This window comes from Rothia sp. P6271 (assembly GCF_048512995.1).
GTDB lineage: Bacteria > Actinomycetota > Actinomycetes > Actinomycetales > Micrococcaceae > Rothia.
The window spans coordinates 1-57,671 of the sequence record NZ_JBLXXV010000009.1; the positions used below are offsets into that span (position 1 = coordinate 1).

The following is a 57,671-nucleotide window of genomic DNA, read 5'->3' on the forward strand; positions in this document are numbered from 1 at the left end:
TTATTGATGTTTATTGCTGCTTATAATGCGTATATTCAACATAATATAACGTATGGGGTTTCAGTCTTTATAGTAACCGTTATATTTTTTACTGTCGTGCATTTTCAGACATGTCCTTTCCTCGATAGAGGTCCGATATACTTCATGGGAAAGATATCTTATTCTGCATATCTAAATCATAATGTTATGGGATTTATACTTATATATTTGTTAACGCCTTATCTTGGGGCAGGATGGATTAACCGAATAGTTGTTTTTGCTATCGTAGTACTATGGGTATCATTCTTATATCGTTTTGTTGAGACAACAATTAGTGGACGTGTAAAAAACTATCTTTTAGAAAAATTTGGAGCTCAGAGGAAAAACGCATGAAAAAACTAACGATTGCCACAAATAATGGCGATATCGGCGGGGGAGAAGTCATGCTCCTGAATATTGCCCGCGTTGCTCGAAGCTTGGGCCACCACGTCACCGTTGTCGGACCTGCCGAACCATCTGCACTGGTCGAAGCTACACAAGATGAGGGATTTGACACCATCGTATTACCGGCAACGACACGCAAACACTATATTGCTCAGCTTCGTGCATGGGATAAAAAGCATCGTGAAGGCTTATTGTGGTGTAACGGGTTAGTGCCCTCGTTCGCTACTGCAGGGCATCCCAACCGTATCGTTCACTTGCACCAATTCCCCGAAGGAAAACTGAAATATCTTGTCCCCATTGCTCGAAGAAAAGCTCTAGTTACGCTAGTCCCCAGTAATTTTGTAAGTGACCAGATATCTAGAACCGAGACGTTCTATAACTGGGTTAACGAAGTACCTATGCCTTTAGAACGAAGAACATGCTCACCGAGAAACATTAAAATAGGTTTTCTTGGTCGCCCATCTGAAATTAAAGGAACAGATGTCCTCGCTTATGCCATACAAGAATTGAATCAAGAATTCCCTGAAGAAAACTATTCATTAGTACTTGCTGGTGAACCTCACTTTGTCGACAAACGAAGTCAGGAAAAAATACAGTATGCATTATCAGCATTAGGACAGAACCTCGAACTTCTTGGATGGGTTGAACCATCAACTTTGATGAAGAATATCGATATATTGGTTGTTCCTTCAACCTGTAACGAGGTTTTTGGCCTTGTCGCGGCTGAAACGATGAGTGCTAAGGTTCCCCTTATCATCTCTGACGCGGGGGCACTGCCTGAAATACTTGGTGAAGGTTATCCTTGGGTATACTCAAAATCTTGTGCTTCAGATTTGGCAAGGATGATTCGTCGTATGGGTAAGGAGCTATTGCAAAGTCCAGAAGAATTACAACATACGGTAGAAAACCTCTACTGGCGTTGGTTTGAATACTTTTCTCCAGAAGCAGGAAAAGCCCGTGTGGAAGAACTCCTCAAAAGATATTGTTAACAACCTTTAGACTCTTTGCGTCAGAAGAGTACGTAATTCACTCATGAGAGAGCACCTTTAAATGTATAAAGCAGCAGTTATTATCCCCACGAGGGGAGGAGCGTCTAAACTTCATTATCCTTTAGATGCTCTAGAACAGCAGACAGAAAAAGATTTTCAAGTCATTGTTGTCTGCGATGGTGATATTGACGGATCCGAGAGCGTCGTAAAGGCCTACCAACAGCGCGGCATCCTCAATATCGAAGCTATTGTTTTTCCTGAGAACCGTGGTCGTTCTAAAGCTCTTAATGCAGGGCATCAGGCGGCTGATGCAGAAATTCTCATTCGCTGTGATGACGACCTCGAACCGGGCGAAAACTATATTGCAGAACATATTCGTCTACACCAAGGTGATGGCGAGACCGGAGTGATTGGTTTAGTTCACAATGTGTATCCTGATAATGCTTATGCGCGAGCTTATGGATACCACCGTGACGTAAAATTTAGGGAAGACGCCTATAGAGTTTCTCCTGAAAGACGTTGGAACTTCTGGAACGCGAATGCGTCATTGACTCGTCGTATGTATGAAAAAGTTGGTGGATATGATGAGCGATACCGGCTCTACGGCTGGGAAGATGTCGATATGGGGTATATGCTCCACCAAGCTGGAGCAACCATTATTCTTGCGCCAGAGCTAGAATCTCGTCACTATATCGCGGCAACAACAACTGCAGGACGAGCAACCAGAGCTTTACACTCTGGCGCTGCACGGGCAATCTTTATTGATAAACATGGTGATGAAGTTTTAGGGGACATTAAACTCCATGGTTTGTGGGGAACTGCTGTCAAAGCTGTTGCCGCTCTAACCACTGAGAAAACCATTAATATCTTTGGATCAGCTATTGATTCTGTTGCTGATAGGCTTCCTCGTAAAGTCTCAGAAAAACTTATTTCACTTGTTGTAGAGTCTGCTGGATATGCCGGAATTACATATCCTCAACGCGCCCGAAAGGTCTTCTAAACTCCATGGTTCTTTTCCCCCAGCTCAAGAACTTCCTTCGCAAATTCTCTCGCACCGCACCCATAACAGAAGAGTTCGCTATTGCTCATGACTACCTCACACAGCGTGGTGGGGCAGAACGCGTTGTGCTTGCTATGCATAAAGCTTTTCCGGAAGCGACAATCTATACCACGTTATATGATCCTGAGAATACGTACCCAGAATTTAAAAATGCTAAGGTTGTTGTCTCTCCCCTGAATAGAATAGGGGTATTTCGTCGGAACCATCGTCTGGCCTTACCCGTTTTGCCTATCGCAAGTTCTTTTCTCCGCGTACCAGCGCAGAAGACTCTTGTCTCCAGCACAGGGTGGGCGCATGGCTTTAACTTTTCTGGTGCATCACTCATCTACTGCCACTCACCAGCACGGTGGCTATACCTAAGCGATGAATATTTAGGGAATTCTACTCACCCATTAATTGGTGCCGCATTGAAAGTTCTTCGCCCTGCATTAATCCGTTGGGATCAACGTGCTGCACAGAAAGCGGGCCCTTATGTCGGGAACTCGACAGTAATTCGCCAGCGCATTTTTGATGTGTACGGGAAGGATTCTGAAATTATCTTCCCACCGTATTCTACGAGCTCAACAGACGTAACCGAACCTATCTCTGGTTTAGAAGAATTTATGGCTAACGGCGATTATTTTCTCGTGGTTTCTCGTCTTCTGCCGTATAAGAACGTGGCAGATGTCGTGCAAGCATTTAACCGATTAGGTCAGAAACTTCTTATTATCGGTTCTGGTCCTATGGCTCAGGACCTGAAAAAAATAGCTAAAGATAATATCCGGTTTGCTCACAATGTTTCGGACGCGCAGTTAAGTGGAGCCTATGCTCATTGCCATGCTTTATTAGCGGTCTCTTACGAGGATTTTGGGCTGACACCATTAGAGGCTGGCTCTTATGGAAAACCAACGATCGCCTTACGAGCGGGCGGCTATCTAGACACTATTCAAGAGAACTTGAACGGAACCTTTATTGAGAAACCAACCCAAGAAAATATCTATCACGCTGTAGATACTTTCAACCCTGAACAATGGGATGCTTGGCAGATTCGTAAGTATGTTCAGAAATTTTCTGAGGAACAATTTGTTCGACAACTTTGTCAAAAGTTAGACTCTCTCTAAAAACAGATGGGTCAGACGCTGAGATAGCATCCTAAGATAAAAAATAAGAGGGGTGTGTACGGGAGAATATCTCGTACACACCCCTCTATCTTTTTATGAGTTTTTCTCTGCGAGATACCCTTTAGCTGCGAAAGAGTGGATGAAAGACGCCACTTCATCTTTAACGTCTTCAACAGATACTTGGTAGATGTCACTGATTTCGTTGCTTAATTCTTCTAAGGTCATGGGGTCTTCTAAAAGTACCCAGATTGCCGCGCTAGAGCCTTCAAGAATCATAATTTCTGAAGTTCGTAAATCAGCAAGATAGACTGCATAGAACTCTTGATGTGTTTCAACCTCATGGTTAAGAACAAAAGCGCAAGAAGGAGAATGAGTATATCGTGGGGTGCTCATCGTTTTCTCCTGATAGCTGTAAATCGTTCAAAGAATTTTTCTCGAAGTTCTTGACGGGTTGGTTTTCTACCTAAGGTCATCGCTAGATGATCTTCGTTAACTGCAACGATGGATTTAATAACCCTCCACTTATCGCCGAACGTTCGAGCGCGTCGTAGACGAGCAGTCCACTGAATGGCTGGTGTCGAGTCCTCAGAAACAGACTTCCATAAGAGGTAGTGACGGTTATTTTTATGCGCTTCAATATGCCCTAGCGCTGTGTCAAAAGCCAATAAAGAATCTACTTCTTCTGCTCGAGCACGTAACCTATCCCAACCGGAAGCGTCAAGAGAGGAATCTAAGAACGTTATATCAGGTTTAACTTTTGCAGAAGCTCGTGCACCATGTAGAACAACAATAAGCTGCATATCAGTCAGAGAGGGGACAACGCATGGGTAATGCGCTATCTCTTTCACACGACGCCTTTCCCATAACTGGTCAAAAGCTCGTGTAGGGTTCTCATATCCAAGGCCTGGGAAATAACGGTGAATATCTGTTAACCCCCACGATGGGTGATAAAGAGTTTGTGCATGCTCGAAAATGGAACCTGTTTCAAAATGAGCTAGGGTCTTCCATCCCGCCTGATTCAAAATATAGATAAAACGTTCTACATGCGCAGGTCGCACCAACACATCAACGTCAGTGCTCGTTCTACCTGGGCGGTAAGCTTCTCGTTCGAAAGCATAACCTTTAATATGTAGGATGTCGATACCGTTGAGATCAGCTAGACGCTGAAAATAAGCATGAGATAAGCGAATACGCACAGGTAAAGAAACCTGTTGCTCTATCGTCGAACTATTACTCTGAAAGTCATTGCTCAAAATTGATATCCCCTAAATCTATGCATTGACACTATTGTATCCCTAAAACTCTTGCTAGGTGGGGTAGAAAGTTCTTACCTTAAAAACGAAGGGGTGGTGTGGTATCTACGATGTACCACACCACCCCTTATAGCTCTGCGCTATTTTTTACGTTTGGTTTTTGACTTTTTGGTTTTCTCTTTATCAGAACCGTAGTAGGAAGTATATCCGCCATAGGTTCCGGCGTAGCCAAAGCCATAGTAAGAATTACCTAGACCGCTGAGCGGGGTACGGTTAATAACCGCACCTAAGAGGTTAGCTCCCACTTTTTTAAGCATCTTAGAGGACTCTTCAAGATGTTCTTTACGGGTTTTTCCAACCGTTGCAACAAGAAGCACACCATCTACTGATGGGGCTAAGAGAGAAGCATCGGTAACGGGAAGAAGTGGAGGAACGTCAACGATGACCTTAAACTCTTTCGTAAGATCTTCAATGAGTTTGCTCATTTTATCTGACCCAAGAAGTTCAGAAGGATTAGGAGGAGTATGTCCTGCCGGTAAGACATGAAGGTTGGGGCTACCATGATACGGGCGGGTGGCTTCCGTCAGATTAATCTGGCCGGCAAGAACCTGACTCAAACCGACTTTAGAATCGAGTTTAAACTTCTTTGCGATGGTTGGACGACGCAAGTCAGCATCGATGAGGATGGTTGGCTCACCCGACTCAGCCAAAGAACGAGCCAGAGAAGTAGCTACGGTGGATTTACCTTCACCCGGTTCAGAAGAAGTCACAATAATAGAACGTGGTGGTTTATCAACGTTAACGAATCGGAGGTTCGTACGTAGCTGACGGATTGCTTCTTGAGAAGCGTGGTCGTCTTTGTTCGTTGTAACCTGATCTTCAGAAAGACTCTCCGTTTCTGGGAGCATGCCTAGTACGCCGGAGTCAGTGGCTTTAATGACGTCATTACGAGTACGAACTTTAACGTCTAGAGCACGGCGTAGGAAAATAAGGGCAAAAACAATAACCAAACCAACTAGCGCCGCAATACCGACATTCTTTTTGGTGTCGGGGCTGATGGGAGCACCAGGAAGTGTCGCATCGTCAAGAGGGACAACGCGTACGGTGGTTGACCCCTCTAACTCATTGACTACTTTTGCTGTTGCTTCTAGAGAAGAGTTTGCTAATGCTTGGGCACTTTCAGGGCTGGTTGCTGTTGCGCGAACTCGGATAAGAGCAGAGTCGCCTTCGAGAGAAGCTTGTAAGCTTCCACGAATCTGACCTTCAGAGAGCTTTAGGTCAGGGTTTTCTGCAAGAATCTGCTTTGCAACAGGTCCAGAAGATACCAATGCTAGATAAGAACGTGCCTTATCTTTTGCTGCTGAACTACCGGAAATTACATCGCCGATACCTTCAGACTGGCCGACGGTTACATAACCGGTGGCAGAAGAAGCATAGATTTTAGGTTGGAGGAGTGAATACCCCAGCCCTAAGAGGGCTCCGATGAGTGCGCCAATAACCAAGAGTTTTAAATTGACCCGGAGTAGACGCGCAAAATCAAGAATTGTCATGTTGTAAAACCTTCAAAAGGCGGAATGATTGTGGTGATAAAGATAGTTATAAGTCTCCGTCATTCTAACACTGGTCACTTTATCTACCCGAGTGAGTGATAGAAAACTCTCAAAAGTAATTGCTTTCACGAGGCGGACAAAAGTGTGATGACGTAAGTACTTTGAAAACTATTTCAGAAGATTAAGAAGGTACTGCCCGTATCCACTCTTTACTAAGGGCTGAGCTCGTCGAGCTAACTGCTCATTATCGAGGTATCCCATACGCCAAGCAATTTCTTCAGGGCAGCCGATGGATAGACCTTGACGTGCCTGAACAGTGCGAATAAAGCTTGTCGCATCTGCCAAAGAGTCGAATGTTCCGGTATCTAGCCAAGCCGTTCCTCGAGGAAGTACTTCTACTTGGAGTTTTCCTTGTTCAAGGTAGACCCTGTTCAAATCAGTAATTTCTAATTCTCCACGGGCAGAGGGCTTAATGCCTTTAGCGTATTCAACAACGTGATTATCGTAAAAATATAATCCCGGAATTGCGTAATCGCTCTTTGGATGCTCTGGTTTCTCTTCAATCGAGAGTGCTTTGAAATCATTGTCAAATTCGACGACACCATATGCTCTAGGGTCTGCAACACGGTAACCAAATACCGCGGCTCCTTCGATATTGCTATATTTACGGAGCTGATTGCCTAGACCCGGCCCGTAGAAGATATTGTCGCCGAGTACCAGTGCCACACTATCGTTGCCGATGTGCTCTTCTCCTAGGAGGAATGCCTGAGCTAGACCATCGGGGGAGGGCTGCACTTTATAGGTGAATGAAACTCCAAACTGCGATCCGTCCCCAAGTAGACGCTGGAATTGTTCACTATCTTCTGGTGTTGTAATAATGAGGATATCTTGAATACCCGCCAACATTAAAGTTGAGAGCGGATAATAAATCATTGGTTTGTCGTAAACAGGAGTGAGCTGCTTACTGATGCCGAGTGTGATGGGGTGGAGTCGACTACCGGTTCCCCCCGCTAAAATAATTCCCTTCATAGGATTTATTGTGTCATGAAAATCAATGAAATATTTGTTATTTGTGTAAACGCTATAAATAATACTTCCCGTACCATGTAACTATGGGAAAAATTCTTGTCACCGGCGGAGCCGGCTTTATCGGTTCAAATTTCGTACACCACCTTTTAGAGAACACTAACCACCACGTAACTGTGCTCGATATTATGAGCTACGCGGCTAATGAAAAATCTTTGGCAGGTCTAGACTCTTCACGTTTTGAACTTGTCAAAGGTGATATCGCAGACCGTGACGTGGTAGATCCACTCGTACAACAGGCAGATGCTGTCGTTCATTATGCGGCAGAATCACACAACGATAACTCGTTGAATGATCCCTCACCATTCATTCATACCAACCTCATTGGTACATATACTCTTCTTGAAGCGGTACGTGAGCACAAGACCCGTTACCACCATATTTCTACTGACGAAGTGTTCGGTGACCTCGAGCTTGATGACCCTCAAAAATTTACAGAACGTACCCCCTATAACCCTTCTTCTCCATATTCTTCAACAAAAGCAGGATCTGACTTATTGGTACGCGCGTGGGTTCGATCCTTCGGTATTGAAGCAACTATCTCTAACTGCTCCAATAACTACGGTCCCTATCAGCACATCGAAAAATTCATTCCGCGACAAATCACCAACATTCTCTCCGGAATCAAACCAAAGCTCTACGGAGAAGGTCTGAACGTGCGCGACTGGATTCATGCCTCAGACCATTCCTCTGCCGTGCTCACTATCCTCAACAAGGGAAAAATTGGGGAAACCTATCTCATTGGAGCCAACGGCGAAGAAAATAACATCACCGTACTACGCACTATTTTGCGTCTGATGGGTAAAGCAGAAGATGCATTCGAACATGTGGTCGACCGTCCAGGACACGATTTACGTTACGCTATCGACGGCACTCGTTTGCGTGAAGAACTTGGCTGGGAACCTCGCTTCACAGATTTTGAATCAGGACTTGCCGACACTATCCGTTGGTATGAAGAAAACCGAGACTGGTGGGAACCTCTCAAAGCTGAAGTTGAAGCAAAATACGCGAAAGCAGGTCAATAAAAGATGACTCATGATCTTGCCGTGCATGCCACCGACATTCCAGGGTTACTTATTATTGATCTTCCTGTTCACGGAGATAATCGAGGCTGGTTTAAAGAAAACTGGCAGCGCGAAAAAATGGTGGCACTTGGACTACCTGATTTCGGTCCCGTACAAAACAACATCTCCTTTAACGCAAGTATCGGAACAACCCGCGGTATTCACGCTGAGCCATGGGATAAGTTTGTTTCAGTAGCTACCGGAAAAATCTTTGGTGCATGGGTAGATTTACGGGCTGGAGAATCTTTCGGAAAAGTCGTAACCGTTGAACTTGGACCCGATAAAGCGGTGTTTGTTCCTCGTGGTGTCGGAAACTCTTTCCAAACACTCGAAGACAACACCGCCTACACCTACGTAGTCAACGACCACTGGTCTGCTCAAGCTCAAGATGAATACTCTTTCTTGAACCTCGCCGATGAAGCTGTTGCTATCAATTGGCCTATTCCTCTCGAACAGGCAGAACTTTCCGATAAAGACAAAAATCATCCACGCTTAGACGCTGTAGAGCCTGTCCAAGAAGCTCCTATTCTTGTGGTTGGAGCACAAGGACAGCTTGGTAAAGAGCTTGTGCGACAGCTTACCGAACGTCATATCCCGTATATCGCAGCAACTCGTGAAGAAATAGATATGTCTGCCCCAGCACAATGGGAAGCAGCATATCGTTGGCGTTCGTTGCGAGCCATCATTAATGCTTCAGCCTACACTGCTGTTGATAACGCACAGGTCGGTCAAGGCCGTACTGATGCATGGGCTGTTAACGCGACTGGAGTGAGCGCACTAGCTCAGATTGCTCGTGAAGCAAACATTCCGTTGGTGCACGTCTCAACTGACTACGTTTTCGATGGCAGTTTAGAACGTCCCGAAGAATACTCTGAAGATGCGCCAGTAGCGCCGTTGGGTGTATATGGACAATCCAAAGCTGCTGGAGAATGCGCAGTTAACGCTCTTAAAGCACATTATTTGGTGCGAACAAGTTGGGTCATCGGTGAAGGTAAAAACTTTGTGCTCACCATGCGTTCACTTGCAGAACGTGGAATAGACCCTGCCGTTGTTGCAGACCAGTATGGTAGACCAACTTTTACCGAAGACCTTGCTGGAGCATTATTACATCTACTCGAGACAAAAGCGCCTTACGGTACTTATCATGTGTCGAACACCGGCGAAGTTATCAGCTGGGCGCAACTAGCTCAAAATGTGTATGAAGCATGTGGACATGATCCTCAACGCGTGAGTGAAACAACCACTGCAGAATACTTTGCAGAAGCTGAGAACTACTCACCACGTCCTATGAACTCTGCAATGGACCTGTCAAAAATCATTGCTACTGGGTTTACTCCTCGCGACCATCAAGAAGCGCTCACAAAGTATCTTGACGGTTTACAGGACTAAAAACAGACGTTTGGGGTATTTGTGACTTCAGATACCCCAAACCTCCCCTTGCCTGAATACTATTAATCAGGCATAATTGAACGGTTGTCTCTTAGATATAAGAAGCATCATCACCTAAAAGCCAAGGCGGTGGAATATCTGCAGAATATTATGCAGGTAGGTCCGAACCCGACGGTGGCTGAACTGGAATCATATTCTGGCGTCAGTACACTGTATGGCGCAATAAATCCAGTTGAAAGGAGTATCTCTTATGTCAGATACCATCAAAATTTCCGCAACTCTTCGCGAAGGCTTCGGCAAAGGATACGCACGTCGTATCCGTATGGCAGGCGACATCCCTGGTGTAATCTACGGTCACGGTGAAGATCCCAAGCACGTTGTTCTTCCTGGTCACGCAACTACTCTTGCTGCACGTCAAGCAAACGCTATTCTTGCCCTTGACATTGAAGGCGAAGAAGTTCTTGCCATGATTAAAGACATCCAGCGTCACCCCATTCGTCCTGAACTTCAGCACATGGACCTTCTCATCGTTAAGCGCGGCGAGCGCGTCGAAATCGAGGTTCCTGTACAGGTTGAAGGCGAAGTTGCACAGGGCGCTGTTGCTAACCTCGAAGAAACTGTTCTTTTGGTTGAGGCAGACGCTTTGAAGTCTCCTGACGCTATCATCGTTGATATTGAAGGCCGTGAAGCAGGAAACCACGTTCTTGCCGGCGATATCAAGCTTCCTGCTGATGTAACTCTCGTTGCAGATGCTGAATTGCTTGTTGTTAACGTTTCTGAGCCTGAAGAACTCGACGTTCCTGAGCCTGAGACTGCAGAAGAAGCTGCCGAAGAAGCACCTGCTGAAGACGCAGAATAATCTTTTTCACCTTCTGAACTGATGAAGGTGACGACGACCCGCATACTATGATGGTGTGCGGGTCGTCGTTGTTTATGACTGATCTGTTGGCGAAGATTCGCGAAATAATAAATTAGAGGAAAATTATGAGTGACGTATGGCTGGTTGTTGGACTAGGCAACCCTGGAGCAGAATACGAACGTACCCGTCATAATATCGGGCAGATGGTCCTTGATGAGCTTGCTCAGAGTGTAGGCGGAAATTTCAAACGCCATAGTAAAGCGCGGGCAATGGTTCTTGAAGGACGGCTAGGTATTGGTGGTCCACGTGCTATTCTTGCTAAACCTTTGACGTATATGAACGTTTCTGGTGGGCCTGTAGGTCAGCTTTCACAATTTTATGGGGTATCTGCAGAAAATATTGTGGTGGTTCACGATGAACTAGATATTCCGTTTGACACCATAAAGCTCAAACGCGGTGGTGGCGAAGGTGGGCATAACGGATTACGAGATATTACCAAAGTGTTAGGTACTAAAGATTATTACCGTGTACGTACCGGTATCGGGCGTCCTCCTGGGCGGATGAGTGTCTCGGATTTTGTTCTTAAACCTTTTAGTTCAAGTGAAGTGCAATCCTTGCCGTTTCTTATTGATCAGTCAGCGCAGGCGGTACATATGCTGTTATCAGACGGTCTTGTTGCTGCACAGCAGAAGTTTCATACTGTACCGGCATCTTCCTAAAATTACTGTATACGCAGTTTTTACACGGTGATAAGGTGCGGTTTCTGACTGTACGTTGAGCATCATTTTGTCACTGAAGAACACGCTATCAAAACATGGTGTTATGATGTGCTACACGGAGCATCATCGCTATATCGACTATCTGCCAGCAGACCCCTAGAGGAGAAAACTCGTGACGCACCCTTACGCCTTAGCTTCAGGAACTGTTTTGAACAATCAGACAGTGCAACAGTTACGCGAGGACTTTCCTCTTCTCAACACCGAGGTTAATGGGAAAAGGCTTGTGTATTTGGACTCTGGCGCTACAAGCCAGAACCCTTATCAGGTGATACAGAGTGAACAATCTTTTTACCAGCAGGCAAATTCTGCTGTTCACCGTGGGGCACATACTCTTGCGGTGGAATCGACAGAACTTTTTGAACAGGCGCGTACGGTTGTTGCAAGTTTTGTTGGTGCACAAGAGAACGAAATAGTATGGACAGCGAATGCTACAGAGGCGTTAAACCTCATCACATATTCTTTTGCGAATGCTTCAGCTGGTATCGGTGCCCCCGCTTCACAACCTTTTGCACTGTCTGAAGGCGATGAAATTGTTCTTACCGAACAAGAACACCACGCAAACTTAATTCCATGGCAGATACTTGCCCAAAAGACAGGGGCAACGCTACGTTGGATACCGCTTAACACAGACGGAACGCTCAACCTAGAAGAAGCCGAACGTCTCATCACAGACAAAACAAAAGTGCTGTCTTTTACGCATGTTTCTAACGTTCTTGGGTGCATTAATCCGGTAGAAACTTTGGTGTCTTTAGCACGTCAGGTGGGCGCTTTCGTTGTTCTTGATGCTTGTCAATCTGTTCCGCATATGCCAGTAAACTTTCACGAACTGGATGTTGATTTTGCGGCATTTTCTGGGCATAAGATGCTCGCCCCCACTGGCATTGGAGTTCTTTATACAAAAGCAGAACTTCTTGCTGCGATGCCTCCTTTCTTGACCGGCGGTTCGATGATTACAAAAGTCACGATGACCGAAGCTGAGTTTATGGAGGCCCCTACTAAATTTGAAGCAGGCACTCAAAAAATTTCTCAAGCTATTGCTCTAGCTGAGGCTGTGCGTTACCTTCAAAATATTGGGATGGATCAAATTCATGCATGGGAGCATGAACTAGGGCAACGGCTCATCAACGGAATACATCATCTTGACGGTGTACGTGCTTTAGGCCCAGAACCTGGGCAGCCACGTGCAGGGCTAGTTGCTTTTCATGTGGAAGGAGTACACCCCCACGATGTTGGACAGCTACTTGATATGCAAGGTATCGCGGTACGAGTTGGCCATCATTGCGCTCAACCGCTACATCGTGCTTTAGGCCTTACCGCTTCTACTCGCGCATCAAGTTATCTTTACAATACAACTGAAGACATTGATATTTTTCTTGAAGAGCTTGCGCAGGTTCGTAGCTACTTTGGGTACTAAAATTTTCGCGTAGAAAGACAACTTTATGAGTTCATTAGATTCTCTATACCAGCAAATTATTCTTGACCACTCTAAACAACGTTTAGGGGAGGGGCTTACCGAAACCCACGGTCACCCTAGCGCCGATAACCATCAATATAACCCTACCTGTGGGGACGAGATTAACTTACGTGTTCGTCTAAGCGAGGATAAACAGCGTATTGAGAACATCTCTTGGGAAGGTGATGGTTGCTCTATTTCTATGGCTTCAGCTTCGGTGCTATCTGAGATGACTCAAGGGCTGAGCCTTGAAGAGTTTAACGAGATGGTGGAACAATTCCGTCAACTACTACGTTCTCGTGGAACCATCGAACCAGATGAAGAAATCTTAGGGGACGCCGCAGCTTTTGCCGGTGTTTCTCGTTTTGTAGCACGTGTTAAATGCGCGATGCTTTCGTGGGTTGCTGCTGAAGAAGCGGCAAAAGAAGCTCAATCGTAGACAATATAAGAAGCTCCTTTTGAATTCGGTATAAGGCAGCTACCCTAACCGCACAGTTTTGGCTAGCCAACGCATAAAAGATTAGTTTTGTGGGCTGTTGTCCCTAAAACTATGCCTAAGAATAATAGGCGTTTCTTTGCGTGCCTGACGTACTCTTGAAAAGTCAAAACATCCATGACAAGAGTATTAGGGGATTTATGAACATCGGGTATGCTGCTGGCGCATTTGATCTTTTCCATGTAGGACATTTAAACATCCTCAGAGAAGCTAAAAAACACTGTGATTACTTGATCGCAGGAGTTGTATCAGATGAAATTCTAGAAATTACTAAAGGCCGGAAGCCCGTCATACCTTTAGCCGAACGTATGGAAATTGTCTCTCATATCGATTTTGTCGACCGCGTTCATGCCGAAGTCCTTGAAGACAAACTAGAGACTTGGAAAGACGTACGATATAACACGTTCTTCAAAGGCGATGACTGGAAAGGCACTCCACGTGGTATTGACCTAGAACAACGCTTCGCTCAAGTCGGCGTTGACGTTGTGTACTTCCCCTACACTGCTCATACCTCATCAACAAAACTCCGCCAAGTTCTCGACAAACTGATGGAAGCAGAACCACGTAACTAACTGCTCAACACAGAAAAGACGTTTTAAATACTGTGGGGGCTAAGAACCTAGGTTCTTAGCCCCCACAATATTTAATACTGAATTATAAAATCACTCAGAGATACCTTAGTTTTGAGCAACCCACTGCTCGACAAGAGAACCAAGCTTGGAAAGAACCTTACCCACATAAGGCTCCGCTGCAGCAGCAATTTTCTTCCCCACAAGAGGAATTGAACAAGATACTTGACCCGATACCTCAATAACGGTCTTATCTGCTGAGGCCGTGAGCTTCTGTGTTGCACGTGCAGAAACAGGCATACCCGAAACTTTAATATCAGAACTAATCGTACGGCTACCGTCTGCACTGGGAGCAGAAACAGTATCAGACTGCGTCATCTGAAGTCCCTTAGAAACGAACTTCTGAGCAATATCAGGAACACGGTCAGCCGCAACAGAACGTTTGCTCACTGCAGAAAATGCGCCTGAGGTATCGCCCGAAACTTCGAGGCCTTCAAAACCAATACCCATTTTTTCACACACAAAACGTGCAAAATCTTCAGAAGCATACGCCTCAATCACTCGGTCGATAGGGGCATTAACCGTAGTTGTTTCTTGAATTGCCATGAGCTGTCCTTCCCAAAAGAGCGAATTGAAAAAAGATATTCTTATAACGACCGTAGCATCATAAAAACTCTTACTATAAAACTAACCGAAAAGTTCCTCCCAGCACGGTTACGTTCACCAGTTTTCGCTATAAAAAGAATGATGATGCCCTCATACGCTAGGGCTGGATAATACCGCGGAGTACCTGTCTCCAACGGCGAACAAATTTACGGATATCATGGGAAGCTTGTCCCTGACTCAACGAACCTAACTCTGCAGAAAGGTTCTCTGAGGCCTTATCCGCACCAGGGACACGACGGGACCCAAGATACTTCTGAGGGTGAGTTAACGCATCATCAATCTTCTGCGCAAGATCGCCTGCGTCTGTAGCAATAAAAGCCTCCCCATTATCTTCCATGACCTGTGAGAACTGAACCTGATGATTATCGACCACCTCATCAAACTCCGCAAGGCGTGGTACCGCAATAGGAATAACGCCAACCTCACGCGCATCAAGAATAGACCCAGGGCCTCCCTGAACGATAACCACTTTAGCTGCCTCATAAATCTTTAACAGCTCGGAGCGAGGCATCCTATCAACGTTCTTAGTCGCATGCTCGGTGCCCTCGGTAAACCCATGCTGACATAGACAAGTAACCGTTGGGTGGCTAAGAAGATACGACTCAATCCACTCAATAAGCCGGTCAAACTTGTGATAATCCGTACCTAAAGACACCACGATGTCATAGCTTAACGGCTGATTATTTAACTCAGCCGATACCTCAACAACAGAATCGGGCTGTTGAGGTGAGACAGTACCCATGTTCTGAGAATCGCTCATGTATCTCTCTTTTCACAAACGGAATAAATAAAAATGGTGAAAACATATTGCTAACGGGCATCACATCTACATAATTGCCCCGATATTAACCGACTCTGGAAAAGCCTTCTGCTGTTCTTCCCACTGGACTACAAATAAATCGCTCATGGGATAACATAAACGCGCACTCATCGTTGGCATAGTAATACGGTCATACGCTTCAATAAAAACAGTGCGTATTTTCAGAAGTTTTGCAACCGCAAAAAACGATACTGACACTGCAGCACCCGTACTAATTACCACATCAGGTTTTTCCCGTCGCAAAGTTTTCCACGCAACTTTTAGATTACGAATAGCGTTAGGGATATTACGAGTCGTTGGAAAATACACCCAATCAATCGTTTCTCCCTCAAGAGCAGCTTTGACCTCAGGCAACTCAAAAGTTGCCCAAGTACGTTCATGCTCTTTCCAGAACTTATCCAGAGCAATCAGCTGTGCTAGATGCCCTCCAGCGCTCGCTACAAGTAGTACTTTCATGGTCAATCCTTACAAATGGACGGAAAAATTAGGAGGTCAAGAAGACATATAAGAAATGTGCATCTGCGATGTGTTCAGCAACGTTAACGAACTCTTCCAAATCGTTCACTGAAGTCTCAGGAGTAAGTACTACAACACAAGCACCCAGCACATCTGCTGCAGAAAGTACTTCTGAAAGTTCTGTTCCACGATCTGTGACTAAGATATTCGGAGTATCTGAAGGGGATAGCTTCTTCTGTGAAAGAACAGAAGCAGGGGAGTCAACGAACGTTAGTCCTTTATCCGCATAAGCTTGACGTAATGTTGCGGCAAAATCGTCAGAGGCACGTGGAACCGAGGAGTATAGAACTGCACCAGCAATATGAGCTTTATGGAAGTTACCGTTGATGACACCGATAGAACGGAATGCACGGCGAGTATCTTCGATATCTTGGGTATCGCGAATTATGAAGACTTCTTCTCCCAAAATATCTTCTGCACGGTCACGATAGTTCACCGTGCGTGCACGAGAATCTAGCACCCATGCAATGATGGCACCTAATAGAAGACCGGAGATGACGCCAACAAAGATGCATTTGATGAACCCTAGATTCGTAGGTTCCTGAGGAACTTTTGCTGAAGTAATAATACGACCAGCGTTAGTGTCAGTAATGCGTACTTGCGCTAGACGCTCTTCTAAAGCAGCGCGTGCGGCATCATTACCATTTTTGCCAAGAGCATCGATTTGTTTTTCAATTCCGGCAGCAACCGTGTTAACAGAATCTTGTAACGCATCAGAGCGTACTGCAAGATATGCCTGTGCGATAGCATTTGCATATTCTGCTGCATCTTGTGCAGAAGAAGCTGTTGCTTTGACATCAAAAATAGATGTGCCAGAGTGCGCAGAAACTTCAATAGATTGACGTAGCTCAGAGACTAAATCGTCGTGTGAAGAGCTTAAAGACTTTGCAGCGGCCTCTGCTACTTCACGAGAGCTCGCAACTGAAGCTTCTGTATTGATAGAAACATTACTGTGACTTGAAGAGCTGGGATTCGTGGATAGAGGATTAACTAAGACCGTTGCCGAAGCCTCATATTTGGGTGTTGCAACGAGCGCATATACTCCTGCAATAAAGACACATACGAGAACCGTTACACCGATAACCATCGGATGACGTACCATCTTTTTCAGCTGTGCTGATAATGAGACTGTACGGATTGTGCGGGCGTTAGCTCGGGGTGAATCGACAACTGTTCGACGAGAAGTATTTCTAGCCATGAGTTTCTAAACCTCTTTCTGAGTGGCAAAGTGTTTGCCAACACGAGTTTGTTGCGGACGTTTGTTAAAAAGTTTTTCTAATCCCATAGATTTCTTGAACACTAAAATAGCTGCGCAGTAGAGCGCTATCGCTACACCGAGATACAGCAATAGAGCCCACCACGTAACTCCCATCCAAAGGACTACTATGAGAGCGATGACCGTGGGAATACCTCCGGCAATGCCCATCACCGGTAAAAGCTGTGACAAAGAACTGCGAATACCAACGAGGAAAAAGACTTCATACGAAGCAAGAAAAGTATCAACTAAAATGGCTGCCGACCATGCAACGACCGCACCGTATAAGCCCCACATCGGAACAAGAGTGAAGTTGAGCAGAAGCGACACCGCAAGCGAGGAAAGCTTATTATAAAGTTGCCAGCGGCTCTTCCCACTCATCAAAAGGACAGACTGAACTCCTCCTGCCGCGATAGCCACCATCATTGCTGGGCAAATAACCCAGAGGACACCAGCGCCAGAGGAAAAACCGTGACCAAAAATTTCTAATAAGAGAGGGCCAAAGAATGCCAAGGTGAGGTAAAAAGGCCAGCTTAAAGCGATCAGCGCGCGGGTATTCCCAAGAAAAATTTCTTGTGCACGTGGGTAATCGTTGACGGCTAAAGCCGCGCTAATAGAAGGCCCTGTCACAATACGACCAGTGTGTTCGACCATGACGCCAACACGCACCATACGATTAACCGCACCATAAATACCAGAAGCACCAACCCCAACAAAAGCTGCTACACATAGAACGTCAATCCATTCAAGGACGGACTCAACAACAGCAGAAACTCCACGGGCGGAGCTAAAACTCCAGAAAGAACGAGAGGTTTCTGCTGGTAGAGGATTCTCAACAAGTGAATCTTCTTCTGTAGGTAGCGAACCTCGCACTGCAAAGAATGCAACCACAGCAACAATGACCACAGGAATAACCCAAGAGAACGCCAACGCAAGTGCATTACCTGCTACCGTCACAACAAGGAAGACCGCAATAATGCGTAGTGTTGGAAGTAGAACATTCTGTAAGGCGGTGAAAAGAACTACCTTGCCTAGGCCTCGTAACACCCCAAAACAGATCGTCATAAAGGTTGCGCAGAGCAGAAAAGCTGCGGTAACGCTGAGCATCATTCGGTAAGACCCAGAAAGCCCAGGCATCAGCCACGCATAGCCAATCGTTAGAGAGCTAATGCTGAGACAAATTCCTATCGAAGGGATAGCTGCAAAACGAATAAGAGACTTAATCGCTGAATATCGGCCTGTCGCTTTTTGTGCTGAAACAGTGCGGACTAGACCCGTATCGGAGCCAAACACTGATAGCGATGTTCCAATCGCAAAAAGCGCCATGACCTGGAAAAAATCTCCAGCACCAGAGGTGCCTAACGTATTCGAAACAATAAGAGTTGCAACAAATGCAGCTCCAGCCCCGTACATCACAAAAACAGAGGAGATTGCTCCACTTTTTGCAAGAGAAGCCATAACTATAGACCCTCCTCATGCACAATAGAACGCATAATCAGAGCAAGGCAGAGCATCATTGCTGTCATTTGCATGATGTCAAAGCTGTAGAAGATAAAAACACAGATCGCGCATACGGGAACAGAATGAATCCAAATACCCGTAGTGGAGCTAACACCCCATGTGCTTGCGATGGAATAGAGCATAAAGGCCATGAAGAGGAATAACCCGACCAAACCGAAACAGAACATGAGAGCCCACAGGTAGCCTTGGGTTCCCATTGAAACACCAATGGTGACGTTCATTCGTGATGTGCCGTAACCAACGAGAGGGGAGTCTAAAACAGCCTCCCACGTTGCCTTATAAAGAGCTGCACGGCCACCGGTTGAATCGGAATACTCTTGACGTCCTAGAATCTGAGCTAATGTTCCTGAAGCAACTAACGCAATAAGAGCGATGATGGCTGCAACCAACCCGTAGAAGGCAACTTTGAGATTCCCTTCAAGGACATGGCGGAAAATAACATAGCTGACGCATAATGCTAAGCCAATGAACATGCCACGGTTACTGGTGGCGATAGCAGGGAAAAGACCTGCCGCAACGGATAAGCTCAAAATAATTTTTGTACGCTTCTTGGTTGCCGCCGTGATTACTGCTAAAACAACGGGAGTTAAGAAGGTAAAAGCTAGACCCCAACTATTTGCGTAAGGGAATGGCGCTGACGGGCGAATATAGGGTTCTGGGGCACCCCAAGGAAGCTGTACTTCTGCCAATGGTGGTTGCACATAATCACGCACAAGGGGATTATTTAAAAGAGAACCTGGCATAAGATAACTCATGGGCGTGATGAGTCGGAAGTCTGGAAAGAATAGTGCAAACCAACCCAAAATAACAACGGTGTACCATACTGTTACTAGACCGCCGAGCATACCCTGAGCCGATATTTTTTCGCGGGCATTGAAGAAGTAAACGCCGTAGACGCCAACGTTAAAAATGTTGACGAATCTTAGACCCCACGCGAGGATATCGCTACCGCCGTGAAGAGAAACTGTACAAACAACACACCAGATAGTAAGAGCGAACCAAAGCCATTGAGTTTTATAGACCAGAATGTTGCCACGAATCAGTATGTACGCAACCATGATGAGGGCAAGAACGGTCGGAAGAAATTGCCAAAGACCAATCGCCCAAATGACGGGGAAACCGTAAAGAAGTGTATAAAGAGGCCATGCCGGAAGAGGAGCGACACTTTGAGTGGAATAGGGATCTGGTTGATGTTCGAAACGTGTACCCCCACGAGTTTTAAGAAGCGTTAGAGCCATGCTTTATAGCCCCCGACCAGTTTTTTGGACAAGGTCTAGAAGAACTTGTGGTTTCACTAGACCGGTGGAAACGATGTATGCGGCCCATGCTCGAAGCTGGGTGATGTCACGTGAAAGTGTCGCTTTTGCCCAGCGCCGTGCCTGTTGAGAATTTCCTAACGCAGCATACGCAAAAGCTACCTGACCACTAATGCGTGCAAGTCCTCGAGGCTGTTGTTCAAATTCAGGGAATTTTTGTAGAAGATAGGTGAGACCGTCTACCATAGATTGCCATTTTCCGGCAAAGAATGAAGGCCTGTCCCATAAGACAAGAATAAGAGGGTCTTGCACGCTTAAAATATCGGCATGTTGGGTGGCTCTCAACAATAAATCGTAGTCTTCGCCGTAGGCGCTAGGAAGCTGTTCATCGACAAGGCCGATTTTTCCGCCGTTAAGGTCTTCTTTACGGTAGAGCATGGCTGAGGGATGAATTTCCGTGATACGCGATTGCAAGAAATCTGTAAATGTTGCTCGTTGCGGAGCTAATCGTTGTACATCTTCACCAGCGGTACGAATAGTGATGCCACTAGATATAGCAATAGCTTGAGGGTGCTCTGCCCATAGTTGAACTTGACGGGATATTTTGTTCTTATACCAGTAATCATCATCATCGCAGAACCCAATGAGTTCTCCAGAGGCAGCTAAGATTCCGCTGTTACGACCGCCAGCTAATCCTTGTGGACGTTCGTTCGGAATGGTCTTGAGGGTTCGGTTTTGAGGAACCTGAATATCGCTGAGCGTGTCGATTTCTACATGGTCAAAGACGACGATGACTTCGATATCTCCTGGATAATCTTGCTCCATAATAGAACGTACTGCGGTGCGAAGAAGCTCAGGACGTGAACCGATAGTTGCGATAACTGCAGAGATAGTTGGAAATGACATGCTCAGACCTCTTCTATACTTCAGCTGGTGTGTTGAGAGACTGGAATTTACGTTTCATAGAAAGCGCGGTAGTGGCAAGGTTGGCGCAGAAAAGGAGTGCGTAAACAGCGATAAATGCTGGCGCCCAACCCCAGAAGATGAAAATCCAGCAGAGTGTGCCTGCATCCATATGTAAGTTAATGAACGACCTGAGTGCGCCACCGGCAGGAGGTGCTGCTGTTTTACGGTTGTTACGTAGCTGCTCGGCAAGGATTTGGCTCATAAAATGCCCAACAGTCTGTAGCGTAAACGCGATAGGAATCCACCACAAAGACCAGCCCTGTACCGGCCAGTCATCTTGCCAGCGGATGAATGAAATAAGAACGGCAAGGTGAACAGCTGGTACTCGGATGGAATCAACAACATGATCTAGCCATTCTCCGGCGGGGGAGGATGCTCCGGTGACTCGTGCAACTTGTCCGTCTGCCGAATCGAGGGCGTATCCGAGAGCGAAAAGGATACTGATGCTTAACGCCGTTCCGAAGGTGGGGGGAGCGAAAATTATGAGGATTATTCCTGTGAAGGACCAGAAAGCGCTAATTGCGGTGACTTGGTTGGGGCTGATTCCATATTTGACAGCTGCAGCTGCAAAATATCGTGCAAGGCGGCGGTTGACCCAACGAGTATAAGCGGGGACTCCGTGACCAGGTTTTTGGGCAGATTCTAACGCTGCAAGAGTCTCACGGAAACCTTGTGGAGAAGATGCTGTGTGTTGAGTAGTCAAAACGAAAAACGCCCATCAAGTCAGTGCAAACCGTTGTTCGGAATGCGTGGTGTATGCGGAGAAAAGTTCGGCTACATCTGCTAGAGCAGAAGTATTCGGTGACACTAGATAGTATCCTCAAAATCTTGAGAATACTGTGAAAAACCAAGCTAAAACAACGTTTGTGGGGCAATGTGTACCGAGAAAACATCATTTAGGTGATGAATTATCACGAAATATTTGGTCTTGTTGTGAGGTGTATTAAAGCTGAGAAAACTGGGGTGTGTTCTTTGAATGTTCAAAGAACACACCCCAGTTCGCATGAGTTGAGAGCTAAGCTCAACAGAGAGCCACGATTAACCTACACGCAAAGTTGCTGAGAGGTCGAAGGAGACTCGTGCCCACCAATTGGTAAAGCCGTGAGTTTCTACAGCAATAACATTCTTACCTTCAAGAAGGTCAGATGCAGGAATCTGAATAATGACTGGGTTATTGATTGCAGCCCAGTCAGCAGGAGCTGCAGTAGCTCGGGTCAAAGCGTCAACGTAACCAGAAGGCATATTGTAACGTTTAACCTCTTTACCGTTGACGTACACGATAGCTCCGTCATCCAAGCGCATATTGAGTTCCAAGGAGACGTAATCCGAGGGGTTCTCAATCTGAATTTCTTTGCGGGTGTACATGGAGGTTGGCTGTTTGAAGATATTTGAGTTGAGTTCAGTTCTGAGCTGAGCACTGTTCCAACCCATCGGCGCTGTAGCGTTGTACCATCCGGTAACGTCAGTGTCGATATCATGCCATGAGTCATTTGCCCAGACAGGGTCAAGAAGAACGTTCCAGCGTTCGCCACGGTTGATAAGAACCTTATCTGTCACAGGAGCAACAGGGTCTACAGGCTCTGGCTTCTCAGGGTCAACTGGCTCTGGCTTCTCAGGGTCAACTGGCTCTGGCTTCTCAGGGTCAACTGGCTCTGGCTTCTCAGGGTCAACTGGCTCTGGCTTCTCAGGGTCTACAGGCTCTGGCTTCTCAGGGTCTACAGGCTCTGGCTTCTCAGGGTCAACTGGCTCTGGCTTCTCAGGGTCTACAGGCTCTGGCTTCTCAGGGTCAACCGCGCCATTGCCGAGTCCTGCAAGTGCAACTGGGGTTGAGGCTGAATAGTTTCCAGCTGCGTCAACAGAACGCACGAAGTAGCGAGCGTTATCAGCATGTTCTACTTCGTAGGTAGTAACGCCGAGACCAACAGTTGCGATCACTCGGTCATCGCGAAGAATCTGGTACGTGGTTTTGCCGTTAGTCTTGCTATCCCAGGTGAGGATATCCTGACCGTTGCGGGTGGTAACAGAGAGGTTTGCTGGGGTTGCTGGAGGAGTTACGTCACGGGGTGCGTAGCGAGCGAAACCAACAGTTTGCTGAACGCCGGAAGCACCTGCGCTTCGGTTGATGTCACCTCCGACCCACAGAACGCCTGTGGAGTCTACGAAAGATTCCCAGATGCCGTATCCGCTAGCACCGCTAATGATGGGGTTGAATTCAGGAAGGACAGCTCCTGTGTTTGCGTCAAAAGCGTTAACAAGACGCTGCATGTGGATGTTCTTTGACTCATCCCATGGGCTGTCATGAGTCTGTGCGCCTTCATAAATCCAGTCTCCACAGTGGCATGATGCATAGATGACGTTGCCACTCTTGTAAAGGTCTTGGAAATCACCACCAGATTTAGTGATAGCAGCAGTGCGACGCGATAAATCGCTCTTGTTGTATTGTGAAACAAGATGTTCTGCGCCACCGGCCCATACTGAGTCATCGGCGTCCTGCACATCGAATTGGAAACCTGCATTTTTACGGCTTCCTTTAGTGTAGGACAGACGCCAGTTCCAATCTTGTTTACGGGTACCGTTGACGTAATCAATAGCTGCAAGTTTCCAGGTACGTTCTGAACCGAGGGTTGAGAAGTAACCTGCTGCGTAGACTGCAGAGTTATCGTCAGCAGCGCTAATACCGTTAACGGTGCCGTTAAAATTGGGGCGCCATTTCCAGTCAACAGAACCTGTCGTCAAGTTAAATCGTGCAGCACTACGAGAATAAGCATAAGCAGAAGAACCAGAGCCCTTAACATGGGTAAAGATACCGCCGATGTAGAGGTAACCATTCTTTGCTTGAATAGTTTTGACGGTGGTTACGCCGGAGGACAGGCGGTTTTGAATATGCCAGTCGTAGGTGCGATCAATTTTGCCAGTAACGGGGTTGAGAATGACAAAACCGTCAACTTTTTCTCCGTTTACTTCAGTGAACTCTCCGCCAACAGCTAAGGTGCCGTTAGGTAAAGCCTCAAGAGCTTTAACCTGACCGTTGAGCTTAGGTACGAAGGAACGTACTAGTTCAGCAGTTTTAACGTTGTAACCGGCGATGAAGGGCTGGTTGACTGTCTCGCCACGCGCACTGACAACATTTTTGAAGTCGCCACCAGTGAATACAGTGTCACCGACCTGTGTGATGGCCTGAACATAAGTGTTCATCTCGGAGTCATTACCGGTACCAGTTGCTTCTGAAGTGCGCCACTTCATGGCAGAGGAGTAGCTATTAGGTAGCTCTCTCTTCTCAGAAGCTGCTGCACCAGTATCAGGAATAGATGGAAGGTTCAAATCAGCTTGGGTGAGCTTCGGGCGGAGATAAACCTGAGTGAATGGTACTGCGTAGGACCCATTGGGTGACCATAGGTAGGAGTTAGGGCTGGTGTTTCCATACACGCGAGGACCAAACTGGAATCCGAGTTTCCAGTTGAAGTCTTTAGAGGTGCTGAAACGAAGGACATTGTATCGGGTGTTAAAAGTTCCGATACGTCCTAGAGAGTGATAGTAGAACCGGTTCCAATCGGTCCAAGATGGGTTATCAAACTTGATATTTTCCCAGTTTGCGGTTGCTTGGAGTGCCCAAGTCCAGTTTTTAGCTTGAGCTCGTTGAGCAGTAAGCTCCTGCCATTTGGTTCCTTCAGCGTTGGTGCTACGACGGAATCGTACGCCATCTGAGAGGTCGCTAGGTGCCTGTCCGTTAAGGAGTGCGTCAATGGTGAGTGAGGGAAGCTGAACGGGGGAGAATGCGTCAGTGCCGTCAGGGTTTGTCGCTAGCTGTTGGGGGTCTCCTTGTCCAGCGTATTGTTCTGTCCAGCCTTCACGTCCTCGTCCGATGAGGACCCATCCGCCACCATTGGTTTCTTGGTCGCAGTAGAACTGCTCTGGAGCATCCATCTCTGGGGTATAAAGCCAGTATGTTCCGGAACGTGAACGGGAGTTATTTTGTTTGATTTCGTAGCACGATGCTGCTGCCTTGTCGCTGGATGAGCCATCTTTAGTGTTCTCCGCCTGTGCCGAGGTGGTAGGTAAGAACGATAGCCCAAGAGCTACGGTTGCGACAGAAGCTAAAAGTGCTTGGGATAGTGTTTTCTTCTTCATAGCCTTTAGCAATCTGGGTTGTTAGGGAAATCGTGAGATGCGATTTTCCACTGACCGTTATCTTGTATCAAAGTGAAAATGTTGAGTGATCGTTCAGGTGCTGAGGTGTTGTTAATGACGTCACCTGCAGCGTTTTTGACCTTAACTTGTGAGGAGTCAAGGCATACCTGAAGTATTTTTGCTGGCTGGTCGTTGTATGTACCGTCAGCTATTTTGGGAGTGCCGACGACCTTTGCTGTGCCTTCTTGAGTCCATTGATTATTTGCGAACTCTTCGGCTGCGGCAATAAAGCTTTCAGCGGCGCTTCCTGTTGCAACAGAGGTAATTTTCTCTTCAGTGGCTTGGTCGAGAGTTACTGTTGTTGCTGGTGCGCTGTCTTCTCCGCTTCGTGCAGAATCTTCTTCTGCTGGTTCAGTTGGTGCGACTGTCCCAATGTTTGAGAGCACGTTTTGGTAGGAGGTGTAGAGCTTTTCTGTCTCGGCAACGTGTTCTTCTGAAGGTTGCACTTCTTTAGAGTTCTGAAGTGACTCTGCTCCAGCATAGTTTTCTTCTAGCTTTTGCTCAGGCTCCTTATGTTTTTGCTCTGTACTCGCCGGCTGTTGTGTTGAACGTGCTGAGGCGTCTTGGTGAGCTGGAGTTGTGGGATTCTGAGATGTGGATGCAGCAGCAGAGCTATCTGTTGACGTCTCGTGTTGCTTTTGTGATGATGACTCGCTTTTTGAGTCTGGCTGTTCACTAGAGCATCCGGTGAGTAGAAGGAGGGGAACGAGTGACGCTCCCATAAGCTGCTTAGATATTAGTCTAGGCAGAGGTGTTTTATGTGCTCGATGCATTAAAGCCTCTAAAAGGGTAGACAGCATAGGTTTTCTTAGTGCGTGCACTAAGTGGCGTGGTTTTTTTGCGAGTGATGCGAGTGTTTGCTGAGGGGTCTGCAAACTTTTTTTATTCTATAGAGTGAACTCGGGAAAAATTGGAATTATTTTGTACCCATAAATGTACCTGTGCACTGTGTAAAGGTTGAAAAATCCTTTACGTCGTTCAAAAATATCACCGGTGTTCAAAAATGAACAATATATAGTAGACACTATGTGGCTAATATGAAATAAAAAGACGCTCAAGGGTATAGGTGTTGGATATTTTTTCGTGAGGAAGATAATAGCTAAAAGGTAGGTTTTTACCAAACAAAAAATACGAATCGTGTCTTACGTAAGTCCCTCGATAAAGATCCCCATAAAACCCCTCGGAGACCTCACCTCAATAGTAAGAAGAAGAACCGGCAGCCTGTTTCAACAGCTCAAGAACAGCTAAAACGCCTTAGAAACCACGCCTTTATCGATGCAACACATCAAGAATCCGCTCTAACAACAGGGAAGCCCATGCGTCCTGCTCTGAGCTCTCAAAACCTCAACAACAGGAAGCATTACCAATGAGTAACCTAGAAAATCTCATTCTGCCTAAACACCACGGCGCATAGCGTCTCCCCGTAGGAATAAAATATCCCGTGGAAGACACAACACAAGACTTTTCAATAAAAAAGCACGTCATACCAAGAAAATAAATACACAATAAAAAAATAACAATAAAAATAATTAGTAATACAACCCAAAGAAAAAATATTATCCATGCCCCATATACAAAATATATCTGAGCACGTCACCGCTCAGTTACGAGAAAAATAACACCTAAAATCACCCCTGCAACAGCGGTCCTCCTATGCGATAATAATAAACAGCTTAAATCCACACTAAACAGCAGAAAGAAGCTCCAATGAGCCTCACGGGACTCACCCTACTTCTTGAAACAGAACCAACTTTCGCGCGTATCGGAGAATACGCGGCACAAAACCCCGAAAAACGAACCTCAGAACTGGCCATCGGTACCGTTGACGGCGCACGCCCCCCACTCATCGCACACATCGCAACCAACCTCCAAAAAACAACTCCTCAAGCAACCACCCTCGTTATCACCGCAACAGAACGAGAAGCCGAAGACACACGCCTAGCCCTAGAATCCTTCCTCGCGCCAGAAAAGATTGCTCTTTTCCCCGCATGGGAAACGCTCCCTCACGAAAGACTCTCACCTCGAAGCGACACCGTCGGAGAGAGACTCAGCCTCCTACGAAAACTTAAGACAACAACACCTCAAGTCATCGTTGCCCCCATCCGATCCATCATCCAACCCATCGTCGATGGGCTCGAAAAAATGGAGCCAGTTACCCTCCGCTGCGGAGAAGAACAAAACTTCGACGACGTCATCAAAGCCCTACAAAATGCTGCCTACTCACGCGTAGACCTCGTCTCCAAACGAGGAGAATACGCCGTACGCGGTGGAATGATAGACCTCTTCTCACCCACCGCAGAACACCCCGCCCGTATAGAATTCTTCGGTGACGAAATCGAAAACATCCGATGGTTCTCCGTCGCAGACCAAAGAACCATCACCTCAAAAGAACACCCCCAAACACTCTACACACCACCATGCCGAGAACTACTCATCACCCCCGAGGTGATGAGCAAAGCCGCAAAGCTACAAAAAGACTTCCCCGGTGCACGAACCATGCTCGAAAAAATTGCGGGAGGAATCTACGTTGAAGGCATGGAATCGCTCACCCCACTGCTCGTCGAAAAAATGACCACCTTCATAGAAGTCCTACCAGCACACTCCATTGCAATCCTCCTCGAACCAGAAAAAATACGCACACGAGCCAGAGACCTAGTCGCTACCAACGACGAATTCCTCCACGCAGCATGGGACAGCGCCGCAGAATCCAACGACAACCACACCGACAAAGCACCCCTAGACGTTGGACAATATCGAGAAGATTTTAACGAAGGATCATTCCAAAGCCTGCAACAAGTGCGCCAACACGCACACGAAAACCACTGCTCCTGGTGGTCCATGACCGCACTAGGTATCGACGACGCCATCGAAAACGACGTCGACTCCGTCACCTTCAACGCCAGAGAACCACACTCCTACGCCGGCAAAGTTGAAGAACTCCTCAAAGAACTTCAACAAAAAGTACGAGAAGGATGGCGTCTCGTCGCCGTCACCGCCGGTAACGGGCCTCTGAACCGTCTCATAGAAGTACTCCACCAAGCTGATATTCCCGCTGCACGCATCGACAGCTTAGAAAACATCCCCGAACCCGGAATCGTTGAGCTAACCACCGCCCAAACAGGGAAAGGATTCATGCTCGACGACGCCAAAATTGGTTTCCTCACGGAAGCTGATATTCTCGGACGAACAAGCAACTACATCATCTCCCGTAGCGGAAACACTAAACTACCCACCAGACGCCGAAAAAATGCTGTAGACCCGCTTGCCCTCAAAACCGGAGACTACGTCGTTCACGAACAACACGGTATTGGGCAATTTATCGAAATGATACAGCGCCCCATCACCGGAACACCCCACAACGCACAACACAAAGCCTCCAAAGAATACCTTGTCCTCGAATACGCCCCATCCAAGAGGGGAGGCCCCAAAGACAGACTCTTCGTTCCCGCTGATCAACTCGACCAAGTCTCTCACTACGTCGGTTCAGAAGCACCAACATTATCTAAAATGGGAGGCTCTGACTGGGCAAAAACCAAAAGTCGCGCACGAAAAGCTGTTAAAGAAATCGCCGCAGACCTCATCAAACTATATTCTGCACGACAAGCCTCAAAAGGATATGCCTTCAGCCCCGATACCCCATGGCAACGTGAACTCGAAGAAGCCTTCCCCTACAATGAGACACCAGACCAACTCTCTGCCATCAACGACGTCAAAGCAGATATGGAACGCGACATCCCTATGGATCGTCTCATCTGCGGAGACGTCGGATACGGAAAAACAGAAATCGCCGTTCGTGCAGCATTCAAAGCAGTACAAGACGGAAAACAAGTGGCAGTACTCGTCCCCACCACACTCCTAGCACAACAACACTACGAAACATTCTCACAACGATTCTCTGGATTCCCCGTACGTATCCGTGTCCTCTCCCGATTCCAAAAAACAAAAGAAACTAAAGAAGCCTTAGAAGAAATTTCGCAAGGTACCGCTGATATCATCATCGGAACACACCGACTATTTTCACAAAACGTTGAGTTCAAAGACCTTGGACTCATCATCATCGACGAAGAACAACGTTTCGGTGTAGAACACAAAGAAAAACTCAAACAACTTAGAACAGACGTTGACGTCTTAGCCATGTCAGCAACGCCGATTCCTCGAACCCTAGAAATGTCACTTACCGGTATTCGAGAGACTTCCACCCTAGCCACAGCACCAGAAGAACGACACCCCGTTCTTACCTATGTGGGCGCTCGCACCAACCAACAAATCACGGCAGCTATTCGTCGTGAAATTATGCGAGAAGGACAAGTTTTCTTCGTACACAATAGGGTTTCTACTATCGAATCCGTGGCACGAGAACTACAAGAACTTGTTCCCGACGCACGTATCGCTATAGCTCACGGTCGTATGAGTGAAAGCAGACTAGAACAAATTATTGTTGATTTCTGGGAACGAAAATTTGACGTACTCGTTTGTACTACTATCGTCGAAACCGGTCTAGATATCTCCAATGCGAATACCCTGATCGTTGATCAAGCGCAAAACTATGGGCTCTCTCAGCTACACCAGCTACGTGGACGAGTCGGTAGAGGACGCGAACGAGCATACGCTTACTTCTTGTATCCTCCAGAAAAGCTCCTTGGAACGGTAGCGCTAGAACGTCTTAAAGCCGTGGCTACACATAACGAGCTTGGTTCTGGTATGCAACTAGCGATGAAAGATCTCGAACTTCGAGGTGCAGGAAACCTTCTGGGCGGAGAACAATCTGGACATATCGCAGGAGTCGGGTTCGATTTATATCTTCGTTTGGTTGGCGAAGCTATTTCTCAATTCCGTTCTCAAGGTGAAGAAGAAAAGAGCCTTGAAGTCAAAGTTGATATTCCAGTCAACGCACATTTCCCTCACGAATATATTTCTTCTGAGCGTTTGCGCCTTGCCGGATATCGGCAAATTGCGCAAGCTGAAAGCGAAGATGAGCTCAACGACATCCGAGAAGAACTTAAAGACCGTTATGGTGATCTTCCTGAGCCAGTAGAAAATCTTCTTTTGGTGGCGTCATTGCGTATTTATGCTCGTTCTTTGGGCGTTCAAGAAATTATGGTGATGGGAACAAAAGTTCGTTTCTATCCGGTCGATGATCTTCCAGAATCTCGTCATATGCGCTTAGGACGTATGTACCCTGAAGCGACCTACCGGAAGATTCCAGAGAGTGCACATTCCCAGATTCTTCTTCCACGGCCTAAGACTGCACGTATTGGTGGTCAAGACCTCAGCGACCGTCCATTGATTGAGTGGGTGCAGAACTTCTTGAAAGTCATTATCGATCCACAATAAGGCATATCCTGCAAGGTATAACACTTCAAACAAAAAGCGGTGGGGCATAAGAAAAGTTCTTATGACCCCACCGCTTTGTTGAGGAGCAATTGTAGACTCCTCCACAAAAATTAGAGCTGGGTTAAATCAGTGCTACTAGTACGCTGCGCGGTGTTCGTTTTCGACGGTAAAACATGGAAAACAACACCCCAGATGCTACCAAGAATCAGGGTTCCTAATGCAAACCAGAATGAGCCACCATCAGGGAACGTATTTAAGCACCATAGGCCGGACAAAAAGATGACAAAGAAGACCAAGAAGATACTGATATTTTCAAGGTGATGCCCTTGACCAGAGAACTGTGGGCCAGATTGTCCACTAGATTCTTTATGGTAGTCGTGCTGGTAGTGTGACATAGAAAAACGTCTTTCTCAATGCAGAAGCGAACGATATGTATAAGGAGTTAAACCTCAGTATAGATGGTGTAGAAAACTTATGCACATTGTGTGCCTAAGTTTTCTACACCTCTTAAAGATTAATAAGAGCTCTCAACTACATCTGCCGCACCAATAATAGCAATACCTTGAGATGCCCCAATACGAGTAGCACCGGCATCAATCATGGCAAGAGCCTGCTCACGTGTACGAATACCGCCAGAGGCTTTAACTCCCATCTCGGCACCAACTGTTTGTCGCATCAATGCGATGTCCTCAACCGTTGCACCTGCTGAAGAGAAACCAGTGGAAGTCTTCACAAAATCAGCGCCAGCTTCGATGGCAGCTTCACACGCAAGGATTTTCTGCTCATCATTGAGCTCAGACGTCTCAATAATGACCTTAACAATTGCATCACCGGCATGAGCTGCCTGAACCACAGCATGAATATCCTCGACTAAAGCCTGACGATTCCCGCTCAGAGCATGAGCAATATTAATGACCATATCAACTTCACGTGCACCGGCTGCTACAGCTGTCTGCGTTTCAAAAGCCTTTACCTCTGGGGCAGATGCGCCTAGAGGGAATCCAACCACAACGCAAGGAACCGCCGAGGAACCGGCTAACTCCTCGGAGAGGACGCTAGCCCATACAGGGTTTGCGCATACTGATGCGAAACCGTATTCACGAGCTTGTGCGCAGAGTGAACGAACCTGTTCTTCTGTTGCAGAAGAAGCAAGAATCGTGTGATCAATCATCTGTGCTAGCTCATCAGGACTTAACTGAGCTGCTGAGCTACCAGCGGTAGGTGTATTCATCTAAATATTCTCCATGACCGTAAAATATGGGGCACGCCACTGCAAGAGGACAATGCGAAACCCAAAAATAAATAATTCTAGACGCCTAAAGCAATCTTCATCGTATGCGCAATACGTTCTAGACGTTCTTGCGCCTGTTGACGCGCTACCACGAGCGCACCATCTTCTTCAGAGACAGGAACAATAACCTCAACATAGCATTTGAGCTTAGGCTCTGTACCCGATGGGCGAACAATAACTCGTGAATTGTCTTCACTCAAGAACAATAAACCGTCGGTAGGAGGAAGACCTTCGTACCCTTCTGCTAAGTCAGCATGAGCGTTCACGGGAGAATCTCCCAAAGCGCTAGGAGCCGTGGTACGTAAAGCACTCATCATCTGGCCGATACGGCTAAGGTCTTCAACACGAATTGAAATCTGATCGGTAGCGTATACGCCGTGTTCTTGGGCGATGCGGTCAAGAACCTCAATCAAGGAAGAACCTTGTTCTTTGAGACGGTGTGCATAGCGAGCCACAACAAGTGCTGCTGAGATACCGTCTTTATCTTTAACTAATTCTGGGGCAACGCTATAGCCGATAGCTTCCTCATAACCATAGCTAAGGCCCTCAATGCGAGCAATCCACTTGAAACCGGTGAGGGTCTGATAATGACGGACTCCGTAAGATTGAGCAATTGCGCTTAGCTGACGAGAAGACACAATCGAGTTCGCAAAAATAGCGTTCGTAGTGCCTTCTGGTGTTTTGGCGAGTTTCTCAACCATCGCCACACCCAAAAGTGAGCCAACCTCATCTCCGCGAAGCTGACGCCAAGCATTTTGGTGGGGGTCGTACACCGCAAAAGCTGCACGGTCTGCGTCTGGGTCATTGGCAATAATAAGATCAGCGTCTTTCTGCTGAGCTAAAGCAAAAGCCAAATCTAAAGCGCCTGGTTCTTCGGGGTTGGGGAAAGACACCGTTGGGAAATCAGGATCAGGAACAAATTGTTCTTGCACAGGAAATACTTCACTAAAACCTGCGTCGTTGAGGACGGAAAGAACGGTCTGCCCGCCGACACCATGCATCGCCGTATACACGATACGTAAATCGCTAGGCTCTGAAGGTTCTATGCCAGCGATCGTTTCAACGTACTCTGAGGCGATGTTCTGATCGAGAACTTCCCAACCTTGTTCTGCTAAAACAACTTCTTCATCAACGATGTGAGCAATTGCTTCAGCAATACCTGCATCATAGGGAGGAACAATCTGTGCGCCACGGCCGTGCTCAGCAACAGCTTGACCGCCAAGATATACCTTATAACCGTTATCTTCAGGTGGGTTATGAGAAGCGGTGACCATGACACCAACCTCAGCATTAAACTTACGGCAAGCCCACGCCAACACCGGTGTTGGTAACGGCGTAGGCATGAGCAGTGTGCGGATACCAGCGGCAGTAAAAATTGCGGCGGTCTCTTCAGCAAAAATATCCGAATTATAACGTGCGTCATAGCCAACAACAGCGGTGATGCCAGACCATTGCTCTTGAGCTGAACGCCCGCTCACATATGCGGCAAGACCAGCTGCAGCGCGGCGTACCACAACACGATTCATGCGCATTGGGCCAGCACCTAAAGCAGCTCTTAACCCGGCAGTACCAAACTGCAAAGTGCCACTAAACCGCTCGGCAAGATCTGCGGTAGCTTGAGTATCACCATCACGGGCCTGTGATAGTAGTGTTTCAAGCTCTTTACGTGTTGCAGCATCGGGGTCAATGCTAAGCCAATGTTCAGCTTGAACTAATACGTCAGAGGACTGAGCCATCTAAAAAATCCTTAGAAAAATGAGTACGGAATCAGGTGGATAAGAATTAAATTTTTGCAATGATATCGGCAAGCAAACGCGAAATACGAGGTCCGGCATCAATACCAGCTTGAATCACTTCTTCATGGTTCAACGCAGTTTCTTGGATACCAGCAGCCATATTCGTCACCAATGAAATACCGCAGACTTCTAGGCCTTCAGCGCGAGCAGCAATAGCTTCTAAGGCTGTCGACATACCTACCAAGTCAGCTCCCATGGTGCGCATCATACGAATCTCTGCAGGGGTCTCATAATGAGGTCCGGGCGCTTGATAATAAACACCTTCTTGTAAGGACGGATCAATATCTTGTGCGATAGCACGAATACGAGGAGAATACAGGTCGGTTAAATCAACAAAGTGAGCGCCCGATAGGGGAGAGGTTGCCGTAGCGTTAATGTGGTCGCTGATAAGAACTGGCATACCCGCTGAATATGATGGGTTGAGACCGCCACAACCGTTGGTCAGAATCATTGTCTTGACACCGGCAGCTGCTGCACACCGTACGCCATGAACAACAGCGTCTACACCACGACCTTCGTAATAGTGCGTTCTAGCGCCGATAACAAGAGCACGCTGGCCAGAAGGGGTCAAAATAGAAGAAATTGTTCCAGCATGCCCTGCAACACCAGAAGCGTGAAAACCGGGAAGCTCTGCTGCTGAGATAGTGTGCGTTGTTTCTCCAATGAGGTCAGCAGCTGCACCCCAACCAGAACCAAGGGTAAGCGCAATATCATGTTGAGCAACTCCGGTCAGCTCACTGATGCGAGTAGCGCTTTGTTGTGCAAGGACGTGTGCAGGGTGCTCTGGCGAAGAAGTAGGCAGAGTCGACGTTAAAGTACTTTTCTCATGTATCACACTGCTAACCTATCAAAATTGCATTCAAAGGTGGGAAAAGTGCGCGAAAAAGGCGTAAGAGTTTGAACGAAATTATCTTCTCCATCACAATAGAAGGGTGACTCATACAACAGATTACGCATCACGCACTATTATCATTCTCGGCGGAGGCCCCGGCGGGTACGAAGCCGCACTTGTAGCGTCCTCCCTCGGCGCGCAGGTAACACTCATCGAACGACAAGGATTTGGCGGCTCCGCCGTACTCACCGATGTCGTTCCCTCAAAAACCCTGATTGCCTCAGCCGATATTATGGCATCCCTTGACGAAACAGCAGACCTCGGAATCTGCTTTTCTGAAGGGAAAACAACAGGAAAACCCTACGTCGACCTCAAAACTGTCAACGAACGACTCCTACATCTAGCACAACAACAATCAGCAGATATTAAACGCTCATTAGAACGTGCTGGCGTCACTATCATTGAAGGCACAGGAAAACTTAAAGACCAATACACTGTAGAAGTCCGTGAAAGTAACGGGCTAAGCTACGAATTACGAGCAGAGTTTATCCTCCTTGCTGTTGGAACCCACCCGCGAGAACTGCCAACAGCAAAACCAGACGGAGAACGCATCCTCAACTGGACGCAACTATACTCGCTCAAAGAACTCCCCGAAGAGCTAATTGTCGTCGGCTCAGGAGTCACCGGCGCGGAATTTGCTTCTGCCTACAACCGTCTCGGCTCACATGTCACCCTCATCTCTTCTCGAGACCGCGTACTACCTGGAGAGGACGAAGACGCAGCAGAAGTCCTCGAAAACGTTTTTGACCGCAGAGGGGTTAAAGTTATCCCACGTTCACGAGCGCAAGCCGTCAATTATTCAGAGGACAGAACAAAAGTAATCGTCTCTCTAGCAGACGGACGAAAAGTTCAAGGAACACATTGCCTCATCGCCGTTGGGTCTATCCCTAATACCGAAGACTTGGGGTTAGAGAAAGCAGGGGTCAAAACCCGTCAAAGTGGACATATCATCGTCGACAAAGTATCACGTACTAACATCTCTAGTATCTACGCGGCAGGCGATTGTACAGGAGTTTACCCGTTAGCTTCTGTTGCTGCGATGCAAGGGCGAATCGCTATGGCACATATGATGGGTGACGTCGTCAAACCGTTGCGTACTCACCAAGTTGCAGCAAATATTTTCACCTCACCAGAGATTGCCACGGTTGGTATCACTGAAAAAGAAATTGCTCAAGGAACATATCGTGCAGATACGATTATGCTGTCTCTTTCGACAAACCCGCGAGCAAAGATGATGGCGGTCAAAGACGGCTTCATTAAAATTTTCTCACGCCAACATTCTGGAACAGTTCTCGGCGGTGTCGTGGTTGGACCTCGCGCTTCTGAACTAATTTTTCCTCTAGCGTTGGCTGTCGATAAAAAATTGCACGTTGATGATCTTGCAGAGACTTTCACCGTATACCCCTCGCTAACAGGATCTATCTCAGAAGCTGCTCGAAAACTTCATAAAGCCCTCTAATCTTCAACGGATTGAGAACACATAAGGTGTGGGGTGTTACCAACTGATTGGTAACACCCCACACCTTTATAACTGGCAGTTTACGATACTACCGCCCAATAGTATGCAAATCACGGTTCTTTGTTTCACCTGTAAGGGCAATGAAGAGCACAGAAAGTAAAGCTGCGCCACTAAGATACATACCCACGTACCCAACACCGCCGATAGAGTTCAAATAGACTGCCACAAAAGGAGTCAGCGCTGCACCAAGAATAGATGCTGCGTTGTACGCAATACCAGAACCGGTGTAACGTACGTGGGTTGCGAACAACTCCGGAAGGTAGGCAGACATGGAACCAAAAGATAGACCCATCAGTGCCATACCCACTGACATGTAGGCCGTCAACAAAACGATGTTTGCGTTTTCACCAGTTCCGATAGTTGTGGGGGAGATGAAGAAAGAGAACGTCAAACCGTAAAGAGACATGAGCAAAGTGGTGATGAGCTGTTGCTGTTTACGCCCAGCAATATCTGCCCACCATCCTGATACTGGAATAAAGATAATGAAGAAAATGATGGATACGAGCTGGACCATGAGGAAATTATGATAGGAGATGCCTAACCCGCCCTTTTCAACCTTGCCGATTCCGTAAGAGAGAATCCACGCCGTCATAAGGTAGAACAAAACGTAGCAGGCAATCATGATGAACGTTCCTTGAATCATTGGTAACCATGCAGTTTTGAGAGCTTCAACCAGAGGTGCTTTAACACGTTCATCTTTTTTCAACGCCTGAGCAAAAACAGGGGTCTCTTCGAGCTTGAAACGAACATAGAGTCCGATGAAAACCATCACGAGAGAGGCTAGGAAAGGAATACGCCAACCCCACATCATGAAAGTATGAGACATATTGGAAGAATCAGCGGTGGAATCAAAAGACATGAGAGTGGTGAGGAAGAGGACAAAACCGTTAGCCAAGATAAACCCGAATGGTGCTCCCAACTGTGGCCACATGGCAGCGCGTGCACGTTTGCCTTCTTCTGCATATTCGGTAGCAAGCAAAGCAGCACCAGACCATTCACCGCCTAGGCCAAGACCTTGAGTGAATCTCAAAATGGTGAGCATTGCTGGTGCCCACAAACCAATTTGGTGGTAGGTGGGGAGCAACCCGATAAGGAACGTTGCGATACCCATGGTCAATAACGCCCCAACGAGGGTTGCCTTGCGTCCGATACGGTCACCAAAATGTCCGAAAATAATAGAACCAATGGGGCGTGCTACGAATGCTGCACCAAATGTTGCCATGGACGCTAAGAGCTTTGCAGTGTCATCGACACCGATAAAGAATAAAGCGGGGAAGACTGCTACAGCAGCGGTTGCGTAGATGTAGAAGTCGTAGAACTCGATGGTAGTTCCAATCAATGAAGCAAGAATAACTCGACTTCGTGGAACCGGCGTTTTGTGGTGCGTTGGTGCACTGGGTGTATCGGGTGTGGTTCGTGTAGCCACGGGTACCTCTCTTGGAAAGAATCAGATATCATTGGTCTAATACTTTAGGACGTGAGAGGGTATAAAACCCCGTTCATCTCATTATATGAAATATTGTGTCTGGTGTGAAACATCATCAGCCAAACACCACCACACAACTACTTAATCGTAGCTATCGTCGCACCAGCTGAAACCGTATCACCGGCCTTAAGCTTCAAACCACTAATCTTCCCCGAACGATGAGCCGTAATCGGCTGTTCCATCTTCATCGCTTCCAAAACAACAACAAGATCCCCCTCAGAAACCTTATCCCCGTCCTTAAGAGCAACCTTGACAATAGTGCCTTGCATCGGCGAAGTTAACTCATGAGAATTAACTGCAGCAGTACGAGAGCCCCCACGTTCTTTACGCTTCTTGACCGTTGGCGCAGGCTTAGCAACCGAACCCAAAGACTGAGGAAGAACAACCTCAAGACGCTTACCATTGACCTCAACCACCACATGATGACGCTGTTCGCTCTGCTCATCTACAGAACCAGCCTCCCCATCATAAGGAGTAATCGTGTTATTAAACTCCGTCTCAATCCAGCGTGTATGCACGCTAAAAGGAGAATCACCCTCAGGCGCAAATGCTGGGTCGGAAACTACCGCACGATGAAAATTCGTTACAGTCGGCATACCCTCAACCACCAATTGAGATAACGCACGACGAGAACGCTCTAACGCCTGCTGACGCGTCGCCCCCGTAACAATGAGCTTGGCAAGCATCGAATCAAAAGAACCGCCAATTACATCGCCCTCAACAACACCAGAATCCCAACGAACACCAGGACCAGTAGGAATCACCAGCTTCTCAACAGTACCGGGAGAGGGCATAAAAGAACGACCCGCATCTTCACCATTAATACGGAACTCAAACGAATGCCCATGCAAAACAGGGTCAGAATATCCAAGCTCCTCACCGCGAGCAATACGGAACTGCTCTCGAACAAGGTCAATACCAGAAACCTCCTCAGAGACAGGATGCTCCACCTGCAAACGAGTATTAACCTCCAAAAAGGAAATCGTCCCATCCACACCAATCAAGAACTCACACGTACCTGCACCCTGATAACCAGCCTCCTGCAAAATTGCGCGAGAAGAATCATAAAGACGCTGCTGCTGCTGTGCCGAAAGAAACGGAGCTGGAGCTTCCTCTACCAATTTTTGGTTACGACGCTGCAAAGAACAATCTCGTGTAGACACCACCACAACATTGCCATGGGCATCAGCTAAACACTGCGTCTCAACGTGACGTGGCGAATCCAAAAAACGCTCAATGAAACACTCCCCACGACCAAAAGCAGCAGTCGCCTCACGTACAGCAGACTCATAAAGTTCAGCAATCTTTTCACGCTGACGAACCACTTTAATACCGCGCCCACCACCGCCAAAAGCAGCCTTAATTGCTAGAGGAAGACCGAACTCATCAGCAAAATTCTCTACCTCAGCCACAGAAGATACAGGATCTTTAGTGCCAGGAACCTGAGGGGCACCAACCTTATCGGCAATATGACGGGCCGCAACCTTATCACCTAACAAGGTAATTGACTCAGGTGAAGGCCCAATCCATGTCAAACCCGCATCAATGACACGTTGAGCAAACTCAGCATTCTCCGACAAAAAACCATAACCGGGGTGAACCGCGTCAGCACCAGAACGCTCCGCAACACTGAGAATCTTATCCATGACCAGATAAGAATCTGAGGCAGTGCTACCACCTAAAGAATAAGACTCCGTCGCTAACTTAACATGCAACGCATCACGATCAGAATCAGCATAGACCGCAACGGTGCTGATACCCTCATCTTCAGCAGCACGAATAACACGAACCGCAATCTCACCACGATTCGCCACTAAAACCTTAGAAACAGAACCTGTGTGACGACCTGGTACGCTCACAAACTGCCCACGTAGACGTTCGGTGTTTTTGCTCAATGAAAAAGCTCCTTGCCACCCCAAAGAGGTTAGCTACATTCTTCTGCGACAAGCACAAATAAAGATTATGGTTGAGAAAAGTCTACATTCTTATGACGTCAGCAGAGCTCTTCTCTTAGCCGATAGTACCGAAAAAACAGAAGATTTTTGAAAAATTATGCCGTTTTCGTCCAAAAATCGGTGATAGAAAGACCTAAATCAGCCAACATATCCTTAAGAGCATTCACCGACAAACCCACCACCGTGTGATACTCACCCTCAATACCACGGATAAAAGCAGACCCAAAGCCATCAATCGTAAACGAACCAGCCACAGCAAGCGGCTCACCTGTCGCCACATACTCATGAATCTGCTCATCTGAAAGAACATCACAATGCACCGTAGCAGTACGTAACTCAGACGAAGAACACCCCTGCACCACACGAGTATCAACCAACCAATGCCCCGTATGCAACAACCCCGAAGCCCCACTGAACAACCGCAAACGCTCAACAGCAATATCCGCACTATGAGGCTTACCATAAGCAACCCCATCTAACTCAAAAACAGAATCACACCCTAAAACAAGAGCCCCCGGAACATCCAAAGAACGAGCAACATCCTCCGCCTTAGCCCGTGCTAAAAGCAACGCAACCTGAGCCGGAGTCAGCTCACCCAAACCTTTAACATCAGCATCCTTTTGAGCACGAGCCACAACAGCATCCTCATCCACTGATGAGACACAAACCTGAAAATCAAGACCCGCATCACGAAGAAGTTTCTGACGAGCAGGAGAAGAAGACGCTAAAACTAAAATTGGCTCAGGAACAGATACCGAAGAAAAAGAAGTCATAACTACCAGTGTAGAAGTAACACCAGAAAGAACACCTACCTGAACATCAAAAGATGCCGGTAAATATCTTAGAAAAGATATATACCGGCACCTTCGAGAACTATCTTGACCTATCTAAGAGCGCAAGAACATATGCGTTCTTAAAGATCCAACGCCCTCTCCAAGCTATCAAGACCCATCGAACCAAGCTTCAACACACGAGTATGGAAATCACGGTCATCTTCTTGACGTGCCCGAGCCTTATCTCGCAACTGACCCCAAATGCGCTCGCCAATCTTATAGCTAGGAGCCTGACCTGGCCAACCTAAGTAACGAGCATATTCGAAGTTCAGCTGTCCCTCAGAAAGGTCTAGATTTGCCTTGAGGAATTGGTATCCGCTCTCTGCATCCCAGACACCAGCAGGAACACCGAGCTCCTTTACCCAGCGGTCTGGAATCTCAAGACCACAGTGCACACCAATATCGAAGACTACGCGAGCTGCACGCATACGCTGATTATCAAGCATGCCCATACGATCGCCCGGATCTTCTAAGAAGCCAAGCTCTTGCATCAAACGCTCAGCATAAAGAGCCCAACCTTCACCATGGCCAGAAACCCAAACACCATTAGCACGCCACTGGTTAAGAGTCTGAGACATGGCAGTTGCTACAGAAAGCTGCAGATGATGCCCCGGCACACCCTCATGGTAGACCGTCGAAACTTCACGCCATGTACCGAAAGTTTCTTCTCCTTCAGGAACAGACCACCACATACGACCGGGGCGCTCAAAATCGGGGGAAGGACCAGTGTAGTAGATACCGCCTTCTTGAGTGGGAGCAATCATGCACTCTAGCTCGCACATGGCGCCACCAATATCAAAATAATCGCCGGCAAGAGTCTCCACCGCACGATCTGAGAGGTTCTGCATCCACGCTTTTAACTCTTCAGTACCGTGCAAAGTGCGTTTAGGGTCAGCATCAAGAACAGCCTTTGCTTCCTCGATGGAAGCACCTGGTTTAATCTGCTCAGCAACTTCTTTCTGCTCGTCAATAATACGTTCTAGCTCTTGAACGCCCCACGCGTAGGTGTCCTCAATATTAATCTTTGAACCAAGGAATTGGCGAGAATACAAACGGTAACGATCAATACCTACTGCATCTTCTATAGGGGCTACTGGCAGAAGAGTCTTACGAAGATAAGAGTTAAGGGTACGGTATCCCTCAATAGCAGCGTCTGCTCCTTCTTGCGCCTGCAACGCCAAATCAGGGGCATGATGTGCAACTTCTTCTTGAAGCTTTTGGAAAAAACCATCTTCAGCAATATACGCATCGGTTTGCTCAATGACGATTTCGACCTGTCGACGCGCCGCAACATTTCCACGTTCGCGTGCATCTTCCAACGTGCGAATATAGTCGTCAATTGCAGCAGGAACATTCTTCATGCGTCCTGCAATATGTGCCCAATGTTCAGGAGTCTCACGATTCATCAAATCAAAAATTGAGCGGATGTTTTGCGAAGCAGAGGCAATGTTATTGACTTCCCACGTGCCTAACCCTGCTTCATGCAATTCAAGTTCAAGACCGAGACGCTCTTGCATCGCATCAATGGTGACCTTATCAACATCATCAGCGGGTGTTGCTTGTTCAAGACGAGTGAGTGTCTGACGAATCAGCTCGATAGATTTCTCACGACCTTCAGGAGAGAACACATCACCGTATTCTGTCTCACGGCCGGTACGTCCGGCTAAAGTTGCAGATGATGGATCTAGCTGAAGAGTTGCCTCATAATATTCATTAGCGATAGCGTCTACAGGTGTGCTCTGGCGTTCTTGGCGGTAAACCGCAGGAATGGTATCAAATTTCGACATGCCTCCATTCTACTCGTTAACCCTTTTGTGAAGGCAAGCACAGTCCAAAATCTTAAGCTCAGAAAAGGAAGAGCCTCAGAACAATCCTCTAGGGCCTACATGGGGCGAGCACGACGCCAAGAACCAGGGCCAGGGCGTAACCGAACTCCTAGACTCTGACCACGTAATAAACGCCGCTGCCATTGCCCCATCGACGGTTTCTGCTGTTGTTGATGAGACTGAGCCACAGCAATTAAAACAGTAGATAGGGCTGCGAGTTCTTCTTCTGTTGGGTTACCTGAAATGACCGAAAAAAGTGGTTCTTGCTCTACTTCTGCATGGGATTCTTGCTGCTCTGAAGAGCGACGAGAGCCAAGAGAAAACGCAAAACGTAGCGAAGAACTAGCCATCATAAACTCCAAAAATATACAGAACAGAAAAACCAACAGGGTACAACTTCGATTACAAGGGGATATTTCCGTGCTTTTTCGCCGGTTGTGTCTCACGTTTATCGCGAAGAGCATGTAACGCCCGAATCAGACGTATGCGTGTCTCGCAGGGAGCAATAACCTCATCAACATAGCCCAGCTCTGCCGCCTGATAAGGGTTGAGCAGCTCTTGTTCATATTGTGATACCAATTCTTCTCGTCGTGCCTCAACATCTCCTTGAGCCTGTGCGACTGACGCCAACTCACGACGATACAAAATATTGACAGCACCCTGTGCACCCATCACGCCAATCTGCGCGGTTGGCCACGCAAGGTTAATATCGGAGCCAAGCTTCCGTGAACCCATCACAATATAGGCACCGCCATAGGCTTTACGCGTAATGACTGTTACCAGAGGAACCGTTGCTTCAGCGTAGGCATAGAGCAGTTTTGCGCCACGGCGAATAATGCCGTTGAATTCTTGATCTTTGCCCGGTAAGAACCCCGGCACATCAACAAAAGTCACCACAGGAATATTAAAAGCATCGCAGGTTCGAACAAAACGTGCAGCTTTCTCCGAAGCGTTAATATCCAACGTTCCAGCAAACTGTACCGGCTGGTTAGCGACAATACCTACGGTGCGTCCCTCAATACGGGCATAACCAACCATCACATTAGGTGCGTAGAGCGCCTGCAGAGGCAAGAAATGGCCATCATCTACAACCGTCTCAATAACGGTACGCATATCATAGGGCTGGTTAGCTGAGTCAGGGATAAGAGTGTCTAAAGAATAATCTTCGTCTACGAGGTCTTCTTCCTGAGAGTGCTCCACTATTAGAGGTTCCGAAAGATTATTTGTGGGTAAAAATTCGAGGAGTTCTCGTACGAAGTCAAAAGCGTCTTCTTCATCTTCAGCAAGATACGCTGAGGTTCCTGTAACAGCGTTATGCTGATGCGCCCCACCAAGGGTCTCCATATCAACGTCTTCGCCGGTCACTGTTTTAATAACGTCAGGTCCGGTGATGAACATGTGTGAGGTCTTATCAACCATGATGATGTAATCTGTCAAGGCAGGGGAGTAGGCTGCACCGCCGGCGCAAGGACCTAAAATAACAGAAATCTGGGGAACTACTCCTGAAGCGCGAACATTCATACGGAAAATGTCGGCAAACATCGCTAATGAAGCGACACCTTCTTGGATACGTGCTCCGCCACCATCGTTAATACCAACTACTGGGCATCCGTTATCGAGGGCAAATTTTTGTACTTTAACAATTTTTTCGCCGTTAACCTGTGAAAGAGAACCTCCATATACGGTGAAGTCTTGCGAATATACTGCTACAAGACGACCGTCTACTGTTCCATAACCACAGACGAGGCCATCACCTAATGGGCGTTTTTTCTCCATACCGAAAGCTGTGCTGCGGTGTCGGGCAAAAGCATCAAATTCTACGAAAGAGCCTTCATCAAGGAGTATGTCAATACGTTCTCGTGCGGTGTTTTTGCCCCGACTATGTTGACGATCTACTGCTTCTTGCCCAGAAGGCATATAGCTTTTTTCTCGACGATCATAGAAGTCTGCGAGCTTACCTGCAGTTGTACTCAAATCGTGTGTAGAAGATTCTTCTGCTGTGCTGTGGTGATTCATAGACACGGGACATCCTTGACTGTGGGCATTCACTAACGTCACCGTACTAAGGCACAGCTAGTTTGGTGAATAATATGATGCCCTCAACTATAGGATGTTTCTTGAGACGAAAATACCCGATAAGTACTTATCTCGTCACAAAAATAACAAAATATGTTGAGGGCATCGTTCTATTTGTAATAGCTGGTCAGACTAGCAGCCTAAAGAACCTAAAACGGGGTTCCACTCGCGTACACAATAAGAGAGCACTGCTCCACCACGATACATCGGGTCTTGGCTGACATATTGATGAACCTCATCTGCAGAAGACGTGTTAAAGAGCAGCATAGCCCCTGGAGTTTCACCACCTACATAAGGGCCAGAAGCAACAATGATTCCTTGTTCAACAAGGGAACCTAAATACAGACGGTGCTCTGGCCGGTATTTTTCTTGTTCTTCTGCTGGAGCGTAGTTATAAGTGCAGATAAAGATACTCATTGGTTTTCTTTCTGTTTCCGGCTGGACGAGAGATTCATGTAGGCAACCCAGAGGAATACTGCAGAAAACGGGAAGTACCAAGGCTTTCCAAGAAAGCCAAGAATAATGCCTGTTACTGCGGTAATTATTGCCAATAGTGCAATAACTTATGTGCTTGTCATGATATTTTTCCTTTGCTAGAGTCAGGGGGTAACGCCCTCCCGCCCCTGATTACCTCGTTTATTCAGGAGCGGGAGGGTTTTACTTACCGGCTTCCCTTATTCGCACGAACTGCACAATATGCGCAAAACTGTGGTCCACAATAGAGCCGAGAATTCTCATTTGCCTCTGTACTCTCCACCATAAAAGACTTTATATCATTCGCCAGCAGAAGACATCAGAAAATACGCTATGGAATAATGGCTTCAAAACCTCATTCGTATGAGGCTCAACAACTTCAAGAGAGAACACTACCCATGAGTGTACCGATACAAACCCTCGATAACTACCTCAAATACGAGGTAAGCCGTACCCCATCTAACGTTCCATACCACCAATACCGACAAGTTCTCCTCCTCGATACCGTTCCCTCAACCAACCTCTACGCTCATGAACTCTTAACATCGGCGGATTCCTTACAAAACCGGCGATGGGGCGAACTTTCCGTCATCGCAACAACACAACAAACGCACGGAAAAGGCCGACTCAATAGAGAATGGGTTGCCCCTGAAGGTAGCTCTCTTTGCGCATCATTGATGATTCGTCCACACGCTAACCCCGCTCACCGTATCGCACCCGAACAATACCACTGGTTCACCGTACTCCTCGCTCTGGCTGCAATTGACACACTCAACTTTTGGGGCATTGAAGCTCACCTCAAATGGCCTAACGACGTGCTCATTGGCGACAAAAAGTGTTGCGGAATACTAGCTCAAATCGCGGTAGAATCTGCTGAAAATCTTTCAGCAATAGTTGGTATCGGAATGAACATTAACCTTGAACCAGAAGATTTCCCTGTTCCAACAGCAACTTCTGTTCTTGCTGCAACCCAGACACCGCGAAGTCTTGACGAAGGACTCGAGAAACTCTGCGAAAACTTTGCTCAACGATATGAAGATTTTGCTCGTGTCAACGGCGTCCCCTCTGCCTTACAACGACACGGAATTAGCCTCATGGATAGCGTCCGAACCAGAATGTCTACACTCGGTCAACGAGTTGCCATAGAGCTACCCGACGGGCAGAAAATACATGGTGTAGCAGAAGATATTAACGAAGATGGGGAAATCATCATCACAACAGACTCCGGAGCATCCCAAAGCTATGCAGTCGGCGACGTGATTCATCTGCGTCGAGCATAGAAAGACTATCTTTTTTAATATTGCTGAGACAAGAGACCGTTCATTGCCGTAAGATAAGTGAGCTATGAGACTACGAGGAAATCTTCTAGAGGGAGAATCGGTGCGAGTTGCAACCAGAATGCATCGGTATTGCCTGCTACCTCCAATGTTGTATTTTCTGCTCAGCGTATTCTGCGTCAACTTTGCCTCTGCTATAAGTACAGCTAGCTTCATCTGGTCATTCCTCGGATATCTGTTAACAGCCGTGTTTTTGTATCAGATGTTTAAACGTCTCAACCGGTATTTTTCAACCCAATACTTCATCACAACCCACCGGCTCGTTATCCAGCGCGGGTGGAGAAATAATCGTTCTGTTTCGATTGGCTTCACGAACATTATTAGCTGCGCTGTTCAAGGAGCGTGGCTTGGATCTACAAAAATTGGAAAGCTGATGGTTCACACCCCAAGAGGTTCTCTTGTGCTGCAGCGTGTTCCCCGTCCTCAAGCATTTTCGGAGCAACTGAATCAAGCGTGTCAAGAATTTAACGCTTATAACAATGACGGTTTAGCGCCATATATATAGTTCCACATCGTAAGATGGTGAACAGTTTTTCGTCATTCTTCGTATTACTCTCCACAAGTAGAGTATTGTAAATCACAGAGTAAGTTTTTATTGTCTCAACGAGAGCATGAGAAAGGATAGTCCCGTGGAAAAACCGGCACCTGGATCAGACGATAATCTTCATCCAGGGCCTCTGGAAGAAGAATTCGAATATTCAAATAACCGCGTACAAAGCAACGTCTATCGCACCAAAGAAGACCGTGAAGCGGTAAAAGCCCTCGAAAAATTTCTCCTCGGCACACAGCGAAACCTCACGAGTAAAGAAGTCATAGAACAGGCTGGGTCAACACCTCTATTAGCAAGCAAAATTTGGCACGCACTGGGAATACCAGATATTTCCGAAAACGAAATATACTTCACTGGAGCAGACGCCGAAGGCCTCAAAAAAGTTGTTGAACTAACCGACAAACACGGTTTAGACCTCGAAACAACAGTGTCAATCGCCCGCTCCATGGGGCAATTGACAGATCGAATCGTTGCGTGGCAAATCGAAGAAATCGTCGATGACATTTCAAAACAACAAGGTCTCAGCGATGGTAAAGCACGTCAAGAGCTTCTGAAAGTACTACCAGAACTCATCACAACGTTACAAGAGATACTCTCCTACACTTACCGCAGACAATACAACGCTGGAGTGCTACGACTAGCACTGCGTAACGAAGAAGGAATCTCCGAGAACCGTGTTGATTTGCCTCTACTGCGCGGTATTGGTTTTATCGATTTAGTCTCTTATACGACCCTCTCATGTCAGATGAATGAGAAAACACTCGGTAAACTCGTCAAAACTTTTGAGCAACGTTGCGCAGAAATCATAGCGGTTGGTGGTGGACGAATCATCAAAACTGTTGGGGATGAAGTTCTCTTCCTGACCGAAACACCAGATGCTGCCGCACGTATTTCATTAGCCTTATCTAAAGCAATTGAAGAACACCCAGACCTCCCGCACACTCGCGTTGCGTTCGTGTGGGGACGTATCCTTCCCAAGCTAGGAGACGTCTACGGGCCTACTGTAAATCTCGCTGCACGCTTAGTAGGTGTCGCAGATGCTGGTATGGTACTTACCAATGACGATACTGCCCAAACATTAAAAGATGATGGACGTTTCCGCTTCACACCACAGCCAAAGCGCAGCGTTCGAGGCTTCGGAGACATAACGCCTATAGCTGTTGAATCAGCTACCGGCAACGAATTGGAGATCGACGTAGAATGACCGCACAAAAACTAACAACTTTCTCTGGAAGCGCCACCGACGTTGGTGCTTACCGAGACAATAACGAAGACTCATTCTCCGTAGTTGGCACATTGCACATCGTTGCAGACGGGATGGGCGGGCACGAAGCCGGTGAACATGCAAGCCGACTTTGCGCACGGACCATCGCCTATAACCACTTATTCTCTCGCCCCTGCGGTATGACAGATGCTGAGCAAGAGAACTACGCGCGAGAACTTGCCGCAGAAGACAACGCCTCTACCGATAGCAATCAGGGGCTTCTCGGGCGACGCCGTAAAAAGACCACAGCCTTAAACCGGCAAATCATGAGGACTCTTGAACATATCCGTTCCATTATTGGTGAGTCAGACGAACGTATCAAAGAGATGTTCTCTCAGCGTGCTGGTACAACCGTAACCGGTGCTTGGCTGACGAACATTGGTGACCAATACATGTGGTTCATCTTCAACGTAGGTGATTCTCGTACCTATCGTCTCGTACGTGAAGAAGACGTCGAAACAGACGCACATAACATGTCTTTCTCTGCAGGAAGCGTTGAAGGGCTCACCCTAGAACAAATCACCGTAGACCACTCTGAAGTGCAATACCTTGTAGATACCGGACAAATTACTGCGATGGAAGCGCTTACACACCCTCGTCGAAACGTTATTACACGTGCGCTGGGAACTGGAAACTACTGGGAACCAGATTTTTGGGTGATTCCCGCTCATGAAGGAGACCGTTTGATGCTCTGTTCAGACGGCTTATCTGGCGAGTTGTCTCACGATTATATGGCGAGAGTATTAGCAACTGTCGAACATCCTCAAGATGCCGCAGAAGTGCTTCAAACGGCGGCGCTACGGGCTGGCGGTCGAGACAATATTACCGTTGTTGTTGCTGATGTCGTGACGGAAAAAACAGCTCAAGAAAGAGCTGAGCATCTCAAGGCGCTTACCTCAACAGAACAGCACCATATTGTGAGCTCTGCAGAAGAATATCAATCTCAATCTACGACAGTGGCGGAACAAGAGTCCTATCACGATGAGAGAGAATTGCGCTAAAGTAATTCTTGAGGATATTTCGGGTTAACCCCCAGAGGAAAGTCCCTAACTACTGATTAAATGTAGTTAGGGGCTTTTCTATGAACGAAATACTCTTAAGCCACCCCTCAACAGACGAAACCATATACGTTGGTCAATGCGAATACTGGCGTAACACAGCGCCTGTGAACCTTGGAGAAGAAGATGGACTCTACCTCAACTGAACAATCTAGTGAACCAATAACAGCTGAGCTACAAGAGCACTATATTGCTTTGATGGAGAGAATCCGTCAGGCTCAAAAAAAGTATTTTGTAGACGACGAACCAATTCTCTCTGACAAAGAATATGATGAGCTTTTTGTTGAGCTTGAAAAACTTGAAGCCTTGTATCCTCAGCTGATTTCTCAAGATTCACCAACCCAGCAGGTTGGGGCAGAACCATCTTCTATCTTCGCTCCAGTTGTGCACGTCAGTCGCATGTATTCGCTTGAAGATGTCTTTTCTATCCCTGAACTAGAACAGTGGCTTAGCAAAACTGAACAGAACGCGCACCTTAGTGGGCTATCCTCCGTTCGTTGGCTAACAGAATTAAAAATTGATGGTCTAGCAGTTAACCTGTTGTATCGTCATGGGGAACTTGTACGGGCAGCTACCCGTGGTGATGGAACAACGGGGGAGGACGTTACTCATAACGTTCTTACTATTGGGACTATCCCGCGTCAACTTGCCGGTGAAGGCCACCCCGAAGAAGTTGAAATTCGCGGAGAGATTTTTATTTCTTCTCAAGATTTTCTGGCTCTTAACGAACAGATGGTTGCTCAAGGTAAAGCGCCTTTTGCAAACCCCCGCAATGCGGCTGCTGGATCGTTACGTCAAAAAGATGCGAAAGTGACTGCTCGCCGTCCTCTATCAATGTATGTGCATGGTATTGGTACGCATCAAGGGCTTTCAGTAGATTCTCAGTACGAGACGTATGCTCTTCTTGAGCAATGGGGGCTTCCTGTGAGTCCCTATACTGAGCTGTTCTCCGATACTCAGCAAATTCTTGAATTCATTGAACGCTATGGTCAGCAACGTCATTCTCTTGCGCATGAGATTGATGGAATCGTTGTCAAAATTAATGATTTTTCGACACAAGAACGCTTAGGGTACACTTCTCGTGTTCCTCGTTGGGCCGTTGCTTATAAATATCCGCCTGAAGAAGTGCATACAAAACTTCTTGATATCCGTGTTGATGTAGGGCGTACTGGGCGGGTAACTCCTTATGGTGTTATGGAGCCAGTAAAAGTGGCTGGTTCGACGGTTGAACGTGCAACGTTACATAACCAAGACGTTGTTAAGGCTAAAGGTGTTCTAATTGGTGATACCGTTGTGCTGCGTAAAGCTGGAGACGTTATTCCAGAAATTGTGGGGCCTGTGATTGCTTTACGCGATGGTAGCGAGAAGGCTTTTGAGATGCCTCGGAAATGCCCTTCTTGCGGTGAGCCGTTAGCGCCTGCTAAAGAGGGTGACGTTGATATTCGTTGTGTTAATGCTCGCTCTTGCCCTGCTCAGCTGACAGAACGCGTTTATCATGCTGGAAGTCGTGGTGCGTTTGATATTGAGGCATTGGGTTTTGAAGCGGCTAAAGCGTTGACTACTCCTGCTGAGCCTGATGTTGCTCCTCTTGTTTCTGAAGCGTTTTTATTTGATCTTCGCGCAGAAGATCTTGCCGATGTGAAAATACGACGTGAGAAGAAAAAGCGTGGGGTTCTTAGCGGAGAGTATGAGCTTGTCCCATATTTTTATACGCGTGGTACAGCGAAGAAACCTTCTGTCGTTAACGCAAATACAAAGAAGCTTTTTAAAGAGTTAGAGAAAGCAAAAGAACAGCCGTTATGGAGAGTTCTTGTTGCGCTGTCGATTCGACATGTAGGCCCTACTGCCGCACGTGCTCTTGCAACTGAGTTTGGTTCTATGGAAGCTATTGAAAATGCCTCTGAAGAGCGTTTAGCGGTTATTGATGGGGTAGGTGCAGTAATGGCTCGCTCTATTAAAGAATGGTTTGCGGTGGATTGGCATCGTGAAATTATTGAGCGGTGGGCTGCTGCTGGAGTGCGTATGGCTGATGAACACGACGAGACTTTGCCTCAAACATTAGCTGATTTATCTATTGTTGTGACGGGTACTCTAAAAGATTTCTCACGTGATTCTGCTAAAGAAGCTATTATCGCTCGTGGTGGTAAAGCTGCAAGTTCTGTATCGAAAAAGACTCATTATGTTGTTGCGGGTGATGCTGCCGGTTCTAAGTTGGATAAGGCGGAGTCTTTGGGTGTTCCGGTAGTAGATGAAGACGGCTTTAAAATGCTTCTTGCGGAGGGCCCTGCTGCTTTAGAATAGAAGCTTCTACCGTTGGGGTAACAAAATATCTTAGTTTTTCGTAGAGTGTCGTAAAGAAAATTAAAAAATTTTTTTCGTGGTTTTTGCGCGGGAAATGTTGCGATTTGATAACGAAAATAACGAAATGGTAAAGACGACCTTCACGGTTATCCTTCCCTGAAATACGCGGATTTTGAGGAGTTATTTTTCTTATTTAAACAAAAAATAAGAGAATTTCCTGATTGTGATAAAAAGTAGACTGATAAATGGTGCGAGAACACGATGACCCATCAATGAGGTTGTACGAACCCAAATCGTTACGTTATCGTTATCCATGAACGCAATCCCGTACCTACGGGAAAAATACATTTCAGGGCTGGAAGAAGCCTTGAACTATATGCCGGGTTTTGCCGCACACCTGAGTCCGTCTACAGGGCAAAACCTCAATAGATACCCAATAAGCATCTACGGGTAGACGGCAACGCATTGAAGCCAAGGGATTGGTGGAGCGTTAGGTGGCCTACACTTGGAGCATTGTGAAAAAGACTTCCATTCGCCAAAACGTAACCCGTTCCGCAGCTGCACTAGCAGTTAGCGGCGTAGCAGCAGCATCTTTTGCAGTAGCACCTGCACAAGCAGCTCCTCTCCAAGCATGGGAAGCGCTATCTCAGTGTGAGTCCGGTGGCAACTGGTCTATCAACACCGGCAACGGCTTCTACGGTGGCCTACAGTTCACCCAGTCTTCCTGGAATGCTGCCGGCGGTAGCGGGTCTCCCCAGTACGCTTCTAAAGCAGAGCAGATTCGCGTTGCTGAAAACCTCCTTCAGATGCAAGGATGGGGCGCATGGCCTGCATGTGCAGCTAAGCTCAACCTTTACGCATACGGAACTGCCGGCGCACCTGCTGCCGTAGCTCCAGCTCCTGCACCAGCACCAGCACCAGCTGTTGTTGAAGCACCTGCTCCAGCACCAGCACCCGTAGCAGCACCTGCACCAGCACCCGTTGCTCCTCAGTCTGAAGCAGTTGTTGAATACACCGCTCCAGCTCCTGCACCAGCACCTGTTGTTGAAGCACCTGCACCAGCACCAGCACCCGTAGTAGCACCTGCACCCGTTGTAGAGTCCACTCCTGCTCCTGCACCTGTAGCAACCGCTGGCACCTACACCGTTAAGCCTGGTGATACCCTCTCCGGTATCGCATACCAGCTAGGTCTTCCTTCCTACCAGGTAATTGCTGACGCAAACAAAGACATCATTGCTAACGTAGACCTCATCTACCCAGGTCAGGTTTTCGTTATCCCAGCTCTCTAATATCGAGATAATCTCCATTAGGTAGCATAAAGACTTCGCTTTCTTCCTCAACTCATTGAGGAAGAAAGCGAAGTCTTTTCTTTAACCTCACTGAGTTCTTTGAGAGAACCTGCCACATATCCTCAAGAGAACTGCCTAAAGTGAGTCCAGAGAGATAAACTAGAAAAGAAAACTTTTGTCCACTACGGAGAATCTATGTCTGACATCACCCGTGAGACAGTTGCGCACCTAGCGGAACTGGCACACATCGAAATGACGGATACCGAACTAGAAGCAATGGCACAGGAACTCGGCGTCATCGTCGAATCCGTCAAATCTGTTTCTGAAGCAGTATCCGACGATATTCCAGCAACATCACACCCCATCCCACTACAAAACGTCTTCCGAGAAGACGTGGTAGAAGAAACCCTCAGCGCAGAAGAAGCGCTCTCCGGGGCACCTGATGCAGAAGACGGAAAATTCAAAGTCCCAGCAATTCTCGATGAGGACTAAGGAAAAACTATGAACGAACTCATTAAACTCTCTGCTGCAGAACTCGTCGAAAAACTTAAGTCTCGCGAAATCTCTTCAGTAGAAATCACCCAAGCACACCTAGACCGTATCAAAGCAACCGACGGGCAAGCCCTCGATAGCAACGACCGTTCCGCAGGAAAAGACGGACTCAACGCCTTCCTCCACACCAACGAAGAAGAAGCACTAGCAACCGCTCAAAGCGTTGACAAAGCCCGCGCAGCCGGCGAAGAACTCCCCGAACTAGCAGGCGTTCCCATCGCTATCAAAGACCTCATCGTCACCAAAGGACAACCCACCACCGCAGCATCTCGCATGCTCGAAGGTTGGATGAGCCCCTACGACGGTACCGTCACCCAAAAAGTTCGCCAAGCACGTATGCCCATCCTCGGCAAAACCAACCTTGACGAATTTGCAATGGGATCATCCACCGAACACTCCGCTTTCGGTGTCACCCGCAACCCATGGGCACTAGACCGTATCCCAGGCGGCTCCGGTGGTGGCTCCGCAACAGCAGTGGGTGCTTTCCAAACACCTCTGGCATTAGGAACCGATACTGGAGGCTCCATCCGACAGCCAGCAGCCGTCACCGGAACTGTCGGCGTCAAACCAACCTACGGTTCTATCTCACGCTACGGTGTTATCGCTATGGCATCCTCCCTAGACCAAGTAGGTCCTTGCTCCCGCACCGTTCTTGACGCAGCATTACTGCACGAAGCCGTCGCAGGATACGACCGCCACGACTCAACTTCTTTGAACGAGCCGGTTGGCCCCTACTCTGAACAAGCACGGGAAGGCACCCGAGAAGGAAGCCTAGCCGGAATCCGTATTGGCGTCATCAAAGAGCTCACTGGTGAAGGCTTCCAAAACGGCGTTACTGCACGCTTTAACGAATCACTAGAATTACTTAAAGAAGCTGGCGCCCATATTATTGAGGTCTCTTTGCCATCGGTCAAAGAGGCTCTTGGCGCGTACTACCTCATCATGTCTTCTGAGGTTTCCTCAAACCTCGCCAAATATGACGGCGTACGTTACGGGCTTCGTGTACTACCAGAAGACGGCCCACTGACCATCGAACGTGTCATGGCAGCAACCCGTGCCGCAGGATTCGGCGCAGAAGCAAAACGCCGTATCATTCTCGGAACATACGCCCTCTCTGCAGGCTACTACGACGCCTACTACGGTTCAGCTCAAAAAGTTCGCACCCTCATACAACGCGACTACGCTGCAGCCTTTGAACAATGCGATGTCCTCGTCTCACCAACAGCACCTACCACCGCATACAAACTCGGTGAAAAAACTGACGGTGACCCCATGGCAATGTACCTAGGCGATATCGCAACTGTACCTACCAACCTTGCCGGCGTCCCATCACTATCTCTACCAGCTGGACTAGCTGACGAAGACGGCATGCCCGTAGGTATCCAATTCACCGCCCCAGCACACGAAGACGCACGTCTTTACCGTGTTGGTGCAGGGCTCGAAACCCTCTTGAACAACACCTGGGGTGCCCCACTATGGACACAGATGCCCGACACCGAATCACTGATTCGCGATTTTAACTTTGGGGGAGCGAAATAATGTCTGAAGAAACCCTAAGCTTCGAAGAAGCAATCGAAAAATACGACCCAGTATTAGGCTTTGAAGTTCACGTAGAACTCAACACCAAAACAAAAATGTTTGATGCTGCGCCCAACGAATTTGGCGATACACCAAACACCAACGTCACCCCCGTATCCCTCGGGCTACCTGGTGTGCTTCCCGTCGTCAACGGAAAAGCTGTAGAATCTGCCATCAAATTGGGTCTTGCACTAGGCTGCGAGATTGCACCAATTTCGCATTTTGCGCGTAAAAACTATTTTTACCCAGATACCCCTAAAAACTTCCAAACCTCACAATACGATGAGCCTATCGCCGCGAATGGCTCTCTCGATGTTGAACTTGAAGACGGAACAATCTTCACCATCGACATCGAACGTGCCCACATGGAAGAAGACGCCGGAAAACTCACCCACAAAGGCGGCGCAGATGGCCGTATTCAAGGTGCAGACTTCTCCCTCGTAGACTACAACCGAGCAGGCGTTCCTCTCATCGAAATCGTGACCCGACCTATCGTTGGGGCAGGAGAACGAGCACCAGAACTCGCACGAGCCTACGTGGCAGCTATCCGCGAAATCGTCAAAAACTTAGGAATTTCCGATGCGCGTATGGAACGTGGAAATGTCCGCTGTGACGCAAACGTTTCCCTCATGCCTAAAGGAAGTAGCACCTTTGGAACTCGCTCTGAAACAAAGAACGTCAACTCCTTACGCTCTGTAGAACGTGCTGTTCGATATGAGATTCAACGACATGCAGCTGTTCTAGAATCTGGACAAAAAGTCGTTCAAGAAACCCGTCACTGGCACGAAGACACCCGTGAAACCTCACCGGGGCGTCCCAAATCAGACGCTGACGACTACCGGTACTTCCCAGAGCCAGACCTCGTTCCCGTGGTTACCGATAGCGAATGGATTGAACGTCTACGCGCAGAACTGCCAGAACCCCCTGCAGAACGCCGTCGCCGTCTCAAAGCAGAATGGGGATACTCTGATGAAGAGTTCCGTGACGTTGTCAACGCTGGGGCAATGGACGCAATTGAAGAGACCGTCGCTGCAGGCGCTAGCCCAACGGTAGCGCGTAAATGGTGGATGGGAGAAATCTCTCGCCTCGCAAAAGTTCGTGAAACCGAACTGCTCGAGCTTGGTGTGAGCGCACAAACCGTTGTGGAACTTAACCACCTCATTGAGAGCAAAAAAATCAACGATAAAATTGCTCGACAAGTTCTCGAATTCGTCCTTGACGGTGAAGGAACACCCAGCGAAATCGTTGAAAAACGCTCTCTAGCAGTTGTTTCTGACGACGGCGCACTCAGCGGCGCTATCGACGATGCCCTTGCTGCAATGCCTGACGTTGCAGAAAAGATTCGTGGTGGCAAAGTTCAAGCTGTCGGCGCAATCGTTGGTCAAGTGATGAAAGCGACCCGCGGACAAGCAGACGCCGGACGTGTACGAGAACTCATCCTCGAAAAACTTGGCGTAGAACTCTAAGCCTCTTACACCTGGCTGAACACAAAAGCGGTGGTGTTGCCTCCAACGAGGCAACACCACCGCTTTTGTTATATACCGAAAAATCAGAAATATTATTGGTCTAATAAGTAAGTCAGCGCAAAAGCATACTCCCACGCAATATCACGCCACGCAGTGTAACGGCCTGAACCGCCACCGTGCCCACCATCCATCTCAATTTTCAAGAGAGGAGTCACTGAGTCTGTAGAAATCATTTTACGTAGTTGAGCTACCCACTTCGCTGGCTCAACATATAACACACGAGTATCGTTAAAACTCGTCACTGCAACAATCGGTGGATACTTGACGTGACGGATATTCTCGTATGGAGAATAAGACTTCATATACTCGTATACTTCGGCATCCTCAATAGGGTTACCCCATTCCTCCCACTCCAAAGCAGACAACGGAAGATCTGGATCAAGAATAGTTGTCAACGCATCCACAAACGGAACACCTGCGATAGCAGCACAATACTTCTCGGGAGCAAGATTCAGAACCGCACCAATGAGCAAACCACCAGCAGAAGCACCAGAAATAGCAATCTTCTTCTGATCAACCCACGGGCGTTGCCCTAAGAACTCCGTAACATCAACAAAATCAGTAAAAGTATTCTTCTTCTGAAGTTTCTTACCATCTTGATACCACTGGCGTCCCATTTCGCCACCACCACGAATATGCGCCACCACATAAATCACGCCACGATCTAGAAGCGACAACCTCGCTATAGAGAAATAAGGATCTATCGACACCTCATAGGAACCATAACCATACTGGAACACAGGATGCTGCTGAGACAAATCAAGATCAGCACGATGAATAACAGAAATAGGAATCATCGCACCATCACGGGCAGGTGCCCACATGCGATACGCCTGATAATCCTCAGCATGATAATCGCCTAATACGGGGGTCTCACGGCGAAGAATAAGCTCCTGAGTACGCGGAAAATAGTCATAGATTCGAGGGGGAGTCACCCACGACGTGTACGAAATACGAATGACCGGCGAATCAATAGAAACATGAGAAACACCAGTCGTATAAATTTCCTCCACAAAACCGGTCGGCTCACTAAAAACAACCCCCGCATTCGACTGCGAACGCAACAAGGCACGCAAACGGTCTAAATCGGCAAGAAAAACTCGTACCGTCGTATTCTCACGAGCCGTCACCACAAGATGAGTTGACGAAAAATCAAACCCCTCAATACGCACCTCAGAACGATGAGGCATAACTTTAAGCCATAACTGACGGTACTGCTCAAAAGGCTGAGACGTTGGATAAGGGGCAAGCACAATTTCTGAGTTAAGAGCGTCAGCATCATGCATGATGAGAACATAAGGCACACCATCAATACGAATAGGCTCAATACCGTATTGCACACGATGCTTCTTACCAATAACCAACAAAGGCTCAGCCGACATATCTTGAAGCGGAACTAAACGAACCTCCGAAAACTCAGAAGAAAATGACGTAATAACGATATGAGTCCGGTCAGCAGAAAGAGCGCTGCTAAGC

The 57,671-nt window shown here is 47.4% G+C and carries 48 protein-coding genes and 1 pseudogene (1 of these 49 running past the window's edge); 23 read left to right on the forward strand and 26 right to left on the reverse strand.

The window, feature by feature from the left end; all coding sequences use genetic code 11:
* The 4 genes and pseudogenes from ACN08X_RS06970 to ACN08X_RS06985 form a co-directional block, all read left to right on the forward strand.
* Positions 1-372, forward strand: a pseudogene (locus ACN08X_RS06970) (hypothetical protein); the annotation flags it as partial.
* Positions 369-1,412, forward strand: a complete 1,044-nt coding sequence (locus ACN08X_RS06975; RefSeq protein WP_419108316.1) for a glycosyltransferase family 4 protein — start codon at positions 369-371, stop codon at positions 1,410-1,412. The pseudogene ACN08X_RS06970 and the gene ACN08X_RS06975, both read left to right, overlap by 4 nt.
* 61 nt (positions 1,413-1,473) lie before the next feature.
* The gene (locus ACN08X_RS06980; protein ID WP_419102078.1) at positions 1,474-2,412 is read left to right on the forward strand and encodes a glycosyltransferase family 2 protein; all 939 of its coding nucleotides are present in this window, start codon (positions 1,474-1,476) and stop codon (positions 2,410-2,412) included.
* Positions 2,413-2,417: 5 nt separating this feature from the next.
* Positions 2,418-3,572: a glycosyltransferase gene (locus tag ACN08X_RS06985; RefSeq protein WP_419108317.1), complete on the forward strand. Its 1,155-nt coding sequence runs from the start codon at positions 2,418-2,420 to the stop codon at positions 3,570-3,572.
* 93 nt (positions 3,573-3,665) lie between these two features.
* On the opposite strand, the gene ACN08X_RS06990 is transcribed toward ACN08X_RS06985, so the two are convergent.
* The 4 genes from ACN08X_RS06990 to rfbA all read right to left on the reverse strand — a co-directional run bounded on the left by ACN08X_RS06990 (position 3,666) and on the right by rfbA (position 7,404).
* Positions 3,666-3,965, reverse strand: coding sequence for a PqqD family protein (locus tag ACN08X_RS06990; protein WP_419108318.1), 300 nt, complete (start codon positions 3,963-3,965; stop codon positions 3,666-3,668).
* Entirely contained in the window at positions 3,962-4,825 is an 864-nt protein-coding gene (locus tag ACN08X_RS06995) for a nucleotidyltransferase family protein (protein ID WP_419108319.1), read from the reverse strand. The genes ACN08X_RS06990 and ACN08X_RS06995 overlap by 4 nt, the downstream gene beginning before the upstream one ends.
* Before the next feature lie 140 nt (positions 4,826-4,965).
* On the reverse strand, positions 4,966-6,375 hold the full coding sequence (locus tag ACN08X_RS07000; protein ID WP_419108320.1) for a polysaccharide biosynthesis tyrosine autokinase: 1,410 nt from the start codon (positions 6,373-6,375) through the stop codon (positions 4,966-4,968).
* A gap of 168 nt (positions 6,376-6,543) precedes the next feature.
* Complete coding sequence (gene rfbA / locus ACN08X_RS07005) at positions 6,544-7,404, reverse strand: glucose-1-phosphate thymidylyltransferase RfbA (RefSeq protein ID WP_419108321.1); 861 nt, start codon at positions 7,402-7,404, stop codon at positions 6,544-6,546.
* 83 nt (positions 7,405-7,487) lie between these two features.
* On the opposite strand from rfbA, the gene rfbB reads away from it, so the two are divergent.
* The 7 genes from rfbB to ACN08X_RS07040 all read left to right on the forward strand — a co-directional run bounded on the left by rfbB (position 7,488) and on the right by ACN08X_RS07040 (position 14,073).
* On the forward strand, positions 7,488-8,486 hold the full coding sequence (gene rfbB / locus ACN08X_RS07010) for a dTDP-glucose 4,6-dehydratase (protein ID WP_419102084.1): 999 nt from the start codon (positions 7,488-7,490) through the stop codon (positions 8,484-8,486).
* A gap of 3 nt (positions 8,487-8,489) precedes the next feature.
* Positions 8,490-9,914, forward strand: a complete 1,425-nt coding sequence (gene rfbD, locus ACN08X_RS07015; RefSeq protein ID WP_419108322.1) for a dTDP-4-dehydrorhamnose reductase — start codon at positions 8,490-8,492, stop codon at positions 9,912-9,914.
* A gap of 250 nt (positions 9,915-10,164) precedes the next feature.
* A complete protein-coding gene (locus ACN08X_RS07020; RefSeq protein ID WP_419102086.1) occupies positions 10,165-10,773 on the forward strand; it encodes a 50S ribosomal protein L25/general stress protein Ctc in 609 nt (202 codons plus the stop codon).
* 125 nt (positions 10,774-10,898) lie between these two features.
* Positions 10,899-11,492: an aminoacyl-tRNA hydrolase gene (pth, locus tag ACN08X_RS07025; RefSeq protein ID WP_419106388.1), complete on the forward strand. Its 594-nt coding sequence runs from the start codon at positions 10,899-10,901 to the stop codon at positions 11,490-11,492.
* Between the two features lie 172 nt (positions 11,493-11,664).
* Complete coding sequence (locus ACN08X_RS07030) at positions 11,665-12,966, forward strand: cysteine desulfurase (protein ID WP_419108323.1); 1,302 nt, start codon at positions 11,665-11,667, stop codon at positions 12,964-12,966.
* 25 nt (positions 12,967-12,991) lie between these two features.
* Positions 12,992-13,444: a Fe-S cluster assembly sulfur transfer protein SufU gene (gene sufU, locus ACN08X_RS07035; RefSeq protein ID WP_419108324.1), complete on the forward strand. Its 453-nt coding sequence runs from the start codon at positions 12,992-12,994 to the stop codon at positions 13,442-13,444.
* A gap of 197 nt (positions 13,445-13,641) precedes the next feature.
* On the forward strand, positions 13,642-14,073 hold the full coding sequence (locus ACN08X_RS07040) for an adenylyltransferase/cytidyltransferase family protein (protein WP_419102090.1): 432 nt from the start codon (positions 13,642-13,644) through the stop codon (positions 14,071-14,073).
* Between the two features lie 105 nt (positions 14,074-14,178).
* Here ACN08X_RS07040 and ACN08X_RS07045 read toward each other — a convergent pair whose 3' ends face one another.
* The 10 genes from ACN08X_RS07045 to ACN08X_RS07090 form a co-directional block, all read right to left on the reverse strand.
* Positions 14,179-14,676, reverse strand: coding sequence for a DUF2505 domain-containing protein (locus ACN08X_RS07045; RefSeq protein ID WP_419106390.1), 498 nt, complete (start codon positions 14,674-14,676; stop codon positions 14,179-14,181).
* A 157-nt stretch (positions 14,677-14,833) separates the two neighbouring features.
* On the reverse strand, positions 14,834-15,496 hold the full coding sequence (locus tag ACN08X_RS07050) for a glycosyltransferase (RefSeq protein WP_419108325.1): 663 nt from the start codon (positions 15,494-15,496) through the stop codon (positions 14,834-14,836).
* A gap of 66 nt (positions 15,497-15,562) precedes the next feature.
* On the reverse strand, positions 15,563-16,012 hold the full coding sequence (gene pssD / locus ACN08X_RS07055) for a PssD/Cps14F family polysaccharide biosynthesis glycosyltransferase (RefSeq protein WP_419102093.1): 450 nt from the start codon (positions 16,010-16,012) through the stop codon (positions 15,563-15,565).
* A 28-nt stretch (positions 16,013-16,040) separates the two neighbouring features.
* On the reverse strand, positions 16,041-17,270 hold the full coding sequence (locus ACN08X_RS07060) for a Wzz/FepE/Etk N-terminal domain-containing protein (RefSeq protein ID WP_419108326.1): 1,230 nt from the start codon (positions 17,268-17,270) through the stop codon (positions 16,041-16,043).
* A 6-nt stretch (positions 17,271-17,276) separates the two neighbouring features.
* Complete coding sequence (locus ACN08X_RS07065) at positions 17,277-18,785, reverse strand: lipopolysaccharide biosynthesis protein (protein WP_419106394.1); 1,509 nt, start codon at positions 18,783-18,785, stop codon at positions 17,277-17,279.
* A 2-nt stretch (positions 18,786-18,787) separates the two neighbouring features.
* Complete coding sequence (locus ACN08X_RS07070; protein WP_419108327.1) at positions 18,788-20,086, reverse strand: O-antigen ligase family protein; 1,299 nt, start codon at positions 20,084-20,086, stop codon at positions 18,788-18,790.
* Positions 20,087-20,089: 3 nt separating this feature from the next.
* Positions 20,090-21,010 (reverse strand): glycosyltransferase family 2 protein, encoded by a 921-nt coding sequence (locus ACN08X_RS07075; RefSeq protein ID WP_419108328.1) that lies wholly within the window; start codon positions 21,008-21,010, stop codon positions 20,090-20,092.
* Between the two features lie 13 nt (positions 21,011-21,023).
* Positions 21,024-21,773, reverse strand: coding sequence for a CDP-alcohol phosphatidyltransferase family protein (locus tag ACN08X_RS07080; RefSeq protein ID WP_419108329.1), 750 nt, complete (start codon positions 21,771-21,773; stop codon positions 21,024-21,026).
* Positions 21,774-22,108: 335 nt separating this feature from the next.
* Positions 22,109-25,198, reverse strand: coding sequence for a fibrinogen-like YCDxxxxGGGW domain-containing protein (locus tag ACN08X_RS07085; RefSeq protein WP_419108330.1), 3,090 nt, complete (start codon positions 25,196-25,198; stop codon positions 22,109-22,111).
* A 5-nt stretch (positions 25,199-25,203) separates the two neighbouring features.
* Entirely contained in the window at positions 25,204-25,980 is a 777-nt protein-coding gene (locus ACN08X_RS07090; protein ID WP_419108331.1) for a hypothetical protein, read from the reverse strand.
* A 985-nt stretch (positions 25,981-26,965) separates the two neighbouring features.
* Between ACN08X_RS07090 and mfd the strand changes: the two genes are divergently transcribed.
* Positions 26,966-30,592: a transcription-repair coupling factor gene (gene mfd, locus ACN08X_RS07095; protein WP_419108332.1), complete on the forward strand. Its 3,627-nt coding sequence runs from the start codon at positions 26,966-26,968 to the stop codon at positions 30,590-30,592.
* A gap of 110 nt (positions 30,593-30,702) precedes the next feature.
* On the opposite strand, the gene ACN08X_RS07100 is transcribed toward mfd, so the two are convergent.
* From ACN08X_RS07100 to ACN08X_RS07115, 4 genes are all read right to left on the reverse strand, one after another.
* Positions 30,703-30,987 (reverse strand): hypothetical protein, encoded by a 285-nt coding sequence (locus ACN08X_RS07100; RefSeq protein WP_419102102.1) that lies wholly within the window; start codon positions 30,985-30,987, stop codon positions 30,703-30,705.
* 119 nt (positions 30,988-31,106) lie between these two features.
* On the reverse strand, positions 31,107-31,823 hold the full coding sequence (gene deoC, locus ACN08X_RS07105) for a deoxyribose-phosphate aldolase (protein WP_419106132.1): 717 nt from the start codon (positions 31,821-31,823) through the stop codon (positions 31,107-31,109).
* Between the two features lie 77 nt (positions 31,824-31,900).
* The gene (locus ACN08X_RS07110) at positions 31,901-33,619 is read right to left on the reverse strand and encodes a phospho-sugar mutase (protein WP_419108333.1); all 1,719 of its coding nucleotides are present in this window, start codon (positions 33,617-33,619) and stop codon (positions 31,901-31,903) included.
* A 46-nt stretch (positions 33,620-33,665) separates the two neighbouring features.
* Positions 33,666-34,481, reverse strand: a complete 816-nt coding sequence (locus ACN08X_RS07115) for a purine-nucleoside phosphorylase (protein WP_419102226.1) — start codon at positions 34,479-34,481, stop codon at positions 33,666-33,668.
* A 130-nt stretch (positions 34,482-34,611) separates the two neighbouring features.
* Here ACN08X_RS07115 and ACN08X_RS07120 point away from each other — a divergent pair, with 130 nt between their 5' ends.
* Positions 34,612-36,030 carry an NAD(P)H-quinone dehydrogenase gene (locus tag ACN08X_RS07120; protein ID WP_419102105.1) on the forward strand — a complete coding sequence of 473 codons (1,419 nt, stop codon included), beginning with the start codon at positions 34,612-34,614 and terminating at the stop codon, positions 36,028-36,030.
* Between the two features lie 88 nt (positions 36,031-36,118).
* Here ACN08X_RS07120 and ACN08X_RS07125 read toward each other — a convergent pair whose 3' ends face one another.
* From ACN08X_RS07125 to ACN08X_RS07155, 7 genes are all read right to left on the reverse strand, one after another.
* Complete coding sequence (locus ACN08X_RS07125) at positions 36,119-37,516, reverse strand: MFS transporter (RefSeq protein WP_419106135.1); 1,398 nt, start codon at positions 37,514-37,516, stop codon at positions 36,119-36,121.
* 137 nt (positions 37,517-37,653) lie between these two features.
* Positions 37,654-39,435, reverse strand: coding sequence for an acetyl/propionyl/methylcrotonyl-CoA carboxylase subunit alpha (locus tag ACN08X_RS07130; protein ID WP_419108354.1), 1,782 nt, complete (start codon positions 39,433-39,435; stop codon positions 37,654-37,656).
* A gap of 191 nt (positions 39,436-39,626) precedes the next feature.
* Complete coding sequence (locus ACN08X_RS07135; protein WP_419106137.1) at positions 39,627-40,304, reverse strand: Maf family protein; 678 nt, start codon at positions 40,302-40,304, stop codon at positions 39,627-39,629.
* A 140-nt stretch (positions 40,305-40,444) separates the two neighbouring features.
* Positions 40,445-42,151 carry a DUF885 domain-containing protein gene (locus tag ACN08X_RS07140; protein ID WP_419106138.1) on the reverse strand — a complete coding sequence of 569 codons (1,707 nt, stop codon included), beginning with the start codon at positions 42,149-42,151 and terminating at the stop codon, positions 40,445-40,447.
* A gap of 95 nt (positions 42,152-42,246) precedes the next feature.
* Positions 42,247-42,540 carry an acyl-CoA carboxylase subunit epsilon gene (locus ACN08X_RS07145; protein WP_419106139.1) on the reverse strand — a complete coding sequence of 98 codons (294 nt, stop codon included), beginning with the start codon at positions 42,538-42,540 and terminating at the stop codon, positions 42,247-42,249.
* A 52-nt stretch (positions 42,541-42,592) separates the two neighbouring features.
* Positions 42,593-44,206 carry an acyl-CoA carboxylase subunit beta gene (locus ACN08X_RS07150; protein WP_419108334.1) on the reverse strand — a complete coding sequence of 538 codons (1,614 nt, stop codon included), beginning with the start codon at positions 44,204-44,206 and terminating at the stop codon, positions 42,593-42,595.
* Between the two features lie 192 nt (positions 44,207-44,398).
* The gene (locus ACN08X_RS07155; protein WP_419108335.1) at positions 44,399-44,683 is read right to left on the reverse strand and encodes a YciI family protein; all 285 of its coding nucleotides are present in this window, start codon (positions 44,681-44,683) and stop codon (positions 44,399-44,401) included.
* Between the two features lie 398 nt (positions 44,684-45,081).
* On the opposite strand from ACN08X_RS07155, the gene ACN08X_RS07160 reads away from it, so the two are divergent.
* From ACN08X_RS07160 to gatB, 10 genes are all read left to right on the forward strand, one after another.
* On the forward strand, positions 45,082-46,020 hold the full coding sequence (locus ACN08X_RS07160; protein ID WP_419108336.1) for a biotin--[acetyl-CoA-carboxylase] ligase: 939 nt from the start codon (positions 45,082-45,084) through the stop codon (positions 46,018-46,020).
* A gap of 100 nt (positions 46,021-46,120) precedes the next feature.
* Positions 46,121-46,582 (forward strand): PH domain-containing protein, encoded by a 462-nt coding sequence (locus tag ACN08X_RS07165; RefSeq protein ID WP_419108337.1) that lies wholly within the window; start codon positions 46,121-46,123, stop codon positions 46,580-46,582.
* 124 nt (positions 46,583-46,706) lie between these two features.
* A complete protein-coding gene (locus ACN08X_RS07170; RefSeq protein ID WP_419102115.1) occupies positions 46,707-47,831 on the forward strand; it encodes an adenylate/guanylate cyclase domain-containing protein in 1,125 nt (374 codons plus the stop codon).
* Positions 47,828-48,892 carry a PP2C family protein-serine/threonine phosphatase gene (locus tag ACN08X_RS07175; RefSeq protein ID WP_419102116.1) on the forward strand — a complete coding sequence of 355 codons (1,065 nt, stop codon included), beginning with the start codon at positions 47,828-47,830 and terminating at the stop codon, positions 48,890-48,892. Before ACN08X_RS07170 ends, ACN08X_RS07175 begins: the two co-directional genes overlap by 4 nt.
* An 80-nt stretch (positions 48,893-48,972) precedes the next feature.
* Positions 48,973-49,095, forward strand: coding sequence for a hypothetical protein (locus ACN08X_RS07180; protein WP_419102117.1), 123 nt, complete (start codon positions 48,973-48,975; stop codon positions 49,093-49,095).
* Positions 49,076-51,250 (forward strand): NAD-dependent DNA ligase LigA, encoded by a 2,175-nt coding sequence (ligA, locus tag ACN08X_RS07185; RefSeq protein WP_419108338.1) that lies wholly within the window; start codon positions 49,076-49,078, stop codon positions 51,248-51,250. Before ACN08X_RS07180 ends, ligA begins: the two co-directional genes overlap by 20 nt.
* A gap of 515 nt (positions 51,251-51,765) precedes the next feature.
* Positions 51,766-52,539: a transglycosylase family protein gene (locus tag ACN08X_RS07190; protein ID WP_419108339.1), complete on the forward strand. Its 774-nt coding sequence runs from the start codon at positions 51,766-51,768 to the stop codon at positions 52,537-52,539.
* A 195-nt stretch (positions 52,540-52,734) separates the two neighbouring features.
* Positions 52,735-53,031 carry an Asp-tRNA(Asn)/Glu-tRNA(Gln) amidotransferase subunit GatC gene (gatC, locus tag ACN08X_RS07195; protein ID WP_419102121.1) on the forward strand — a complete coding sequence of 99 codons (297 nt, stop codon included), beginning with the start codon at positions 52,735-52,737 and terminating at the stop codon, positions 53,029-53,031.
* Positions 53,032-53,040: 9 nt separating this feature from the next.
* On the forward strand, positions 53,041-54,630 hold the full coding sequence (gatA, locus tag ACN08X_RS07200) for an Asp-tRNA(Asn)/Glu-tRNA(Gln) amidotransferase subunit GatA (RefSeq protein ID WP_419108340.1): 1,590 nt from the start codon (positions 53,041-53,043) through the stop codon (positions 54,628-54,630).
* Positions 54,630-56,135, forward strand: a complete 1,506-nt coding sequence (gatB, locus tag ACN08X_RS07205) for an Asp-tRNA(Asn)/Glu-tRNA(Gln) amidotransferase subunit GatB (RefSeq protein WP_419108341.1) — start codon at positions 54,630-54,632, stop codon at positions 56,133-56,135. The genes gatA and gatB overlap by 1 nt, the downstream gene beginning before the upstream one ends.
* A gap of 92 nt (positions 56,136-56,227) precedes the next feature.
* On the opposite strand, the gene ACN08X_RS07210 is transcribed toward gatB, so the two are convergent.
* Positions 56,228-57,671, reverse strand: partial view of a S9 family peptidase gene (locus ACN08X_RS07210; protein ID WP_419108342.1) — the 3' portion only. The gene runs 716 nt beyond the window's last position; 1,444 of the gene's 2,160 nt are visible here — the last part of the coding sequence; its start codon lies beyond the right edge, outside the window; it ends in the stop codon at positions 56,228-56,230.

Bases quoted from the DNA above. Each gene is read 5' to 3' on its own strand.
- mfd (WP_419108332.1), top strand. From the start codon at position 26,966: ATGAGCCTCACGGGACTCACCCTACTTCTTGAAACAGAACCAACTTTC.
- ACN08X_RS07110 (WP_419108333.1), bottom strand. From the start codon at position 33,619: ATGGCTCAGTCCTCTGACGTATTAGTTCAAGCTGAACATTGGCTTAGC.
- sufU (WP_419108324.1), top strand. From the start codon at position 12,992: ATGAGTTCATTAGATTCTCTATACCAGCAAATTATTCTTGACCACTCT.
- ACN08X_RS07090 (WP_419108331.1), bottom strand. From the start codon at position 25,980: ATGGGAGCGTCACTCGTTCCCCTCCTTCTACTCACCGGATGCTCTAGT.
- ACN08X_RS06990 (WP_419108318.1), bottom strand. From the start codon at position 3,965: ATGAGCACCCCACGATATACTCATTCTCCTTCTTGCGCTTTTGTTCTT.
- ACN08X_RS07020 (WP_419102086.1), top strand. From the start codon at position 10,165: ATGTCAGATACCATCAAAATTTCCGCAACTCTTCGCGAAGGCTTCGGC.
- ACN08X_RS07140 (WP_419106138.1), bottom strand. From the start codon at position 42,151: ATGTCGAAATTTGATACCATTCCTGCGGTTTACCGCCAAGAACGCCAG.
- rfbA (WP_419108321.1), bottom strand. From the start codon at position 7,404: ATGAAGGGAATTATTTTAGCGGGGGGAACCGGTAGTCGACTCCACCCC.
- ACN08X_RS07070 (WP_419108327.1), bottom strand. From the start codon at position 20,086: ATGGCTCTAACGCTTCTTAAAACTCGTGGGGGTACACGTTTCGAACAT.
- ACN08X_RS07000 (WP_419108320.1), bottom strand. From the start codon at position 6,375: ATGACAATTCTTGATTTTGCGCGTCTACTCCGGGTCAATTTAAAACTC.
- ACN08X_RS07075 (WP_419108328.1), bottom strand. From the start codon at position 21,010: ATGTCATTTCCAACTATCTCTGCAGTTATCGCAACTATCGGTTCACGT.
- gatB (WP_419108341.1), top strand. From the start codon at position 54,630: ATGTCTGAAGAAACCCTAAGCTTCGAAGAAGCAATCGAAAAATACGAC.
- ACN08X_RS07145 (WP_419106139.1), bottom strand. From the start codon at position 42,540: ATGGCTAGTTCTTCGCTACGTTTTGCGTTTTCTCTTGGCTCTCGTCGC.
- ACN08X_RS07180 (WP_419102117.1), top strand. From the start codon at position 48,973: ATGAACGAAATACTCTTAAGCCACCCCTCAACAGACGAAACCATATAC.
- ACN08X_RS06975 (WP_419108316.1), top strand. From the start codon at position 369: ATGAAAAAACTAACGATTGCCACAAATAATGGCGATATCGGCGGGGGA.
- ACN08X_RS06985 (WP_419108317.1), top strand. From the start codon at position 2,418: ATGGTTCTTTTCCCCCAGCTCAAGAACTTCCTTCGCAAATTCTCTCGC.
- ACN08X_RS07100 (WP_419102102.1), bottom strand. From the start codon at position 30,987: ATGTCACACTACCAGCACGACTACCATAAAGAATCTAGTGGACAATCT.
- ACN08X_RS07160 (WP_419108336.1), top strand. From the start codon at position 45,082: ATGGCTTCAAAACCTCATTCGTATGAGGCTCAACAACTTCAAGAGAGA.
- rfbD (WP_419108322.1), top strand. From the start codon at position 8,490: ATGACTCATGATCTTGCCGTGCATGCCACCGACATTCCAGGGTTACTT.
- ACN08X_RS07045 (WP_419106390.1), bottom strand. From the start codon at position 14,676: ATGGCAATTCAAGAAACAACTACGGTTAATGCCCCTATCGACCGAGTG.
- pth (WP_419106388.1), top strand. From the start codon at position 10,899: ATGAGTGACGTATGGCTGGTTGTTGGACTAGGCAACCCTGGAGCAGAA.
- deoC (WP_419106132.1), bottom strand. From the start codon at position 31,823: ATGAATACACCTACCGCTGGTAGCTCAGCAGCTCAGTTAAGTCCTGAT.
- ACN08X_RS07050 (WP_419108325.1), bottom strand. From the start codon at position 15,496: ATGAGCGATTCTCAGAACATGGGTACTGTCTCACCTCAACAGCCCGAT.
- ACN08X_RS07065 (WP_419106394.1), bottom strand. From the start codon at position 18,785: ATGGCTTCTCTTGCAAAAAGTGGAGCAATCTCCTCTGTTTTTGTGATG.
- ACN08X_RS07135 (WP_419106137.1), bottom strand. From the start codon at position 40,304: ATGACTTCTTTTTCTTCGGTATCTGTTCCTGAGCCAATTTTAGTTTTA.
- gatA (WP_419108340.1), top strand. From the start codon at position 53,041: ATGAACGAACTCATTAAACTCTCTGCTGCAGAACTCGTCGAAAAACTT.
- pssD (WP_419102093.1), bottom strand. From the start codon at position 16,012: ATGAAAGTACTACTTGTAGCGAGCGCTGGAGGGCATCTAGCACAGCTG.
- ACN08X_RS07175 (WP_419102116.1), top strand. From the start codon at position 47,828: ATGACCGCACAAAAACTAACAACTTTCTCTGGAAGCGCCACCGACGTT.
- gatC (WP_419102121.1), top strand. From the start codon at position 52,735: ATGTCTGACATCACCCGTGAGACAGTTGCGCACCTAGCGGAACTGGCA.
- ACN08X_RS07155 (WP_419108335.1), bottom strand. From the start codon at position 44,683: ATGAGTATCTTTATCTGCACTTATAACTACGCTCCAGCAGAAGAACAA.
- ligA (WP_419108338.1), top strand. From the start codon at position 49,076: ATGGACTCTACCTCAACTGAACAATCTAGTGAACCAATAACAGCTGAG.
- ACN08X_RS07150 (WP_419108334.1), bottom strand. From the start codon at position 44,206: ATGAATCACCACAGCACAGCAGAAGAATCTTCTACACACGATTTGAGT.
- ACN08X_RS07060 (WP_419108326.1), bottom strand. From the start codon at position 17,270: ATGGCTAGAAATACTTCTCGTCGAACAGTTGTCGATTCACCCCGAGCT.
- ACN08X_RS06980 (WP_419102078.1), top strand. From the start codon at position 1,474: ATGTATAAAGCAGCAGTTATTATCCCCACGAGGGGAGGAGCGTCTAAA.
- ACN08X_RS07085 (WP_419108330.1), bottom strand. From the start codon at position 25,198: ATGAAGAAGAAAACACTATCCCAAGCACTTTTAGCTTCTGTCGCAACC.
- ACN08X_RS07040 (WP_419102090.1), top strand. From the start codon at position 13,642: ATGAACATCGGGTATGCTGCTGGCGCATTTGATCTTTTCCATGTAGGA.
- rfbB (WP_419102084.1), top strand. From the start codon at position 7,488: ATGGGAAAAATTCTTGTCACCGGCGGAGCCGGCTTTATCGGTTCAAAT.